Consider the following 57,671-nt stretch of genomic DNA (forward strand, 5'->3'; position numbering starts at 1 on the left):
GCCCTTTGCTTGACCGGATTGACATTCATGTTCATGTGCCACGGCTGGAATATAGTGAGATTGCGGCAACCGTACCGGCGGAGACTTCGGCTGCCATCCGGGCCCGAGTAGCAGCCGTGCGGAACCTGCAGCGGGAACGGCTGGGGCAATACGGTCTATTCTGTAACGCCCAGATGGGACACAAATATCTAAAGAAGTTCTGCCCCCTGACGAAGGAGGCACAGGAACTGCTGAAACAAGCCTTCACTAAAATGAACCTGAGCGGCCGGGGCTACGACAGGATTATCAAGGTCTCCCGCACAATCGCCGACCTGGCAGGAGAACAAATCATCACCGGACAGCATGTGGCCGAAGCTATACAATTTAGAAATAATGCGCAGAAGTTTGATTGATAAGCAAAAGGTATAGCAATTGGTATTAAAATGCCTTGCAGAATAAAGAAGTTGTTAAGGCTAAGAAATAAAAAAAAGCTCTCGCAAAAACGGGAGCTTTTTTATCATTTAATGAATATCACGCGGTGTAAATAGTAAAAAAAGTTGTCAAATAAGGAACGTCCCTTAGTGTCTCTAAAAAGATGGTAATTTTCACTATGGTTGGTATTATGCAGATAGGGTTTGGAGCATCAGTTATGGAAGCTTCTCCGTTACATGACTACTATCCACCGGTTCAGTCGTATGATGAACATAATAGGGACCATATGGAAAGAGAGCGCCATGAACGTATGGAACGGGAAAGACATGAACGTGAACGAGTTGAAAATGAACGTCATGAGCGTGAAATGAGGCGGCGGGATCATGAGAGCCGTAGGGAATGGCGTGAACGTCAGCGTATTGAGAATGAACGTCACGATGAAGCCATGAGAAGAATAGCCCATGATTTTGTAGATATTACTTTCGATAGATAGGATTGTGCAAGCCCATAGGCCAAGCTTGCTTTACGGAATAAATATTACATACATCTTCTGTTGACACCCTACTCGGTTTGAGTAGGGTATTTTTGTCTGGGTGTGTTAGCTATTTATTCTGGTTATCGCCAGAGTGGAGGGTTTTGTCTGGTGGTTTCGTTTGTCGGGCTTTTTTAGGCCTATATATAAGCATGGTTTTATGTACGGATAAAAAATTGAAGAGGTAATTTCAGTAGTTTAAAAATAACTAGCTACTGAATGTATACCAGTGAGAGCCGACGTACAGGAAACACACAGCGAAACATAAGAGTTCCTTGGCTATGGCGGTTTTTAAATTAATTATTTGGAGGAATGTGAAATGGCTACAGTAGGACAATCATTAACTGCACCGGAGAGTGGATGGCAAAGATTTGGATCTTCTGAGTCAAGGTTTATTTATAATGGAACATGGAGCACTGATGTCAATGTACTTTATTATAATGGTTCCCAGCAAGGAACAACTGAACTAAATGCAAGTATAGTTTTCAAATTTACTGGGACTAAGCTTCGCATTATTACAGATGCTTACCCAGATCATTCAACTGATGTTCAAATTGAAATGGATGGTGAGGCTAGCCATATTTCTTTAAATGCAGCGAAAAATTTTCAAAGGCTTTCTTTTGAAAAAGTCGGGTTATCTTTACAATCACATCGTGTCGTTATAACTAATTTAACCAATAAAGGACTTGGTTTTAGCGCTATCGATATTGATGATACTGGATATCTTGAAACAGTTATACAACCTACTATCCTAAAGGCTGATTCGGGTGATTCTCAAGTAACCCTTAACTGGGATGTCGTCACCGGTGCAAATGGCTATAATGTGAAGCGTTCCCTTACAGCCGGCGGCCCCTATGAGACGATTGCGACTAGCGTACCAGGTACCTCGTATGTAGATACTAACGTGGTAAATGGCACGACCTACTATTACGTGGTGACCGGTGTAAATGCAGACGGAGAAAGTGCTAACTCTAATGAGGCATCGGCTACTCCACAGGCATTAGGAAAGGTGCTTCTTCTGATTGAACTAACAGACGGCCTACAAAAGGAATATGAATTAACAAAGAGTGAATTGGATACTTTCGTTAATTGGTACAATAACCGATCTATCAGTGCAGGGCAGCCTTATTATATCTTTGATAAGAGCTTTAATCTAGGCCCCTTTGATAGCCGCGAAGATTACCTGGTATTTGATAAAATCCAAAACTTTGAAGTAATGACGTTCATAAAGCAATAAGATAATAGAAATTGGAGAGATGAACTATGGCGACAATTGGACAATCGTTAACTGCGCCTGAGGCAGGATGGAAAAGATTTGATGATAGTAATACAAATATCACCTACACATCAGGTTGGGGTAAATATTATTACTCTAGCGCATATCAAGGATCGGCAGCAAGGCTGGGAGCAACAGGATATAATGATATAAAATTTAACTTTACTGGAACAAAGCTTCGTATTATAGGCTGTACTAATAGTATGAGAACTTCTTCTATAAATGTATTAGTAGATGGTATCTTAGCTAAAAATTATAGTCAAATATCACCATTAGCAGTGAACCAGACACTTGATGTTGATATACAAAATTTAAGTAATACGGAACACTATGTTCAAATCATTCCCCAAAATACGACAACCACTACAGACTATTACTTTGATGCGGTTGATATTGATGAAAATGGTGAACTCCGGCCATATAACCCTAAAATTACCTCAGCTCCTACCAACCTAACCGCCACTCCTGGAGATGCCCAAGTAACTCTCAATTGGGATGTAGTCATCGACGCGATTGGCTATAATATTAAGCGTTCGACTACAGCAGAAGGACCCTACACGACAACGGTGGCAAGTAATGTATCTGGTACCTCATATGTAGATACCAATGTGGTGAATGGCACAATTTACTATTATGTGGTTACCGCTGTTAACACAGATGGTGAGAGCGCCAATTCTAATGAAGCATCTGCTACGCCACAATCGTTAGGAAAAGTGCTTCTTCTAATTGAACTAACAGACGGCCTACAAAAGGAATATGAATTAACAAAGAGTGAATTGGATACTTTCGTTAATTGGTACAATAACCGGTCTACCGGTGCAGGGCAGCCTTATTATATCTTTGATAAGAGCTTTAATCTAGGCCCCTTTGATAGCCTCGAAGATTACCTGGCATTTGATAAAATCCAAAACTTTGAAGTAATGAAATTTACAAAACAATAAAACAATCAATTTGGAGGGGTTAAAATGGCCTATGAATTAGATCAATATACGGTGTCTTTATTGCATTTTGAGGATGGGATTAAGGATGAGACAGGAAAGGTATGGACGGCGCAAAATGGTGCAACTATAAGCTCGGATAAATTAAAATTTGGGGGAGCTTCACTTTTGCTTAATGGAACTAATCAATATTTAACAGTTCCTAATAGTTCGGATTTTGATTTTGGTTCGGGGGACTTTACCATTGATTGGTGGGAGTATAGAACTGCAATTACTAACACTAACGAACCAGTGTTTGCTCGTAACTGTGATACGGCTTTTCAAGCATTTTTAGTCGGTGTTTGTTCTACTCTTGGGCCAACTATGATAAGTTGTCATTTATCAAGTAATAATTCTTCATGGGACATTGCAAGTGGAAAACTTATGGGGAAGGTTATTTTAAACCAATGGACACATTATGCTCTTTGTAGAAAGGCTTCTACATTCTATACTTTTCAAAACGGCATGCTGCAAGAAACATGGTCTTCATCGGCAAGTTTAGCTCCTAGCAGTGGGACACCGGGAATCGGAAAGTACCCATATATAGGCTATTTCCATGGATATATCGATGAATTCCGAGTGTCTAAAGGCATTGCCCGGTGGACAGCGGATTTCACACCTCCGGGAACTGCCGTCTTACCCAATGTGCCAACCAATCTAACCGCCACCCCTGGTGATAGCCAAGTAACTCTCAACTGGGAGGCCATCACCGGTGCAACCGGCTATAATTTAAAACGGTCTACAACAGCAGGTGGTCCATACGAGACAATCGCAACTAACGTAGCTGGCACTTCATGTGTAGATACTAATGTGGTAAATGGCACGACTTATTATTACGTGGTTACCGCTATAAATGCAGACGGAGAAAGTGCCAATTCGAATGAGGCTTTGGCTACTCCGCAGGCAGAAGAAAACCCTCCTTCTTCCGGTAAAGCCTTATTGCGTGTCACTATGATTGATTCCAGTGAGCGGGAGTATAGGCTGGATAGGACGGAAATTGATGGATTTGTTAATTGGTACATTCGTACTATTGGTACAGGTATTTCATGCTACTCAGTAAATGATATTGTTGATGGCAGCAAGGAATACTTAGCCTTTGAAAAGATCATTAGCTTTAAGGTAATTCCGCTGCCGGCAGAGTAAAGTTAATCCCTCCATTCTGGTTGATCGCCAGGATGGAGGGATTTTCGTTTATACATATAAAAAATTAGAGTTTCATATACGGATAAAGAATGAAAGGTAATTTAGTGGTTTAAAAATAGCGGACTACTGAATGTATACCAGTGAGAGCTGACATACAGGAAACACACAGTGAAACAGAAGCGTTCCTCGGCCATGTTGGCTTTTAAAATAATAAATTGGAGGAATGTGAAATGGCAACAGTAGGGCAGGCTTAACAGCACCAGAGGTTGGGTGGAAGAGGTATGACGATAGCGATTTGAACGTTTTATACTCAGATTCTCCTGGATGGGTAAAAGTAGGAAATCCAGCTAATTATGGCGGTGGCTGTCATCAAGCTATTGGATTGGGGACAGGCTCATATGCTCAGTTTAATTTTTTAGGTACAAAACTTCGCTTGATAAGTACAATACACACCTTATATTCAAAAGATACAACCATAACTATTGATGGAGAAACATATTCTTTTAATATTAATGGAAGTACTTTGAATCAGGCATTAGTATTCGAAATTATGGGATTATCCGAAAGGGAACATTCGGTTTTTATTAAACAAAATGCACCTGCTGTACAAACTGGTGTGGGATTAGTTATAGATGCTATTGATATCGATGAAACTGGCGAATTAAAACCATATAATCCTATTCTTATTTCAGCTCCTATCAATCTAACTGCAATCCACGGCGATTCCCAAGTAACTCTTAACTGGGATGCCGTCACCGATGCAACCGGCTACAATGTAAAACGCTCCTTTACAGCAGGCGGCCAATACGAAACAATTGCTAACGCATCAGGTACTTCGTATGTAGATACCAATGTGGTAAATGGCACGACCTATTATTACGTGGTTACCGCTGTTAATGCAGATGGTGAAAGTGCTAACTCGAATGAGGCTTCGGCTACTCCTCAGGCAGCATCGGTAGAAGAGGGGCAGGGGCTACTCAGGGTTACTATGATTGAACTCCATTGAGCGGGAATACAAGTTGTCTATGAGTGAGATCAATGCTTTTATCAGTTGGTTTGACCGTACTGTCGGAACAGGAACGACAGTGTATATGCTCGATAAACTTACGCCAAACAGTAAGGAGTACTTGGCGTTTGAGAAGATTATCAGTTTTGAAGTAACGACTTTAGATTAATAGATGGGAGAGATGAATTATGGCGACAGTAGGACAGCAGTTAACAGCACCGGAGACGGGGTGGAAAAGGTACGATGATACTGATTCGAATATTACATGCGAGGGTGGAAGTCAAGGTTCAAAAGGCGCATGTTATAATGGAACATTTCATGAAGGCCCGATGGTAGTACGTTTCTGTATTAAAGACACAACTCGCTTAAGGTACATTGGATGTATTGGGGTTAGCACCTTGTATACTACAAAAGGTATTGTAAAGATTGATGGTGTTCAAGTTGCTTCATTTATACAAATTGCTGGTGATAAAAACCAAGTTATTAATGCAGAAATAACTGGGATGACCCAAAGTATACACCATGTAGAAATAAGTTGTTCTGATGGCAAATGGATTCAAATTGATGCAATTGATATTGATGAGAATGGCGTACTATTGCCGTATGACACAATTTCAGTTCCTACGAACCTACTCGCAACCGCCGGTAATTCGCAAATGACTCTTTCATGGACTGCAGTGGCCAATGCTTCCGGCTATAATGTTAAGCGTTCGACTACGGCAGATGGTCCTTATACAACAATTGCCAGCAATGTAGCTACAAACAACTATACGGATACTACGGCAACCAATGGTACGACATACTATTATGTTGTAACGGCACTAGGAGGCACTAGTGAGAGCGTAAATTCCAATGAAGTCTCTGCTACTCCCGGAGCGCCTGAAAACGCTTTGCTTCGCGTTACTGTGATTGACTCAAGTGACCATGATTATCAGCTATCCTTGTCTGAAATCAACAGTTTTATTAACTGGTTTATGAACCATACAAACTCTGATACTGCTGGATATATGCTTAATAAAAAAGTTGGGACCCAGGTTAACAAAGAGTACCTGGCTTTTGATAAGATCATCAGCTTTGAAGTGATCCCACTGCCGGCAGGGTAAAGTTAATCCCTCCATTCTGGTTGTCACCAGGGTGGAGGGATTATTTTCAGTTGGCACAATAGATACTCGAATTATAATCTGAGTATCTAATACCTGATGCTTAATTAGTTAGTTGACTTTCAGCCGTGGACTAATGTGACTATCATATTAGCGATGTGACGATCCATGCCCGGTGACATTTGTTGAGATCTGGTGTTATAAATGAGCTTATTCGCATATATTTATCCACGTGGGGTGAACTCGATGAAGGTGTTTTGTATCGTAAAAGTTCATTTGATTTATTATATATTGCTAATATTATTGATGGTAAGTTCAACATATGCGTTTGAGGAGAAGAACGGAAATAAGTTGTCTAACAAGGTTATCGTTGTAGATGCTGGCCATGGGGGGATAGACTCAGGAGCTACCCGGCCGGGCGTAGATGAAAAAGATATCAATTTGGCAGTAGCCCTCCAGCTTAAAAATATACTCAATCAAAAAGGTGCTAAAGTTATAATGTCCCGCCAAACAGATATAGAACTTAGCAATGAGTGTGATAATGAAAAAGTTAGAGGGCGATATCATCGTGATTTAATGGCAAGAGTGGAAATGGTTGAAGAATCTGATGCAGATCTATTTGTTAGCCTTCACGCAAATGCTGTAAGAAACGATAAGAAGCGTGGTGCAGAAGTCTTTTATTATAATAAATCTGAAGCAGGGAAAACATTGGCAAATTTAATACAAACTGAATTGTGCAACGTAACGGGAATAAGTTGCTCTGTACAAAACGCGGACTATTTCGTGCTTCGGCGTAACAAAATTCCTGCTGTATTAATTGAATTAGGTTATATTACAAATACAGAAGAACGACAATTGCTATTAGCACCCGATTATCAACAAAAGTTAGCTAGAGCAATTGCTGAAGGAATTTGTAAGTTTTATTAGCCAGCTTTGAAACAAGTACAAAGTTTCTATGCCAAAAGACTAGAACTACTTATTATTTGTGAATTGATTGGTCGCTGAATAAGCCTTTGATATTATGGTAAAAAATCCCCTTTTGGGCTTAGAAGTAGTAGAGGAGTTTTTCAATTAGGATATAGTTTACAGATTTTTGAGAATACTAACAACAGGAGGTGAGGATAATGATTTGGCTTTTAGTTGTTGGTATAATATCTGGTTGGTTAGCTGGAAAAATTTCACGTGGTGGTGGATTTGGACTATGGGGTGATCTCGTAACAGGTATTATAGGCGCATATATAGGCGGATTTTTATTTCGCTTTATGGGATTTTACCCCAATAGTATAATCGGTGCAATTATAGCAAGTACTATAGGAGCTATTATATTTCTATGGATTATACGCCTATTTCATCCTTTGTCGCCTGCGGCTCAAAAGAAAAACGATTAATCCTACTCATTATTGCCCGGCAGCCTCGGCTGCCGGCTTTTATTTTTCCAAAACTTCCCGGTATACAAAACATATGTTCTGTCATATACTTAAACCAAACAAATGTTTGGTGGTGAAATGATGAATCTATGTGTTTCTGGTATCTCAAAGGATTCAGATTGTATCATTGTTACCCTATGTAGTCGCCAGTGCCCTGATTATGAACTGATTGATGCAGCCGCCATACTTCTTTTAGCTGTAGACACTGGGGTGAAAACCGTACGCTGTGTCGGTGATGCTATTATTCAGAGAAAGGCTATCGCCCAATTGGCGGCCGCCTTGAAGTCTCTGGGAATCGCAGTCGCTATTGATGAACTGCAACCCATGGGCAAGCGCGGTAAATATTTGAAAGCTCTGCTTACATATGCGAAGTGCGGCTGAGGAAGTGCACAAATTCTTCATGAGATGGCAGGTGAGATTATTGGCAAAAACATTTGTAACAGTCACCGCTGTACATAATCCGGATGGCTCCGCCAAGCCTTTGGCTATTCATTGGACAGATGGCCGTACATTTGAGATTGACCGTATTTTAGATGCAAGGCAAGCTGCATCATTGAAAGGCGGCGGTTGGGGTATGCGGTACACCTGTCGTATCGGAGGGAAGCAATTTTTCCTTTTTGATGAAGAAGGACGCTGGTTTGTAGAAAAGTGATGGGAGGATGTGACTTGGATAACAAAGAAATAGACTCGGCGGTAATGGAACTTTTCAGTAAACCGTTTATCAAGGGCTTTCGGACTGGCGCCATTGTAGAGAGAACCGGTCTGAATGAAATGGTAATAATGGAGCGACTGGATGAACTTGTTGACGAAGGGCGCTTGGTTCGTGAGTGGGAATTAATCTGCAATAACTGTAGTAATCTAATGGCTAAATATCCTGAAAAGCCAATACAGCTTGATACAGCGCGTTGCCAGCGGTGCCAAACGGAACCTTTTCTAAGTTCGGACGACTTACATAAATCTTACTTCCGGGCAAATAAATAAAATAATCCGCTTCGGCTTAGGTCGGTCGGGTTATTTTTATATCTGACATGATTAGACATAAAATCCACATGTGGCTTGTACAATCTTATATAAAACATGAACGGAGTGAGTCGCATGAAGCATGAGTTTAAAAGTGGTTGTCCTAATGGTATTATTCTTGTTAGTCTTACTTACGAGTGCTTGCTGGGCGGAGGAGAATCCTTTCGCGAATGTTGCCGAGCCTAAAGACGTTATAGACAAGGCTTTCGCTGGAAGAAAGCTAGATCCGCTAGAAGGTATGGGTTAAAGATCCAGGAAGGCTTATTACTATAGTAAAATTTTTTACTATATAATCTCATAGTCTAAAACAGTGACAATTTGCAGAAAACCCCTTAGAAGAAATAGCACCCCTGGTGAACCTGCTGTGAAAGAGAAGAGATATTGACAGGGGGTTTATAGATTTCTGTTGGCCTCTTAGTAGTAGCTGCAATATTTACTCTGCGCCTGCAATATTCTTCTTATAAAATATTTAGAAATTCTTTAACTAATTCAACTTATGCGACATAAGATGTAAAGGATAATGTTATTTGAGTAATCATAGGAGGTGCGCTATGCGTTTTTATGGCAACGGAGGTTGGGGCAGTGGAAGTTGGATCATTATCATTATTATCATTATTTTGCTTTTTTGGACTGTCGGTGATAACGGTATAAACTAGCAAATCATGAGCTTTCCAAAACCCTACAAAGCCATTCCCAGTTTCTTGCCCTGGACGTGGGTCTGGGGCTTTTTCTTTCATATCTTAAGCGAATAGATGTCCGCTTTCTTTTGGAATAGGCGGGAATTGCTAATTTTGATTTTTGCGAATCAGTTTATAATACTCTACCAATAGGGCATCAAGTTCCTGGCTTACTTTTATGACTTCTGAATCATTAAGCTGTTTACTGTTAGCTAGGTCATTTAGTTTCTTACGTAGTTCTTCAATCATTTCTTTAAGTTCATATAAGCTCAACATGCTTTTTTTAAAAGTATCGGAAGCCAAAGCGTTTTTGCTGTTATATTTCCATTCAAGATATTTCTTAAATAGAGTAAGCTCTTGAAGCGCTGGCGCAGGGAGAACGTTAGTTTCTCTAAAGAAGTCCTCCAGAGTAATTCCAAGACCTTCGCATATTTTTTCGATAGTATTAACCTGGGCTGTTGAACTATTTCCTGAAATAATGTTTTGAAGGGTAGACTGAGTTAGGCCGGAACGATCCGCAAGATTGTTCACGGTAATTCTGAAAGTGTTGCAAAAATATAGGATACGTTTTGATAGATTCATCTGTGGCCTCCCGATAATTGTCATATTTGCCACAAATTATACTTTTTGATTCTAAAATCTTCCAATGTCGTAAGGTTTATTTTTTACTCTTGTAAGGTTAATAGCCTAATCATACCTAAATTATAAATACCTACTTTCTTTGTCAGCGGAGGATTAATATTAATTCTGTAGAATTTTAAAAAGGAATTTAGTCTAGATATGATATCCTTACTGGACTGGGCGGATTCTGCTACGTTCTTGTTTGCGAATGGCTCTTATATTGAAGCCGCTTATTGTAGTGAATTCTTCAATGGTTTCCGAAGCCATATAATTTATAAATGACACACAGGTCGATGGATAAGCGAAAGGGATAGCAGTTGCTATCCCTTTCGCACTATATTAACGTTAAAGTCCATCAGCAAGCCCTATGGAACTATTTACTTTGGTTTTTTTACTGGCCCGGGTAACCGTAATGTCGCGGAACTGGACGAGGTTGCAGTTCCTGGCTAAAGCTGCTCGGCTAAAAGGCCAGGACAGTTAATTTAATTCACCTTTGAGGGAAAATAAAATTAAAATAATAAAAAGAGAGGTGGAAAGAAAATGATCCAAGGTGTTGATGTAAGCGTGCACAATGGAGCGGTAGATTGGCAAGCGGTGAAGGATGCTGGTATTCAGTTTACTATGATACGCAGCTCTTATGGTAAGAACTCGAAGGACAGTATGTTTGCACAGAATGTAGCAGGAGCGAAAGCAGTAGGTCTACAGGTTGGTGCCTATCATTATTCTTACGCGCTGAACAAAGATGATGCTATCCAGGAGGCGATTAACTGCCGGAGCGTGATCGACAGCACCGGCCAGCTACTGGAACTTCCCGTGTTTTTTGATATGGAGGATGCGGACGGCTATAAACAGCGAAATGGGTTTGCCTTTGATCCAACTGAGATTACAGCAATATGCAAAACGTTTTTGGACAATATCGGCCTGGATTGTGGTGTGTATGCATCTTGCTTCTGGTTTTGCAATTACATCGATTGGCGAAGCTTAGGCTGTGCCATATGGAATGCTCAGTGGGGAAGTGCGGATGATTTGCAAGGGTTCATGTGGCAATATACCGACAGTCTGGATATCAAAGGAAATTCGTTTGACGGCAACATTAAATATTAAAGGAATGTATTATTTATAGTAAATGACTGTTTGTCATTAGATAAAGGTTGTTAATATTTTATACATGGCGGTCATGTGGTTATAATTGTTTCTGAACATGCCCCCTTGTTTATCAGAAACTTAGTGAAAAAGAAGAAGCAATTAACCTCTAAAACAATATACTTTTTTTAAATTTCTTTTTAGGGATTAAAGAATATAAAAGATCTTCGAAATCTTTGTTGCTTTTCGAAGTGAACCAAATTTGGGGTAAAAGAAGCGCTTGTTTTCGGCTTAAGAAAATAGCAAAGCAATTTCTTGAAACAGTAACTTTATATACTTTATCCCAGGGAACCATACTGGAGCCGCTTTCAAAGCTAACCTGGACACCTGTTTTTAAAAACTCATAAGTAGCTTCTTGTTGCATTAATTGATTTGATAGATAATTTCTTTTAGCAATGTGCCTCATTCCCCAATAATAACCGCAGGCTAAGGCTATGACAAGGCTTGAAAATAGCCATATGCTTTCTTGCTTTAGCACAGATGAAACAATGATTAGCATGAGCAGGCTTACGAGTAAGTACATTCTTGCTGTTGTTTCATAAGTAAAATTAATTGCATCTTTTAAAGAAATTGATCCTTTTAAGTGAAATAATACTTCATTCACGGAATCACTCCCTATCGTCATCATTCAGTAGAGGTAAAACTTATTTAACTTATATTCCTGAATATATTTGGTGAGAAGAGGTTACGGCAATTTTTCGCTGAGCTTTAATTGGGTTCCATCAGCAAATTTAATAGATATTGGTTTGATTTCAATTGATAGCTGATCCGGCGGTGTATTAAACAAAGCAGCATCAGAACTGATAAAAGGATTGATTTTTTTACTCCAGGTTATAGTAGTTGTCTCACCTGGGTCGCTGGAAACAGCGGAGCTTGCAGGCATTTTTAAAACCAGTTTTCCTGCTTGGTTTTTTGCTAAGATTAAAACATTAAATTCGGTGATATTCTTTTGGCTTAAAAATGAAATTTCCGTGGGGAAGGTAACCGCTTTCGTGAAAGAATTTGCCTGAACTGGAACCATCCGTACGCTGTTAATCTTAAACGTATTATTCATTTCACTTATAATTGGCTGATTTATTTCAGCTAATTTTTTTTCTTCTAACTCAGCTAGCTTGCTTAAAAAAGCCGGTATATTGCTGATTTCTGCAATTTGCCAATAGCCATCTAGTTTACGCATTCTAACTTCGAGAACTACATTAGCATTTAGCTTGGGATAGAATAATTTTAAACCAACACTAGCTATTTTCCCGTCTTTGTTAACATAGTCAACGCCTTTAAAATCGGGAGTACCAACTTTGTTATTATAGATATCGTTAACTGAGAATTTTGGAGCATCAGGGGGTTCTGCCTGTCCTGGGGTAGAAGGCTGTAACGTAGAACCCTTTTCTACAAGAGAACGGATTTGATCTTTTGCCATCGCGGTTAACTGTGGTTTGATAAATTGGATAAACCCCTTGGCAAGATTACCGGCCTCATCTTGTACCTCGTTTTTAGCATTTATTTTTGAATCTATTAATTGATCAATCATTCTCGAGGTAACACTGTCAATATCGACATACTTCTCAAATGTCTGCAGATCGTGGTTTTTTACTGCTTCTTGAATTTGTTTCAATGAATATTGAGGGGTATGTATCCAATACCAATAACCCAAACCACTGGACAATAAAATAACTACAAGTGCAATTTCTAAAATGAGTATGATCTTTTGTTTAGGGGTGGGGTGAACTATTTGGTCGATTTGCGCCATAATTGCCTCCTAATTTCTTTTTTCAGTTAATTGCTGCTTAACTATTGGAAAATTCTTTGGTTATAAACTATTTTGTTCCTAAACAAGTAAACTCCTGCCAAATTAGGATGAAATTTAGCCAGGAGTTTTTTGTTTCATTATTATAGTCTCTATAGTAAGGTGGAATAGGTAGAAATTGCGACTGCTATACTTCAGGAGAATTAAAGTGGTCAAGTTTTTCGAAATAGTCGTAGATATACAAGAGTTTCCTTGTGAGTTTGTTCGTAATGCCCCATCCGATAATGAAAAAACTATGCAGGTAGTGCCTTTGATGTTGGCAGGGTTTTTATTTTATGCGCTTTGCGATAAGATAAGAGCTGATTATGCCGGTTACAAGCAAGTTAATTAAGGTTATTATGGTTGAGAGAATTTCATCACGCATCCAGGGTGCTATATTCGTTAATACTTGTATAATGCCTCTGGCAATGATAAAAAAACATGTTGCGACTCCGATGCCCTTAATCAAATAATAATCTTTGCCTGTTAGGCGTAAAGTAAATGCTGTTATGACTCCGAAAATTCCTCCCAGCATTAAATGGGTTACCATTGCAAGCGAGATTCCCCAAGGGGTGTGTAAAGCAGAGTCATTCAATATAAGTGCTCCTGCGAAAATCCAGAGGGAAGTAAAAGAAACTCCGGATTGTAACAGTAGCCAACTTAATAAGGTTGTGATGGCAGTTGCAATTATTCCACTAAAAGCACCACTTGCAAGAGTGTCTTGATATTTACGTACCCTACGCACATAAGTTCACCTCCATGCTTTAGCATTTCCTAAGATGGACAAATGTTATGCGGAGAAACGGTTAAGATACTAAGGCAGCAGAAGTCACAAGATGGTTGGGAGAGCATTTAGAACTTGAATTACCGCATTACGTTTAACTAGTTGTATCCTTGATGTTAGTCAGACGCTAGACTAAATCAATGCATGGCAGGGTAGCGGTATCCTTCTGGATTCGGGGGAGAGCAGGTATACTTCGGGCGGGAAAGATCGGCGGGTTTGCAGAAAAATGAAAAATGCCGCTTACTATGGGAAAGTCTGATTAAGATTTTTTAACTAAGGGAAAAGGAGATTGTGAGTTCCTCAAATAAAGGATAAAATTTCAATTTTGTAGAATCGCTAAAAAGAAGATATTCCAGTAGTCCGTCAACTTTGAAACATACAGTTTGAAAATAATAAACAAGGATTTATTGACTAAGGAGTGGTAACTATGGAGATAAATTTGACAGTTGGTATGCTTGGTGAAAAGAGCGAGCCGGTAACAAGCCATAACACGGCAATCCAATATGGCAGCGGCAGCGTAGCGGTCTATGCAACCCCAGCGATGGTCGGACTGATGGAAGGAGCCTGCGTTAATACCGTAGACGCACATTTGCCGGAAGGGATGAGCACGGTAGGGATTGACCTGAAAATAAAACATACGGCGGCGACGCCTGTGGGCATGACCGTCCGGGCCGAAGCAACGCTTACCGGGATTAACGGAAAACGCCTGACCTTCGCGATCAAGGCCTTTGATGATAAAGAGCAAATTGGCGAAGGAAGCCATGAACGGTATATTATTAATGTCGAGAAGTTTCTTCAAAAGGCCGGAGCAAAGAAAAATTAGTGGCCCATGTTTACCTTGAAAATGTAATTTCAAAGTTTATGGACCACTAGTGGCTACAGCAGGACGGCTAAGGTTTAACGACCACTTGCCGGTACTGATCTGAATTTGTATTTTCCAAGGTCAACCAGAGGGGCGGTAAACCGGGCAGCGTTTGGAATTGTGTTTCGTACTTTACGGGAATCCAATTTCCGTCCCGGTACTGAAAGGTGATGCGATAAGTATCGGGGGCGGTGTACTTGGGGAATTTGTTCGCCATTTCCGCTGCGTCGCGGCTTGTGTAGATCGCGCTTACCTGCATATACAGCCTGTAGGTTAACTGGGCTGTATATGGCCGATTGACAAGGCCAGTGGGCTGAATGTCATAAAAATATCTACCGGTTACGGCGCATTGGCTTTTTCGCCAGCCCGATTCACCAAAGCCAATACTGTAGACTGTCGCTCTTGGGTCCAGCTTATAGCTGTCCAGGTGCCTTTTTATGGCCACTCTGAAGGAACCGTCAACCGTTTGCTGTTGGTCAGCGGCGGCAGCCGGGTTAAACAAGTTGATAAGTAGCAAGATGGAGAATAAACAAAAAAAATTTTTCATGATATTGGACCCTTTCTCTATGGAATGCAAAAAGAGTAAACTTAAATTATGTTTCTCTAAAATATAAATTTTACCTTTATATAAGGAAACTCCTGCTACATGTTGTATTAATTTGGCAGGAGTTTTATGCTTAAAGTGGTATTTATGCTACAATATTATTTTCTATATCCATTAACTGTTGTTATGGTGCCGTCGATAGGTAAGAAACTGTCGGAGGAACGAAGGAGAACCATCCCCAATGACGAATTACCTTTTAGTACAATGCTTGTCTAGTCCTCCGCCAAATTTCGAAACTGCAAATTAAATTTGCGGGAATTTTTCGTGAGGCAAAGCGAAGGGAACGTACTTATCATAGATAAGCCGATGCCAACGAAGTTTTACAGAAAAAGACCCGTGAAGAAATTGTAGCTTCAGAGTTGGTGAAGCACTAACCATAGAAACAGCATATATCACTATATTTCTGGTAAAATATACTTATTAGGAGGATGGCATGAAGTTACAAAACCGCAACCGCCCTGACAGTGGCTGTGGGCGGAGTTTGCCTCTGCCCTGTCGTGAATATAGCTGGCCGGACGAGAAAGCGCTCTCCATCCGGCCAGGTAAGACCCTCGTTATGGGGATTTTAAACGTGACTCCCGATTCATTTTCTGATGGCGGTCGTTACCGGGAAATGGATGCGGCCTTGCGACACATGGAAACGCTCATTGCTGACGGAGCTGAAATTCTTGATATTGGTGCCGAGTCCACTCGGCCCTATGGCAACTCCCGGGAAGTATCGGCCATGGAGGAGATGGACAGGCTATTGCCGGTATTGGAAAAGGTACTGGCTGTTTCGCCCATTCCTGTATCTGTTGATACGTACAAGGCCTGTGTGGCCGACGAAGCGTTAAAGCTGGGAGCCCATATGATCAATGATGTCTGGGGATTGCAACGGGACCCGGCAATGGCTGCGGTGGTGGCTCGTCATGATGTTCCGGTGATTGTGATGCACAATCAGCAGGAAATCAGCTATGGCGAAGATTTGCTGCAGGATGTAGCCGGTTTTCTGGCCCGCAGTATAGAAATTGCCGTAGCGGCAGGGCTGGACCGGAGTAAGGTCATTATAGATCCGGGCATTGGTTTTGCCAAGACGACCACCCATAATTTGGAGATTATGTCCCGGCTGGAAGAACTGCAGGTTCTGAACTGTCCCATCTTGCTGGGAACTTCGCGCAAACGCTTCATAGGGGAAGTACTGGACCTGCCGGTGACCGACCGCGTGGAAGGAACAGGGGCGACAGTCGTGCTGGGTATAACCAAAGGGGTCCAGCTTGTCAGAGTCCACGATGTGAAGGAAATAGCCAGAATGGTGAAAATGACCGATGCTATGTTATGAAAATACAAATGGGGAGAGATGAATATGAATAAAATACTGCTGAAAAATATGATGTTTTACGGATTTCATGGTGTCCATGAATATGAGCGTGAAGTGGGGCAGCGTTTTTATATTGATCTGGAAATTACGGCGGATTTGTCAAAATCATCGGTTAGCGATGATATAAATGATACTGTGGATTATACCCAGCTTTACAGTTATTTGAAAGAAGTTATCGAAACACACCGGTATCAACTGCTGGAGGCTTTGGGCGCCCATATTGCCGATACCTTGTTGGAAAGATCGCTGATCAGTAGCGTAAGCGTAAAAATTCGCAAACCCTATGTCCCTATTGCCGGGCAAATTGATTATGTCCAGGTGGAAACCAAAAGGACGAAGGCATGATTTTACTTGGTTTGGGCTCCAATCTTGGTGACCGCGAGCAGTATATCGCCGCTGCGGTCCGGCTATTGGCTGCCTGTCCGTCGCTTACCGTGTGTCAGACATCTGCTTTGTATGAAACTGAGCCGGTGGGGGTAAAAGAGCAGCCGGCTTTTCTTAATGCGGTTATTTCGATAAAGACAACGCTTGAACCGGAGGCTTTGCTGGAACAGTGCCTGGCTCTGGAGTCACGGCTGGGACGGGTTCGCAAGGAGCGCTGGGGGCCGCGCACTATTGATATTGACTTGTTGATATATGAAAATCGGATATGCAATTCACCACGGCTGAGACTGCCCCATCCGCGATTGGCGGAGCGGAAGTTCGTATTGATTCCGTTGGCGGAAGTGGCCGGTGATATCCCGGTTTTTGAGGGAAAAACAGCGAAAGAGTTGCTGACAGGGCAGAGTGATGATAATAAAGTCACTTATTATAAGCAGCTTGCTTGGAAACAGGAGGGCTAGTGTTGCCGAAGAAACGAAAAATTTTATTCTTTAGCGCTCCCATTGGAGCAGGACATACCCGGGCGGCACAAGCCGTCCGTACTGCCATGCTTCGGCAGGACCCTGATGCCGAAGTGAAGATCACAAATATTTTTGACTTTTTCAGCCCCATGGTGGGACAATTGATCTTAAAAATCTATCTTACTATTTTATCGCTGTTTCCGCCGGCATATGGTCTTATGTACCGCTGGGGCAACAAGGATGTGTCGGCTTCGCTGATCAGCCAGATTATTAATTGGTTTTTAGCCTCCCGCATGCACCGGCTGATTCTGGATTACCGGCCGGATGCTATTGTCTGTACTCATGCGACGCCTGCCGGGTTAGCAGCTTATCTGGCCAAATACCATGGCATGAAAGTTCCGATTACAGCGGTCATTACTGATTATGCTGTCCACCGGCTTTGGGTGTACCCGGAGATGGAACGCTATTTTGTCGCCAACAGCAGTCTCTGTACGGTGCTGGAAGGTTTTGGTATCGAGCGATCGCGGGTTGACAGTGTTGGTATTCCGGTGGAGCAGGCTTTTGGTGCCACCTACAGCCGTGAACTGGTCTGCCGGCAACTGGGGCTGGCGGCAGATAAGAAAACACTGCTGGTTATGGGAGGCGGCGCCGGTGTGCTTCCCATGGATGAGATTATTTTACTTTGCGATGAGCTGGAAGAGCCTTTGCAGATCATGGTTGTTACCGGCAACAACCGGGTTATGTACAATAAGATCGAGACCTTAATGCCCTCGTTAAAATGTACGCTGCGATTATTTGGTTATGTCAATAATATTCACGAGTTGATGGGAGCCGCCGATTTGTTGATTTCCAAGCCGGGAGGACTGACCGCTTCGGAAGCCCTGTGCGCCGGCTTGCCTATCCTTGTATATAAGCCGATACCGGGTCAGGAGGAAGCCAACACAGCTTATTTGATCAAGCATGGGGTTGCTGTACGTGCCGACTCGCTGGACGAAATACGGACTCATCTGTTGAACCTGCTGAGCGATACCGACACGCTGGACTACATGGGCCGCCAGGCGATGGCATTGGGCAGGCCCCAGGCGGCGGACACTATTGCCGCTACTATTTTTTCCCAAGTTTGCTCTTGACGGTATCAGATGTGGCAGATATAATAATTGCAAATTAATTCATGGATTTTAGCCTGATGTGGCGGAGGTAGCATGAATAAATTATACATGGCGGGATTGCAAATGACTCCGGGGATCGGTACGGCCAGACTGCATCAATTGCTGCGCTTTTTTGGCAGTGCCGAGCAGGTTTGGCAAGCTGATTTAAAGGATTTATGTTTATCCCGGTGTTTGGATGAGCAAACTTGTCATATTTTTCTGGAACACAGGGAAAAGCTAGATATAGAGCAATTGGCTGAAGCGTGGGAGCGGGCTTCTATTAAGCTGTGTTCGCTGGAGGAGCCGGAATACCCCGCTTTGCTCGCCTGTTCATTCAGGCCGCCGCAGGTGCTGTTCTACCGCGGAACGCTGCCGGAGCATGACAAGCTTATCGGTATTGTGGGAGCCCGTCGTGCTTCGGTCTACGGTAAGAATGCGGCGGAAATACTGGCCCGTGATGTGGCTGCTGCCGGTTTCTGGGTGATAAGCGGCGCGGCGCGCGGCATTGATTCGGCCGCTCACCGGGGTGCTTTAACGGCGGGAAAAACGGTAGCCGTGCTGGGTTGTGGCGTCGATGTCGTATATCCGCCGGAAAACGCCGCCTTGTTGGACGAGATTGCCGGAGCCGGCTGTGTTATTTCTGAATATGCGCCGGGGACTCAGCCCCATGCGGCTTTTTTCCCGGCTCGCAACCGGATTATCAGTGGTATGTCGCGCGGTGTGGTGGTTGTGGAGGCGGCGGAAAAAAGCGGCGCCCTGATTACGGCCGACTTTGCCCTGGAAGAAGGGCGCGATGTGTTTGCCGTACCGGGCAGCATTTTTTCGGCCGCTTCGCAGGGAGCACACCGTCTGATTAAACAGGGAGCCAAGCTTGTGGAACGGGCTGCGGATGTTTTGGAAGAGTATGGAGAAACAGCGGAGCGGCAAAAGCCGGACATGCCGGATTTGACGGCGGCGGAACAAGCGGTATATGATAGTCTTACGTATGATACCTTGCTGACTGTTGAGGAAATTGTGATAAAAACAGGGATGTTGCCGTCAACAGCGGCGTATATAGTATTGCAGTTAGAGTTACGTGGTTTGGTGGCCGAGCACGCAGGTCAGCGGTATGCTCGTGCTGCTAAGGAGGGAATTAGGTGACAAAGGCGCTGGTTGTAGTAGAATCACCTGCCAAGGCAAAGACAATTGAAAAGTTCTTAGGAAAAAATTACACGGTGCGGGCCTCCATGGGGCATTTGCGCGATTTGCCGAAGAGTCAGTTCGGCATAGATATTGAACAGCAGTTTACGCCTAAATACATCAACATTCGGGGCAAGGGCGATCTGATCAAGAGCCTGAAAGAGGCCGCTAAAAACGCCGACAAGGTATATCTGGCATCTGACCCTGACCGGGAAGGGGAAGCCATTGCCTGGCATTTGGCGCACCTTTTACATATCCCGGCAGATGAAAGCTGCCGTATTGAATTTAATGAAATTACCAAATCGGCTATTCAGAACGCCGTTAAGCATCCCCGGCCGATTAATCTGGCCAGGGTTGACGCTCAACAGGCCAGGCGGCATTTAGACCGGATTGTCGGCTATAAGCTGAGTCCGCTGCTTTGGCGCAAGGTAAGGAAGGGTTTAAGCGCCGGACGGGTGCAATCGGTGGCCGTCCGGATGATTTGTGACAGGGAAAAGGAAATTCAGGCCTTCCAGCCAGAAGAATATTGGTCGATTACGGCTAAACTGAGAAAATCCGCTAGGGCAGCCTTGTTTGAGGCGCAACTGGTGGCGATTGAAGGAAAGAAAGCCGAAGTTAACAATGAGGAACAGGCAACGGCGATCACCAAAGATCTGGAGACGGCAGAATATACCGTCAGCGCTGTAAAGCGGCGGGAACGCCGGCGCAATCCGGCGCCGCCCTTTACCACCAGCAGCTTGCAGCAGGATGCCTCCCGAAAGCTGGGCTTCACTTCCCGGAAAACCATGATGGTGGCTCAGCAGCTATATGAAGGTCTGGATGTAGGCAGCCGGGGGCCGGTCGGTCTGATTTCTTACATGCGTACCGACTCCACCCGGATCGCCGAATCGGCGCAACAGGAGGCCCGCAGCTATATTATTGAGAAGTTCGGCAACGGCTATGTACCGGAGAAAAGTCCGGTCTACAGCAGCAAAAAAAGCGCACAGGATGCCCACGAAGCTGTGCGTCCTACCGATGTGCTCATGACGCCCGACACGATCGGCAAGTACCTGACCAAAGACCAGTTGAAGCTGTATACGCTGATCTGGGAGCGGTTTGTGGCCAGCCAGATGGCGGCTGCCGTCTATGACACGTTGACAGTAGACATCGGTGCCGGCCGCTACGAACTCCGGGCAACCGGTTCACAGATAAAATTTGCCGGCTTTATGGCTGTTTATACCGAGGGAAAAGAAAAGGGCGAGGAAGAAAAGGACAAGGAAGTGACACTGCCGGAACTCGAGCCCGGTCAGTCGCTCAAATTGACGAAAGTTTTGCCGAAACAGCATTTTACCGAACCGCCGCCCCGTTATACTGAGGCTTCGCTGGTGAAAATACTGGAAGAAAAGGGAATTGGGCGACCCAGTACCTATGCGCCCATTATCGAAACCATTCTGGGGCGCGGTTACGTGGTGCGGGTGGATAAAAAATTTGAACCTACCGAGCTGGGCTTTGTGGTAGTGGATTTATTAAAACAGTATTTTACCGATATTGTTGACGTGGCCTTTACCGCCCAAATGGAGGACAGCCTGGACGAAATTGCCGAAGGACACGGGTCCCGCGTTGCCTTGCTGGAACAATTCTACCAGCCTTTTGCCCAGACGCTGGCTCATGCCGAAGAAGAAATCGGTCATGTGGAACTGCCGGTAGAGGTGTCCGATATCCCTTGCGAGAACTGTGGCAAGCTGATGGTAGTCAAACAGGGACGGTATGGTAATTTTCTGGCTTGTCCAGGTTTTCCCGAGTGCCGGAACACCAAGCCGATCATTAAAGAGACAGGAGCAGCCTGCCCGAAATGCGGCGGCGCCGTTATTGAACGCCGGACCAAGCGTGGCAGAGTGTTCTATGGCTGTAAAAATTATCCGCAATGTGACTTTGTTACCTGGGATATGCCGTTAAAAGAGAATTGCGTCGTATGCGGCAGCTTTATGACCAAGCATAAATATAAAAACGGACGGGTTATAACCCAATGCGGCAATGAAAGCTGTACTACCCGTGAAAAGGTCCGGGAAAAAACGGACGACAAGGCTAAGCCGGTCCGGGACAGTAAAAAAACGCCGGCGGGCAAGGCAAAAACGGAGACAGCGGCCGGCAAGGCGAAGCAGCCGGTCAAACGGAGGAAAACAAGTGGCTAAAGTAACGGTTATTGGCGCCGGACTGGCGGGCAGTGAGGCTGCCTGGCAGGTGGCGCAAAGAGGAATACAGGTTGATTTATATGAGATGCGTCCCAAAGTGATGACGCCGGCCCATCACACGGAAAATTTCGCGGAATTGGTATGCAGCAACTCGCTGCGGGCAGCGGCGGTTGAAAATGCCGTAGGACTGTTAAAGGAAGAAATGCGTCAGTTAGATTCGCTGGTAATGCAAGCCGCTGACGCCACCCGGGTGCCGGCCGGCGGCGCGCTGGCCGTTGACCGGGATGCTTTCAGCCGTCAAATCACCGCTGCGGTGAAAAACCATCCGAATATAACGGTTTTTAATGAAGAGGTGACGGAGCTGGTTCAGCATCAGACTGATGTTCTGGTAGTCGCCAGTGGGCCATTGACTTCGCCGCGGTTGTCGGATTCGGTTAAAAAGCTGACCGGTACCGATTATTTGTATTTTTATGATGCGGCAGCGCCGATTGTTACCCTGGAATCGCTCGATATGGAGAAGATTTACCGCGCTTCCCGTTACGGCAAGGGGGATGAAGATTATCTCAACTGCCCGATGAACCGGGAGGAATATGAAGTCTTCTGGCAGGAGCTAACCCAGGCTGAAACAGCGGCCATCAAGGAGTTTGAGAAAGCCATTTTCTTTGAAGGCTGCATGCCGGTGGAGGAGATGGCCAGAAGAGGGATTGACACTCTGCGGTATGGTCCATTAAAGCCGGTAGGACTTGAGAATCCCGCCGGCGGCGAACGCCCCTATGCAGTGGTTCAGTTGCGGCAGGATAATTTTGCCGCAACCTTGTTTAATATTGTCGGTTTCCAGACTCATCTCAAGTGGCCTGAACAGCAACGGGTGTTCCGGTTGATACCGGGGCTGGAACAGGCTGAATTTGTCCGTTTTGGCGTTATGCACCGCAATACCTTCATTAACTCGCCCAATGTACTACAGCCGACTTTGCAAATGAAAGAGCATCCCGCTATCCTGTTTGCCGGCCAGATTACCGGCGTCGAAGGCTACATCGAATCAGCCTCGTCCGGATTGGTGGCCGGACTAAATGCCGCACGTCTGGCTGTGGGCGCCGAGCCGCTGGTACTGCCGGCTCAGACGGCACATGGAGCGCTTTGCCGCTATATTACACAAGCGGCAGCCAAGAATTTTCAGCCTATGAATGTTAATTTTGGTCTATTACCGCCTCTGGAGCGTAAAATTAGAGATAAGAAAATGAAAAACGGTATGATTGCGGATAGAGCTTTGGAAAGTTTACGGGAATTTAAAGAAAACTTTGAAAATTAATTCTTGCATAACGTGGGGCAGTATGCTAGTATAAATCCATAAAAAGGTATTTTGGAGAAATGTGACAAAAAGTGTGATTCTATGGATATGATAACAGAGCAACTTCAATACTTTATTCGTTATTTACAGATAGAGAAAAATGCCTCACAGCACACTGTAATCAGTTATCGTGCAGACCTTGAGCTGTTCATTGATTTTGCGCGGTCACAGGGTGTTGTTGAGGCTTTTTTTGAGAATATTACTTCCTCCCTAATCAGGTCTTATCTGGCCGCTATGAAAAAGCATGGCTATGCAAGAACGACGATTGCCCGGCGGATTGCCGTACTGCGTTCTTTCTTTCGCTTTTTATGCCGGGAGGAGATCATTGAGGGCAACCCATTTTCAGCTATTCACACGCCTAAACTGGAAAAAAGGCTGCCGTCTTTTCTGGATACTCTGGAGATTACGGAGTTGCTGCAACTGCCCGCTAAAGACCGCACCGGCTACCGGGATGCCGCCATTTTGGAAGTGTTGTACGCTTCGGGGCTGCGGGTCGGTGAATTAGTCGGTTTATCGCTTAAGGACATTGATGCGGTGTCCGGTTATATCCTGGTCTACGGCAAAGGCGCCAAGGAAAGGATTGTGCCTGTGGGTAAAACGGCGCTGGCCGCGCTTAAAACCTACCTGGAACACTCCCGTCCTTTTTTCTATGCCAAATGCCGGACCGGGGCCCATCAGGCACTGTTTGTCAATAGTAAGGGAGGCCCGTTGACTGATCGCAGCGTACGGCGGATTGTCGCTAACTATGTAGAACAACTGGCCCTTAAAAAGAAGGTAAGCCCTCATACACTGCGCCACACCTTTGCAACACACCTGCTGAATAATGGAGCCGATTTGCGTTCGGTGCAGGAAATGCTGGGCCATGTAAATCTTTCGACTACGCAGCTCTATACGCATGTGACCAAAGAAAGGCTTAAGTCGGTATACCGGAACGCACATCCCCGGGCTTAATGTATAGGAGGAATAGGTATGTTTCATGCTACAACTATCATTGCCGTGCGACAGCACGGAAAAATCGCCATCGCCGGTGATGGGCAGGTTACCTTTGGCGGCAATACGGTCATGAAACATAACGCCAAAAAGGTAAGACGCCTGTATCATGGCAAAGTACTGGCCGGCTTTGCCGGATCGGTAGCCGATGCATTTACCTTGTTTGCCAAATTTGAAGCAAAACTGGAAGAGTTCAACGGTAACTTAATGCGGGCCGCCGTAGAGCTGGCGAAGGAATGGCGTATGGACCGGGTGCTGAGGCGCCTGGAGGCGCTGCTCATCGTTGCCGACGCGGAACGGATGCTCATCATATCCGGCAACGGAGAGGTTATTGAGCCCGATGACGGGGTAACGGCTATTGGCTCCGGCGGTTCATACGCTTTGGCGGCGGCGCGGGCCATGGTCAAATTCTCCGAACTTTCGGCGGCTGATATTGTTCGGGAAGCGTTACTGATTGCCGCTGATATTTGTGTGTTTACCAACAACCATATTACGGTTGAAGAACTCTAAGAAGGAGGGATCCTTTTGAGCGAATTGACCCCCAGACAAATTGTCAATGAACTGGATAAATATATTATTGGGCAGCGGCAGGCCAAAAAGTCGGTAGCCATTGCCCTGCGAAACCGCTGGCGGAGCAAACAACTGTCAGACGAACTCCGGGAGGAAGTCATTCCCAAGAATATTCTAATGATCGGGCCCACAGGCGTAGGAAAAACGGAAATTGCTCGCCGGTTGGCCAAATTGGTCAATGCTCCGTTCATTAAGGTGGAGGCGACTAAGTTTACCGAGGTCGGCTATGTGGGGCGGGACGTAGAGTCCATGATTCGTGATCTGGTTGAAACGGCCATCCGCATGGTTAAACAGGTGAAGATGCTGGCGGTAAACGATCAAGCCCGTACGTTAGCTGATGAGCGTATTTTAGAATGCTTTAGACCTTCAGCTAAAAAGGATAGTATCCGAAATCCCTTTGAAATGCTATTTTCCGGTACTTCGCTGGGCCATGCCGGCAATGATGACAAGGCAGAGGAAACGGTGCAGACAGGGGAGACGAACGACCGGGAATATTGGCGCCGGCGTCTGGAAGATGGTGAACTGGAAGAGGAATTGATCGAGGTGCTGGTCGAGGATAACTCCAATCCTATGCTGGGGATGTTCGCCGGCTCCGGTGTGGAAGAAATGGGAATGGGAATTCAGGATATGCTGGGCAGCTTTTTGCCGAAAAAGCAAAAAAAGCGCAAAGTTACCGTGGAGAGTGCCCGGAAGATCTTTACACAGGAAGAAGCACAAAAGCTGATTGATATGGATGAAGTTACAACTAATGCTATTAGTTTGGCAGAAAACTATGGTATAATATTTCTTGACGAAATTGATAAGATTGCCGGACGGGGACCTTCTTCCGGACCGGACGTATCACGGGAGGGCGTTCAACGGGACATTCTGCCGATCGTGGAAGGATCGACCGTAGTAACCAAGCATGGTCCGGTCAAGACGGATCATATTCTGTTTATTGCGGCAGGCGCTTTTCACACGTCAAAACCTTCCGATCTGATTCCGGAACTGCAGGGACGTTTCCCTATCCGGGTGGAGCTGAATAATTTAGTTAAAGAAGATTTTCGTCAAATTCTGACGGAACCGGAAAACGCGCTAATCAAGCAGTATACTTCCCTGCTGCAGACGGAAGGCATAGAAATTACCTTCAGCGATGACGCTATTGACGAGTTGGCCGAAATTGCCTGTCAGGTAAATGACCAAACGGAGAATATCGGCGCCAGGAGACTGCATACTATCTTGGAAAAGCTGCTGGAGGATTTGGCTTTTGATGCTCCCGACATACCGGAAAAAACCATTGCAATCAACCGGGAATATGTGAATGACAAGCTTAAGCATATTGTGGTAAATCAAGACTTAAGTCATTTCATCTTATAAAATATAACAGTTTTAGAAAGGCAGGAGAATTGTATTATGTCTTCATTGTTGGAACGAACCCGAAAGATTAACCGGCTTTTACAAAAGTCAGAAAACGTTCAGTATAATGAAATATCGCGTGTGCTTAGCAGTGTCATGAGTGCCAATGTTTATATTGTGGCGAGAGATGGCGCCATCTTAGGATTTGCTTTGCTGGACAATTTTGAATGTGATGTAATGCGGGACCGCGTACTGTCCAAGGAGCAGTTTCCCGAACGGTATGTTGACTGGCTGCTCAGAATCAACGAAACCTCGCCCAACCTGAGTCTGGATGCCGGTACCTGCACTTTTAACGGGGACATTGGCTGTTTGTTCCGTGACAAATATACGACTATCGTACCTATCCATGGAGTGGGTGAACGGATCGGTACGCTGATTGTGGCGAAATTCCAGGCTGAGTTCACCGATGATGATCTGGTCTTGGCCGAATATGGCGCCACTGTGGTCGGTATGGAAATTCTGCGTGACCGCAGTGAAAAGATTGAAGAAGAGGCTCGTAAAAAAGCCACTGTGCAAGTGGCGTTGGGAACGCTGTCTTATTCCGAGCTGGAAGCGGTTATGCATATCTTAAGCGAACTGGAAGGGGATGAAGGCTTGCTGGTCGCCAGCAAGATCGCCGACCGGGTGGGCATCACCCGATCCGTTATCGTCAATGCGCTGCGCAAGTTTGAAAGCGCCGGTGTAATTGAGTCCAAGTCGCTGGGAATGAAAGGCACCTATATTAAAGTGCTGAATGAACGATTGCTGGATGAACTCAAGAAGCTTAAGAAATAAGGTTTTAAAAAACTGCTTTACTTAGGTAAGGTAGTTTTTTTTATTTCCACGGAGCTGGGAGAAATTTTTTGCCGTCAGTCTGAGACACGAGCGATCAACTATAGTTTCTATATTGGTATTTTTTTCAACTTGCTGCCGACAAAAAACGATAAAATAAGAAGCATTGTTATTTTTTTTGTTAAGATATGGTTAAACCTTGTAAAATAGTATCTATAAAAGGAGATTATTAAACGAAGTATCTAGAGGATTTTTATGGATTATGTAGAATTATGCAAAAGATATTTTTAAATACATAAACTGAAAGTCGAGGAGATTTCTGGTGCTGGAGTCAATTGTATCTGCGCCTTACGCTGCGATTCTGGAAAAGGCTCTGGGGGCTGCTTCACTTCGTAATAAGGTGATAAGCAATAATATTGCCAATGTGAACACCCCGGGATTTAAAAAAAGCGAGGTCGCTTTTGAAAGCTTGCTGCAACAGGCACTGGGAGATAACGGAAGCAGCCTGCCGCTGCTTAAAACTAATGAGAAACATTTACCACAGACCGTTTCCCGGCAGGATGTGGAGCCTGTAGTCAAGCTGATTGGCAATACTTCTATGCGGACGGATGGAAACAATGTGGATGTGGATATGGAAATGGCTGAATTAGCCAAAAATACACTGTATTACAACGCCGTTGCCCAGCAAATCGGCAAGTACTATTCCGGTATCAAATCCGTTATTAATGGAGGGAAATAGTCATGGGAATGTTTGGGGCCATTGATTCGGCAGCATCGGGCTTAACCGCCGAACGTCTTAGGATGGACGTTATTTCCAACAATATTGCCAATGCCAACACAACCCGTACGGCCAAGGGTGGTCCATACCGCCGGCAACTGGTAGTGTTTGAGCCTCGTTCGGAGCAAGCTTCATTCAGTCAGATTTTGTCCAAAGAGATGGGAGCTGGTGGTGATGGGGTAAAAGTGGTAGGCATCACTGAAGACGATTCTCCCACTCGCATGGTATATGATCCGCATCATCCGGATGCCAATCAGGCGGGCTATGTGGAAATGCCGAATGTAAATATTGTTACAGAAATGGTGGACATGATTACGGCGACAAGAGCCTATGAGGCGAATGTAACGGCCGTCAATTCGGCAAAAAGCATGGCGTTGAAGGCGTTAGAAATTGGAAAATAGGGAGGAACATTCATGCGGATAGAACCAATAAAATTGATGCCTGTAGGGTCGCGGCTGACCTCTGATGCCGTTTTGCCGACCAGTGGGGATAAAAGTTTTGGCCAATTGTTATCCGACGCACTGAATAATGTGAATGAACTTCAGAAAAGTGCTAACCAGGCTTCCGTTGATTTGGCAGCAGGTAAACTGCAGGATGTATCGCAGGTTGTGATTGCGACGGAAAAAGCCAGTGTAGCTTTGCAATTGACGATGCAGGTGCGCAACAAGATTGTGGACGCCTATCAGGAAGTTATGAGAATGCAGGTATAAGGAAGTTCAGGGTAATATATCATCAATACTGCCGGTTGTCCGGCAAGTTGTAGGAAATATTAAATATGTAACGTTCAGTGTCGCTTGAAAGGGTGGAGACCATGGCCGACTGGAAAGAACAGTCTCTGCGCTTATGGCAAAATATCGGCAAAAAACAAAGGTATGCAATTATTGGTTCAGCAGTGCTGTTCTTTATATTGATTTTGTCCTGGAGTTATTGGTGGGGCTCCAAACCGGACATGGTACCTTTATTTACCAATATGGAAGCCAAAGATGCAGGTGAAGTTGCTGCTAAATTAAAGGAAATGAAAGTTTCTTTTGAACCACAGGAAAATGCTAACGGTACGGCTATTTTAGTTTCTGCTAAAGATGTGCATCGTGTTCGCTTAGAGTTAGCCAGTCTGGGTTTACCGCGCGGCAATAAGGGATTTGAAATATTCGATCAGAATAAGTTCGGTGTAACGGAATTTCAGAACAAAGTGTATCTGTTACAGGCTTTGCAAGGAGAATTAACACGCACGATAGAACAGATGGACGAGGTGGAAAAGGCCCGAGTCCATATTGTTTTGCCGGAGGACAGTTTATATAAAAAGAACGAAAAACCGGCGACCGCTTCGATTATGGTTAAACTGCGTCCGTCAGCGCAATTGACCAAGGAACAGGTAAAAGGCATTGTCAATCTGGCGGCCCATAGTATCCAGGGTTTGAAGCCGGAAAATATTACCGTGGTAGATAATTACGCACACGTGCTCAATGATCAGCAGGACGAATCGAATATACTCGGTTCCGGCTCGATGACCCAGCTTGAAATGACGCGGAAGATGCAGGATGACCTGCAAAAGAACCTGGATTCGCTGCTTGATCAGGTGCTTGGACCGGGAAAAGCTGCTGCCAGAGTTAATGTGGAGCTGACCTTTGACCAGCATACGGTGGACAAGCAAGTCTATGAACCGGTTGTGGATGATAAAGGCATTATCCGCAGCTCCCAGGATACTAATGAACGCTATCAGGGCACGGCTTCGACACCAGGCGGTGTTCCGGGTACTACGACCAATATTCCCGGTTACGTGACCGGCAATAACACTCAATCAAATTACGAAAAGAAAGATTCTATAAAGAACTATGAAATTAATGAAACCAAGGAAAAGGTGGTTGCGGCGCCGGGGGCCATCAAACGACTGACAGTTGCCGTACTGGTTGATGCCAGTCTGAACAAGGCGCAGCAGGACAGCATTGCCAAGACTGTTTCCTCGGCCGTCGGCATCAATCCGGCCCGGGGTGATGTGGTGTCGGTAGAAAGCATTGCCTTCAACACCGACATGGCTGACCGTGAACGTCTGGCTGAAGAGGCTGCTCAGCGGCAAAACCTGTGGATAAAGATCGGCCTGGCAGTAATCGCCTTGGTTATCGTATTGCTTGGCGTACGGGCTTATTTTGCCCGCAAGAAACAGCAGCGTCAGGAAGCGGAAATGCTGGAGGCATTCCGGGAGTCTCAGCTTGCCACGCTGGAACAGGCTGAAATGGCAGAGCCTGAATTGACACCGCAGGAAAAAGAAAAACTGGAACGGCAGGAACTGATTGCTAAAATGGCTAAGACCAACCCTGACGATGTGGCGCAGTTGATTAAGGCTTGGCTGAGTGAAGAATAGCGGGACAGGAGGGTGAGACCAATGTACCAATCAAATGAATTGACAAATAAACAAAAGGCAGCCGTCTTGTTGATCACACTCGGTCCTGATTTATCCGCACAGGTTTTTAAACATTTGCGGGAAGACGAAATTGAAAAACTGACCTTGGAGATTGCCAGCCAGCGAAAAATAACGCCGGAACAGAAGGAAGCCGTGTTGGCGGAGTTTCATCAATTGGCTCTTGCCAAGGAGTACCTGTCCTCCGGTGGTCTTGATTATGCCCGCGAAGTGTTGGAAAAGGCTCTAGGGGCTGAAAAAGCGGTATCAATTATTAACCGTCTGACCTCCAGTTTGCAGATTAGGCCCTTTGACTTTGCCAGAAAGACCGATCCGGCACAATTGTTGAACTTTATCCAGAACGAACATCCCCAAACGATTGCTTTGATTATGGCTTATTTGCTGCCCGATCAGTCGGCTGCTATCATCTCGGCTTTACCGCCGGAACGCCAGGTAGATGTGGCCAAGCGAATTGCCACCATGGACCGGACCACGCCGGATATTTTAAAAGACGTGGAACGGATACTGGAACGGAAGCTCTCCTCGCTGGTAACCCAGGATTTCACGGCGGCCGGCGGCGTGGATTCCATTGTAGAGGTCTTGAACCGCGTCGACCGTACTACCGAACGGACGATTATCGAGAACCTGGAAGTCCAAAATCCGGAACTGGCCGAAGAAATCAAAAGGCGGATGTTCGTATTCGAAGATATTGTTCTTTTGGACGACCGTTCACTGCAGTTGGTGCTGCGTGAAATTGATTCCAAGGATTTGGCGATGGCCCTTAAAGCTTCGTCAAGTGAAGTGTCCGGTAAAGTATATAAAAACATGTCGAAAAGAGCGTCCGAAATGCTGCGGGAAGAAATCGAGTATATGGGTCCCGTCCGTATTCGTGACGTCGAAGAGGCACAGCAAAAGGTTGTTAATGTAATCCGCCGTCTCGAAGAGTCTGGTGAAATTATTGTTTCACGCGGCAAAGGGGACGAGATTATTGCCTAAAATTATTAAATGCGTAGCGCTGCATGATTTGCCGGTTATCATCGGCAAGCTTCCGCCGGGGGAAAAAGAAAATAAGTCACTGGCGGAACCGGTGGTGCCGGAAGACTGGCGTCAATGGGAGCAGGAAGCGAAAGCGGCAAAAGAGCAAGCAGAGGAAACGCTTGCCCAGGCACGGCGGCAGGCTGATGCACTGTTGGAGAAAGCCAGGGTTGAATCTGAGCAGCTCCGCCAAGCGGCCCAGGAGGAAGGAATGCAGAACGGTTATCAACAGGGCTATCAGCAAGGTCTGGAGGAAGGAAAAGCCGCAGCGGCACAACTGATGCAAGAACAGGTTCAGACGGCTGCTGCCAAGGCTGAGCATATGGTACAACTGGCAGAGCAGGAACGACTAAATGCTGTTTTGGCGGCGGAACGTCAGATAGTGGAAGTTACGGTAACGGTCTTGCGCAAGGTGCTTGCCCGGGAAATTGAGGAAAACCCCATGGTAGTTCTCCCTATCGTCAAAGCGGCGTTGGAAAAAGTTCGTGACCAGGAACAGGTAACCGTCCGTATTCATCCGGAGGATTACGATTTGGTGCTGCAGGCCCGCCGGGATTTGCAGGCGATGCTCGGCCGGGAACAGGCGCTCACTGTTTTGGCTGATCATACCGTAGCAGTGGGAGGCTGTGTTGTTGACACGCCCTGTGGTACCGTCGACGCCAGAATTGATGCGCAATTGGAAGCCTTGATAAAAGTATTACAGGATGTATGTCCATGATGATATTTAATTCTGATAAGTATTTAAGGGCGCTTGACGGCGTTGATCCAATAAAAATGAATGGCCGGATCATCCAAATTATCGGTTTGGTGATTGAGGCGCAAGGGCCTGCTGCCAGTTTGGGGGATTTATGCTATGTGTATCCCCGTTCCGGCGGACAGCCAGTCCCGGCGGAGGTTGTCGGTTTTCGCCAAAACCGGGTGCTGCTTATGCCGATTGGCGAAATGCAGGGGTTGGGGCCGGGCTGTGAGGTTGTATCGGCCGGCCGGTCGCTCAGCGTTCCGGTGGGACGGAAACTGCTGGGGCGGGTTTTGGACGGTGTTGGCAATCCGATGGATGGCAAGGGACCTATCGAGGGTGATTTGGAATACCCGCTTCATGCCAGTCCGCCACCGCCCCTTTCACGTTGCCGGATTCACGCCAACCTTTCGGTCGGCGTCCGTGCTATTGACGGTTTGCTGACTCTTGGCTGTGGTCAGCGGGTTGGCATAATGGCCGGCAGCGGCGTAGGAAAAAGTACGCTGCTGGGCATGGTTGCCAGAAATACCGAAGCTGATATCAGTGTGATTGCGCTGGTCGGCGAGCGGGGCCGGGAAGTCCGGGAATTTATTGAACGTGATCTGGGCGAGGAAGGCTTAAAGCGCTCGGTTGTGGTGGTAGCCACCTCTGATCAACCCGCTTTAGTCAGAATAAAAGGTGCTATGACGGCTACGGCCATTGCGGAATATTTTCGTGACCAGGGAGCCAATGTGATGCTGATGATGGATTCGGTTACCCGGTTTGCTATGGCGCAGCGCGAAGTGGGGCTGACTATTGGCGAACCACCGGCAACCAGAGGTTATACACCCTCGGTGTTTGCGACATTGCCTAAATTGCTGGAGCGGTCCGGTCCGGGCGAGAAGGGCTCAATCACCGGCATTTATACTGTGCTGGTAGACGGTGACGATATGAATGAACCGATCGCCGATGCGGTACGCAGTATCTTGGACGGACATATCGTGCTTTCCCGCAGTATTGCGGCACAGAATCATTATCCGGCGATTGACGTACTGCATAGCGTAAGCCGGGTCATGATGGAAATTGCAAGCAGCGAACATTATGCTGCGGCACAGAGGGTCAGGTCCATCCTGGCTACATACCGCGAAGCGGAGGATTTAATCAACATCGGTGCTTATGCCCATGGCAGCAATGCCAATATTGATAAAGCCGTGCAAATGATTGGCGGTATTAATGAATTTCTAAGGCAAAGTGTTTATGAGCAGACCACACTGACGGAAGCGGTGGAGCGGTTGCGGCAACTGGCGGGATAAGCCTGTTGCTGTCCAGGCTTCAAGCCGGTAGCGACTGGGAGTGACAGTAATGAAACGATTTCAGTTCCGTTTAGAGGCATTGCTCAATTTCCGGAAAATGAAGCAGGAAGAAGCGCAGCTGCGGTTTATGGAAGCTTGCAGCGAACTGCAGCGGGAACAGGAACTGCTAAGCGGCCTGGAACAGGAAGAGCAAGCACAGCTTTTAGAGTTTCAAAGTTTTCAGCGCCGCAAGGGCTTGACGGTGGATTCGCTGTTACTTTTCAGCAACTATTTCGATAGGCTAAAGGAACAAATTACGGAAGCCGCTAACCGCGTAGCCTCTGCGGAAGCTAAACGTCAGGCTGCGATGAAACAACTGGAGGAAGCGGTAAAGAGCCACAAAGTGGTGGAGAACCTGCGAAAAAAGAGACTGGCCGAATACCGGCTGGAGTTATTACGGGAAGAACAAAAAGAATTGGATGAAATGGGCACACAAATTTTCTTACGGGGGAGCTAAGGATAAGGATGGATGGGATCAGCAGCGTTTTACAGCGGATTGCCGCAATTGAAAAACGATTTGCACCAAATTCGGCAGGGGAAAGCAACTTCGACGATTATCTAAGAACGGCGAACAATCAACTGTCTTCCGGCGGAAAGGCTACTGCCGTCCAATCTGCGTCTTCGGCCAGCGCTTGGAAAAACGTACCGGCTGCTTCTTTGGAAGGTATGATTTATGCCGCGGCGACTAAGTACGGTGTGGACCCTAAATTAGCCACCGCTGTGGCTACAGTCGAATCGGGCCTGACCGCTGATGCCGTTTCACCGGCCGGGGCTGTCGGTGTCATGCAGTTGATGCCAGATACTGCTAAGGCACTGGGCGTACGGAATCTTTCCGATCCCCGGGAGAATATCGACGGTGGAGTGCATTATTTAAAGGACCTGCTAAGCATGTTTCAGGGAGATGCCAGAAAAGCTTTGGCTGCCTATAATGCAGGACCGCAGGCTGTGAAAAACTATGGTGGCATACCGCCGTACCGTGAAACGCAAGATTACGTATCCAAGGTATTATCGCTTTATAATCAATAATAGCTGTTAAGGATATTTTCCAATTGGAAAGCTGGTGATGAGCATGGCCGATAAGATCAAACCAAAAATAAAACAAGAGACAAAGCAAGAGGTGGCACAACCGGTACAAAAGAAGAAAAGATTTGTCGGTGTATTTAAGCTAATTGCCATGTTTTTAGTCTTACTTATGCTGGCAAGCGCAGCTTTTGCGGCCGGGGTGTATTTTAAAATCTTTGATTTGCAGCACATTGCAAGCCAGTGGGGACTTGATAAATATCCGTTGATCGGTCATTATTTCGAACAGCCCAAAACAAACTTTGAGACAGTGGATGAAGAACAGGCAAGCTCCGAACAGCCCCCGGTGACACCGCAGGAACCGGTCAAGGAACCGCAGCCGGACAGTCAGAATACCCAGTCGGCAGCTACAGTTGATCCGGCGAAGACTTTACTGGATAAGGAGAAGCTGGAGAAGGCCCGACAACAGGAAGAAGCTAAACGGGCAGGTAAGCTGGCCCGGTTTTATGGCAATATGAAACCCGATGAGGCGGCTGCCATTATGAAACAATTAGACGATTCCACCATTATTGCCATATTGAATAAAATGGAGGAAGATCAGGCAGCACAGGTATTGGCCAAGTTTGATGCTCAGCGGGCGGCCAATCTGACCGATCAGATGTTTAAAGGCCGGAAAGACACCGTCCTTTGATCATATAAATAAAAGCTGCGAAAGGAGGTGAACAAATTATGGAAGCGACTATAAACGTACTGCCAGGAGCCGCCGCTACGCCGCAACAGGCCCTGCCGGCGGGAAGTCAAGCAAGTGCCGGAACCGGTGCAAAACAGGGAAATGCCTTTGCCGGTATGCTGCAAAATGCGACGGTGAAGGATGCCGATACCGGTCAGAAAATAGCGGTGCCCTCAGGGTTAACCCAACTGGCTTTTTTAGCTCAGTTAGCTGTGACGACAGCGAACGCAGCGTCCGGTGAGGGAGCTACCGGTAAAGCCGGATCTGCTGCGCAGGAAGAAAATGAGACAGCAGCGTCAACGGATAGCTCGACTGCTGGCAAAGAGCAGGCAACTGTTGCTTTGATGGGATTGGTATTGCCGATGCTGCCGGTTCAACCGACTGCAACCACGCCTGAAGCTGATGCCGGTGGAGCAGCGACTACGGGAGAGAATAAAGCGGCCGCTGTTGTTGCGAAACAGGAACCGGTCATTACCGTTGAACCGTTAGTGGCACCAACGACAGAGAAAACTCAAACCGTAGCTGCAACAGACAAGGATAAGCCGGCAGTTGCTGTGACTGCAACTCAACCTCAGTCTTTTGCCGAGGCCATTCAACAAAATCTGACGAATCCGACGAAACCGGAGAAAACCGATGCTGGCACGCAAGCTGTTGTATTGCCTGCTGGTGATGAAAAAGCAGCAACCGTTGCAGTCGATGCGGCAAAAGCCCAAACAGCGTCGGCTAGTATGGATTTTCCGGTGCAAACCGTTCATGTCATGAGTACGATTGACAACAAATCTTTCGTCAAAGGGACAGAACAACCGCAGCCGGTGCCGCATGCTCAAGCCCAGGAACCTGTAGTGCAGCCTGTGGCCAATTTGGTGCAAGGCGAGGCACAGCAGGGGATGAACCAGGGACAGCCGGAGGAACAAACGGCATTTTCGGATGGAACTAAGCATCAGGCAGAAGATGTAGCCGATTTGAACGCCAAGAATAATACTGTATCAGCCGTGTTTACCCAATTAGCCGATTCACAGACGGTTAAAACCGCTACAACAACTCAGACTGCCGCTCATGCGCAGCAGCCGGCTGCCGATCCGTATAATCTTAGCGGACAGATTGTGGAACAGGCCAAGCTGATCAAAACTCCGTACAACGATGCCTCAGAAATGGTCATCAAACTGAAGCCGGAACATCTGGGCGAATTGACCTTGCGTGTCGCCGTAGAGCATGGCGAGGTAACGGCTTCGTTTCACACCAACAATCCGGAAGTCCGGGGAATCATTGAAAACTCGCTGCCGCAATTAAAGCAGGATATGGCCAGCCAGGGAATTAAAGTGGACAATGTGGGTGTATATGCCGGCTTAAGTCAGTTTGATTCGCGCGGGCAGCAGGCCAATCAGCAGCAGCCGGTGATTAAACTGAAAAACCGGAAAACCGATGATGACTTCATCGCAACCGTGGAAAGTCTGCAGGCCGAGCAGACAGGAAGTGATACGGGAGTTGACTACCGTGTCTAACATAATGTGATAGGGGAGGTTACAATATGACGGTTTCTGGTGTTACAGGAACTACTTCCAATACCGCAATAACCAGTGGGACAAATAATATATTGGGAAAGGATGATTTTTTAAAACTTCTGATTACCCAGTTGCAAAATCAGGATCCTTTGAATCCAACCAGTGACCAGGATTTTATCGCGCAAATGGCGCAATTTTCTAGTCTGGAACAAATGCAGAATATGAATACTTCACTGATGACTTCGCAGGCCAGCACCCTGATCGGAAAAACCGTTTCCTGGACAGGCAGCGACTCACAGGTCCACGGCGGTACAGTACAAGGCGTGTCAATGGTAAACGGGCAGCCAAAACTGATCGTAGATGAACCATTCCTGGCTGTCTCCAGTGATGGGAAGACAGTACAACTGCTTTCCGATCCTACCGGCCAGACTATTCAGTGGAAGGACAGTGCCGGCACAATGTACAGCGGCTATGTGGCCAAAGTTGAGATTGTTAATGGTGTGCCACAAATTACGGTGGATACGACAGCTATGGATTCAAATGGAAATACCAAGACAGTAGAAGGAATTCTGGATTTAAGTAAAGTGAAAAATCTGGTTGTAAAAACACAAGTGGATATGTCAAAAGTCAGCACCATTGAATAAAGCAATCTGAAATACGGGAGGTGAGCTGATATGACTGACAATCGTATCTACTATCCTCAGCAGCCTGTCCTACCGGTTTCTTATTCCGCGCAAGAAACAAAGACGGCGGGAAAAAGCGCAAATAACTCGGATTTTGATCAGATTTTGACGCAAAAACTGAACGGCGTGAAGTTTTCCCAGCATGCGCTGCAGCGACTGCAAAGCCGGAATATTGAGTTAAAACCAGAAGAACTGGACAAGCTGGACACGGCTGTCAATAAGGCGGCCAGCAAGGGGGCAAAAGAGTCGCTGGTATTAATGAATAATCTGGCCCTGGTCGTCAGCGTGACGAACAAAACAGTGATCACAGCGATGGATGGAGCCAGCATGAAGGATAATGTCTTTACGAATATTGACAGTGCGGTAATAGTATAGGCCGGACCTCTTAGGAAGCCTTAAGGTTGCCGAATGACAGAAGCAACCGCTCTTACCTGAAAGATGAAAAAATTGGGGGTTATGCATTATGATGCGTTCACTTTTCTCCGGGGTGGCTGGTTTAAAAAACCACCAAACGCGGATGGATGTAATCGGCAATAACATTGCCAACGTAAATACCATAGGTTATAAAGCCTCACGGGTAACTTTTGAAGATATGCTGAGCCAGACGCTGCAGGGAGCTGCCAGCGCCGGCAATGGCCAAGGCGGGACTAATCCAATGCAGGTCGGCTTGGGGTCTGGGGTGGCCAGTATTGACACCATCTTTACCGATGGCAGTACTCAGTCTACCGGTAAGCAGACCGATATGGCTATTTCAGGAAATGGATTTTTTATTCTTCAGGCCGGTTCCAACGAAGTGTACACCCGGGCCGGGGATTTTGATTTCGATGAAGTCGGTAATTTGGTTGTTCCCGGTTCCGGTTACCGGGTTATGGGTTGGAACGTTGATTCTTCAGGAGCCATTAATACTGGCGGCAGCCTATCGCCTATCGTAATTTCTCCGACGAAAGTTATGCCGCCGAAAGCTACCACCAGCATCGATTATAGCGGCAATCTGACGGGCTCGACTACGGCTGGTGTGGGCACCACGGCGCAAACTTCAATTGACACATATGATTCACTGGGGGAAAAACATAAGGTTACTCAAAATTACCTAAAAACCGGTGATAATACCTGGCTGTTTAACACCAGTACAGCGAATGGAAATATTACGGCCGGTAAGTATGGGATTATAACGTTTAAAGCGGATGGAACGGTGGATTCGATTAAGGATATAACATTCCCCACTGGAACACAGACTACAGCGCTTTCTTTCTCTTCTATGCAGCTTAATAATACAGCAAGTTCTTTGAATACAATTACTTTTAATGCTGTGGATTCCTCTGGAGTTTCGCAGGCTTATACGATGGAAATTTCCAATAACACACCGTATGTTGCTGGGGCTACCGATGGTCAGTGGAGTTATACCATCAAAGATAGTTCAGGCGCCTCTGTTGGTACGGGAACAATAACCTGCGACCAAACTAGTGGTAACTATACCATTGCTCAGGGAACTCCTTTTGCTATAAGTGGCAATAATGTTGCTTTGTCGGTAGGGACTTCTGTAGCCCCGGCGGCTAGTACTATTGTATCCTATTCACAAAATGGCGTAGCTAAAAGTATCCCGACTAGTGCAGTAGATTTTTCCGCGGTGAAACTTAACAATACCTCGGAGTCAACAGGTACAACCTATTTTACGGCAGTAGATTCGGATGGTGCTTTACATTCCTATAAGATGACTTTAAAGAATACTACGCCGTATGATAGTGCAGGCCCTACCAACGGTGTTTGGAGCTATACGATTAGTGATGCATCGGATACTACGAATGCTTCGCTGGGGGCAGGTACGATTACTTATAATGGAACCAACTATGCCTTCTCACCCGCCAGTGTAACGTTAAATGGCAATAATGTTGCCCTGTCGGTAAGTAGCTTTACTGCGCCTGCGGCAGGTACTACCTCGCTAACTGCTTCCTTGCCTTATACGGTAGGCACAAGCTTGTCCGATTTAGCTATCACGCCGACAAACAGTTCCGCAGCTATGACGATTAGCCGGTCTTCAATGAACAATATTACCCAGTATGGTGGGTCCGATTCCTCTACGGTGACGGCTATTGATCAGAACGGTTATACCGCCGGTACGCTGCAGAAGAAAACAGTTGACAGCTCAGGCACAATCACCGGGACCTTTAGCAATGGGGAAACGATGAAGCTGGCGCAGGTTGCTTTGGCTACTTTTAGTAATCCTGGTGGTTTGACCAAGGTGGGCGACAGTCTGTATGAGAGATCGAACAACTCAGGAGAGCCGCAGCGCGGCGTTGCCGGTGACGGTGGTCGGGGCAAAATTGCTGCCAGTTCGCTGGAAATGTCTAATGTGGATTTGTCGCAGGAATTTAGTGATATGATCGTCACCCAGAGAGGATTCCAGGCAAATTCCAAGATTATTACTACTTCTGATGAGATGCTGGAAATACTGGCTAACCTCAAACGGTAATAGGAAATAGGGGGGATATATCCCCCCTCTATTTTAAATTGATTAGAGGAGAGATACCATGATAAGAGTGACAAGACTGAAATCGCAGGACCGGGATTTCATTTTGAATGCCGAATTAATTGAAACCATTGAGGCAACTCCTGATACGGTGATTACCCTTACCAACGGTAAAAAGCTGATCGTAGAAGAGACACCGCAGGAAATTGTGCGCAATGTGATGGAGTACAGAAGGGCGATTTTCCGTAATTTGCGTTAAACCTTAGCAAATAGCTGAAGACTGGCTTGCGCAGAAGCTGGTAAAACATTGGCAATAAAAATTTGATGAAAGTGAACTTAGTGGAAGGTAATTATCATGATCCTGTAGAATTTTGTAAGATCATGGTTCATAGGTATGAAAACAAGGTAGGGATAGTGTGCATGACGTTATTCCCTAGTCGATATAGTGCTTGCAGGTATTTTACATGGGGGTGTAGTCGTTGGCTGAAGAGAAAAAAAAGACTCCTGTCATGCTAATTGTTGGTATCTTGGTGTTTGGTCTGTTGTTGGCGGGAGGTATTTCCTATTTTATTGCTACAAAGATCGTTATGAGCAACAGCGCAAAAGAGGCTGAAGGAAAAAGCGCCCATCATGAGCCGGGTGTCTTTATGAAGCTAGGTGATGCCAAGGAAGGGCTGATCTTAAACATTGGGGGCGTAAACAGCGGCCGTTTTCTGAAAATTGGTCTGATTCTTGAAGTCAAACCGGAAAAGAATGAAGCGACGGAAGGAAAAATGCCTTCGCCCAGTGAAGTGAAAATTCTGGATGCGGTGGTGCGTACGTTACGATCGCAGAAAATCGAAGATTTTGAACCGCAAAAACAGGAGCAGCTAAAAGAACTTATCAAAAATGAGGTCAATAAATCCCTGGGGGAAGATCGTGTATATGAAGTTTATATAACGAATTTCGTTCTTCAATAAGCAGCATTGGCAGCCAGGCATGTAATCAGGGAAAGAAGGAGGAGGAACGTTGGCAGGAGATGTATTAAGCCAGTCTGAGATTGACGATCTGTTGTCGGCTTTGTCGACAGGCGTGGTTTCAGCAGAGGATATTCAAACAGAGCAGAAGCAGAAAAAAATAAAAGTATATGATTTTAAGCGGCCGGATAAGTTTTCGAAAGACCAAATCCGCACGTTATATATGCTGCATGAAAATTTTGCCCGTCTGCTAAATACCTATCTTTCCACCCATTTGAGAACGCTGGTGCATATTGATGTTGCGTCGGTAGACCAATTGACCTATGAGGAGTTCATTCGTTCTCTGCCAAACCCCAGTGTTATTAGTGTATTTCAAATGCGTCCTTTAAAGGGCAATGTAATTTTAGATATAAACCCGAATATTGTGTTTTCTATTATTGAACGGCTGTTTGGCGGCAGCGGGCAGGCTCCAGGGAAGCCGCGGGCGCTTACCGATATTGAGGAAGCGATTACCAAGCGGGTGATTAGTAAGGCACTGGAAAGTTTTCAGGAAGCCTGGAAACAGGTGGTGACCATCGAGCCGCGTTTGGAAGTAATTGAGACCAATCCGCAGTTTACCCAAATTGTTCCGCCTAATGATATGGTTGTTATTGTCACTTTGCAGACCAAAATCGGCCAGACAGAAGGACTTATCAATATCTGTATTCCCTATCTGGTTTTAGAACCGATCATGTCCAAGCTGACCACTACTTTCTGGGTGTCGTCGGCATCTACCAGGCAATCGCTGCCGGAGCATATCAATGCACTGCAGCGCAAGCTGGAACGGACCTTCATCCCGATGATTGTAGAACTTGGCGGCAGTATTATTACGGTTCAGGAACTGTTAGGCCTAACTGTCGGTGACGTACTGCAGTTGGATACCAAGTTTGAAGAGGATTTGCTGCTTCGTATCGGACAGCGGGAAAAGTTCAAGTGCAAGCCCGGTCTTTCCGGCAGTAAGGTTGCTATACAAATTACTGAAAAAATAGTAGAAGGAGATGATACCGATGAATGATGGCTTTCTGTCTCAGGAAGAAATTGACGCTTTGCTGAAAGGCGGCGATACGCCTTCATCTCCTCCGGCAACGCAAGCGGCACAGGCGGAGCTAACGGATATCGAAAAAGATGCGCTTGGTGAAATCGGCAACATATCCATGGGCAGTGCGGCAACTTCCTTGTCTATTTTATTGGGGCGGCGCGTATCCATCACTACGCCGAAGGTATCCATTTCTTCGCTGGAAGAAATACAAAGTCAATATCCTTTGCCGTATTTGGTGATTGAAGTCGGTTATACGCATGGGATTAACGGTACAAATTTGCTGGCGGTGCGGGAAAATGACTCGCTGATTATTGCTGATTTGATGATGGGCAATGACGGCACCAATCCTCCCGGTGAATTAAGTGAGCTCTACATGAGCGCGGTAGGCGAAGCCATGAACCAAATGATGGGATCTGTGGCCACTTCGATGTCGACTATCTTTAAAAAGAAAATTGATATATCGCCGCCGGTAGTCAACCTGGTTGATTTTGCTACCAGCAAGGATATCAGCACGATGGCGGCAAAGGCAGAAAGTGTGGTTAGGGTTGCCTTTCGGATGGAAGTGGAGAATCTGATTGACAGTGAAATTATGCAGATTTTGCCGGTAGATGTAGCAAAAGAAATGGTGGACAGTCTGATGAATGTGGTGCAAGCCGAGTCGGCTGCACCTCCGGCACCGGCTAAACCGGCACCTCAGGCAGCGCCGGCCATGGCTGCAACGGCACCGCAGAACCAGCCGGCAGCGGCTTATGCCCAACAGGCGGCGGCAGCAGTTGCTATGGCACCCAAGCCGGCGGTTGCTTCCAATGTTACCGTGCAGCCGGTACAGTTTGCTCCGTTGGTACAGCCTTCGCTGACAGTGGGAGAGACCAATATCGGTCTGCTGCTGGATGTTCCGCTGCAGGTTACGGTAGAACTAGGCCGTACCCGTAAACTGATCCGGGAAATTCTGGAACTAACACCCGGCGCGGTGATCGAATTGGATAAATTGGCCGGAGAGCCGGTGGATATACTGGCCAACGGTAAGCTGATTGCCAAGGGAGAAGTGGTTGTCATTGATGAGAATTTCGGGGTCCGGATTACAGACATTATCAGTCCGCTGGAACGGGCGGCCAATTTGCAGTAGCTGATGGACAATGCGTGTCCGGTCTACAAGAATCAAGATTAAGATAGGAGAGATTTATATATGGCAACAAAGATATTAGTGGTAGATGACGCAGCATTTATGAGAATGATGATTAAAGATATTTTATCGAAAAATGGTTATGAAGTTGTGGGGGAAGCAGAAAACGGCCTGAAAGCTGTGGAAAAGTGGCAGGAACTGCATCCCGATCTAACGACAATGGATATTACCATGCCTGAAATGGATGGGATCAGCGCGGTGAAGGAAATTAAAAAAATAGACCCCGGTGCCAAAATTATTATGTGCAGTGCCATGGGGCAGCAGGCCATGGTTATTGAAGCCATTCAATCAGGCGCCCGGGACTTTATTGTAAAACCCTTCCAGCCAGACAGGGTATTAGAGGCAGTCAGAAAAGCAGTCGGCTAAACATGATAAGGAAAGTAATTGCTTGTTTGCTGCTGCTTAGTACAGTTTTTTTGCCCTTACAGATTCTGGCTCAGGAGACGACAGGTACTTATTTGCAGTACCAGGAGCCTAAAGCTCCGGAAATCTCCTGGCTGTCTTCTATCGCTTATATCTTTTCCTTATTGGTTACTTTTGGGGTTATTTTGTTTTTAGCGTATCTTGCATCACGCTTCCTGGGGAAAAAAATGGGAAGCTTGTCGGCAGTCAATGGCGGGCGGATACTAAGCTCCATTTCTTTGGGCACCAACCGCGCCGTACAGGTGGTTGAAATTGCCGGGAAAGTGCTTGTATTGGGTGTAACTGACCACACGATTGTGTTATTGCAGGAAATTACGGATGAAACGGAAATTGCCAGGCTTAAAGACAGACCGGCGGTCGCGGTCCAGCCCCAATTCGGCACTTTATTTGAAAGACACCTTACTTCCCTACAGAATATAGCACAAAAATTTCCCGGAGTACTTGATTCGCGGCAGGAAAATGATCGTAGGAAGAGGTAACGTGTTGTGTTTAAAAAGTATACAATTGTTCTAGTTGCACTCCTGCTTATAACCGGAGGGTGTTTGCAAACCGCGGAAGCGGCGCCGTTAGTGCCGTTTCCCAGTGTTAATATTGGTGTGAATTCGGCGGCAAATCCGCAGGATACGGCGTTGAGCCTGCAGCTCCTGTTCATGCTGACGGTATTGTCGATTGCACCGTCCATTCTGATTATGATGACGTCTTTTACCCGGATTATTGTGGTGTTGTCCTTTTTGAGAAGTGCCCTGGCAACTCAGCAGATGCCTCCTAATCAGATACTTGTTGGACTGGCCTTATTTCTGACCTTTTACACTATGTCGCCTTATGTGGATCAAATGAATAAAAATGCTTTGCAGCCCTATCTGGCGGGAAGCATTACGCAGGAAGCCGCCATGACCGAGGCGATGAAGCCGATGCGCGAATTTATGTTTAAACAAACACGAGAAAATGATTTGGCGCTTTTTGTCAATCTGGCGGAAAGTGAACGGCCTAATTCGCCGGAGGATGTGCCGACGATGACTCTGATTCCGGCTTTTATCATCAGTGAACTTAAAACAGCCTTTCAAATCGGCTTTTTACTGTATATCCCTTTTATTGTCATTGACATGGTGGTGGCAAGTACTTTGATGGCCATGGGGATGATGATGGTGCCGCCGGCGATGATTTCTCTCCCGTTTAAGATCTTATTGTTCGTATTGGTTGACGGGTGGCATTTGATTATTCATTCACTCATTACCAGCTTTAGATAGGAGGGCGGACAAATGTCGAGCGATTTAACAATACAGATAGGCCGGGATGCGCTTTACATGGTGATGCTAATTTCCGCGCCGATGCTGGGCTTGGGCCTTTTGGTGGGGGTTATGGTCAGTATCTTTCAGGCGACCACGCAGATTCAGGAGCAGACACTGGCGTTTATTCCAAAAATTATTGCCGTATTTATCGCGATTTTGGTTTTTGGCCCCTGGATGCTTAGTTTGCTGGTAGATTATACAAGGGAAATTTTTCTCAGCATGCCGACCATGATACATTGATGGCGGCAAATTAACCGATAATTGGCGCAGTATTATTTTGAGGTGGTAAGGCAGTTGGATATATTCTCAATGATGGAAAATCAGGTCGGGGTATTTTTGCTGATCTTTACCCGGATGAGCGGAATTTGTGTGGCGGCCCCTATCTTTGGCAGCCGGAATCTTCCAGCTTATGCGAAGGCCGGTTTGTCTCTGGCGTTGACCTATGTTATTTTTCCGCTGGTCTTTCAGGCTGACATGTATATCCCGTCGCAACTACCGCCTTATGTATTTCTTGTTTTTAAAGAATTTATAGTTGGTTTGTTGATTGGCTTTGTCTGCTCCATGGTGTTTCACGCCGTGCAGATGACAGGCAATCTGCTGGACATGCAGATTGGATTTGGTATTGTAAATACAATTGATCCCATGTCAGGACAACAAATTCCCCTCGTTGGGAATTTTAAATATATTTTAGCGCTGCTTACATTTTTGTCCGTGAACGGGCATCATGTGTTGTTATCGGCTCTTTTTTCCAGCTTCCGTATGGTTCCGCTAACCCAGGTACAGCTACAGCCGCAGTTAGCCGGAATCTTTATTGATTTGGTCAGCAGTATGTTTATCCTGGCCTTTAAAATCAGTTTGCCCGTTCTAGTTGCCATAATTTTGACCGATGTGGCGCTGGGGATTCTGGCGCGAACAATGCCGCAGATGAATATTTTTGTCGTCGGTATACCGGGTAAGATTATTATCGGCATTTTTTCCTTATCGTTAGCCTTGCCTTTTTATATTCTTTTTTTGGAAGTGGCATTTAATGGAATGTACAGCGACATGTATCACCTGCTATCCAAGCTTAAATGACGGACAGTCGAATTATAAGCTGAGACAGCTTAATCTTCAACTTTTCAATGAAGAGAAGACCGAAGATCCGACCGCCAAAAGGCAGCAGGAATCGCGGGAAAAGGGGCAAGTTGCCAAGAGTATGGAAGTTAATTCCGTCTTTGTGGTGATGGCCGCCTTCCTGGCTCTTAAGGGGTTTGGCTCTTATATGTACAGCGAACTGACTCATTTTATGGTGTTGCTTTTTTCCTATGGAAATGCTGATTTTACGATAAACAGTATTCATCATTTATTTATCGAAGCCAGTATTGTTTTTATTAAGGTCTGTTTCCCCATTATGTTTGTTGTGCTGATTACGGCATTAGCTGTGAATTTTCTCCAGGTCGGGTTTCTCTTTTCGCTGGAGCCGCTGATCCCTTCTTTCGAAAAATTGAGCTTTAACCCGGCAAAGGCTCTGCAAAAGATGTTTTCCAAACGTTCTCTGGCTGAATTGGTAAAGTCATGCATCAAAATTGCCATTGTCGGCTATTTTATTTATCGTTTTGCCGTCAAAGAGACCATGCAGGTACCTAAACTGGCCAGTGTTGATTTATTTGATTCCCTGCAATTTATTGCTTCCCTGGTACTGAATTTAGTTTATCAAATTTCTGCTGTTATGATTATTCTGGCGGCTTTGGACTACTTCTATCAAGGCTGGGAGCATAAGAACAGTCTAAAAATGACCAAGCAGGAAGTTAAGGAAGAATTCAAACAGGTGGAAGGAAATCCGGCGATCAAAAGTAAAATCAGAGAGCGACAGCGGGCCATGGCTATGCGCCGGATGATGCAGGAGGTGCCAAAGGCTGATGTAGTGGTTACCAACCCGACCCATTTCGCGGTTGCCCTGAAATATGATAAATCAATGCCTGCTCCTACGGTGGTGGCCAAAGGGCAGGATTTAATTGCCCAGCGGATTAAGGAAATCGCTCAGGAGCACCGCGTGGTAATTGTTGAGAACAAACCGCTGGCGCGGACCCTGTTCGCCAGTGCTGAAATCGGGCAGATCATTCCCCAGGACCTGTATCAGGCTGTTGCCGAAGTGCTGGCCTATGTATTCCGCCTGAAAAAACGTCTTTCTTAGATTTGTAATCTACTTTGTGACCAAGCCGCAGAAGGAGTGATGAACTTTGGTTGCACAAACATCTCCGTTTGCCAAAATATTAAAATATAGCGATATCCTTGTAGCTGTGGCATTAATCACAATTGTTATTATGATGATTATTCCGCTGCCGACCCTGATTTTGGACTTATTATTATCTTTGAATATTACCTTGGGTCTGGTGATTGTCATGGTGGCGGTGTATACGGTCAATCCTCTGGAATTTTCTGTATTTCCTTCTTTGCTGTTAATTACCACCCTGTTCCGGTTGGCCTTGAACGTGTCTTCCACGAGATTGATTCTGCTTGACGGTTATGCCGGTGATGTGATTTTGGCGTTCGGTAACTTTGTTGTCGGCGGTAATGCCGTTATCGGGTTTATTATTTTCGTAGTGCTCATCATCATTCAGTTTATTGTTATTACCCGCGGCGCGGAGCGGGTTGCCGAAGTTGCTGCCCGGTTTACGCTGGATGCCATGCCCGGTAAACAGATGAGTATTGACGCCGATTTGAACGCGGGCTTGATCAGTGATGCCGATGCCAGACAGCGCCGTAAGAACATTCAGCAAGAAGCCGATTTTTACGGCGCCATGGATGGGGCCAGTAAATTTGTTAAAGGCGACGCTATTGCTGCTATCATTATTATTATTATCAATATTGTCGGCGGTTTTGTCATAGGCATGTGGCAGAGAAATATGGAAATCCTCCAGGCGTTACAAAGCTATACGCTGCTGACTGTGGGGGAAGGCCTGGTCAACCAGATACCGGCCCTCTTAATATCGACGGCTACCGGTATTGTCGTGACGCGGGCTGCTTCCGAGTCGAACCTGGGACATGATCTTGCCAGCCAGATTTTTGCCAATTCACGCGTGTTCTTTATTGTCTCCGGCGTATTGTTACTGCTGGGCTTTGTACCGGGCTTGCCGGGAATACCGTTTTTGTCGCTTGGTATTATTCTATTCTTTATCGGTTATACACTGCATAAAAACGTTAGATCGGTTGCGCAGCAAGAAATTGATAATCAGGAAGAAAAAGAAAAAGAAGAGGTCCGCAAACCGGAAAATATTGTTTCGCTCCTGCAGGTTGATCCAATGGAGCTGGAGATTGGCTATAGCTTAATTCCCATGGTAGATGTAGGGCAGGGCGGTGATTTGTTGGACCGGGTTGTCATGATCCGGCGCCAGTGCGCTCTGGAAATGGGATTGGTAGTTCCTACCATCCGTATTCGCGATAATATCCAACTCAAGCCCAATGTGTATGTAATTAAGCTGAAAGGTATTGAAATTGCTAAAGGCGAGCTTTTGTTAGATCATTATATGGCGATGAATCCTGGAACCGTTTTTGAGGAAATGACCGGCATTGAGACTGTGGAACCTGCTTTTGGCCTGCCGGCGCTTTGGATTCAAGAAGCCAACCGGGAACAGGCGGAATTGGCCGGTTATACCGTGGTCGATCCGGTTTCCGTTTTGGCCACCCATTTAACTGAAGTGATTAAAACCTTTGCGGCGGAAATATTAGGTCGTCAGGAGACACAGACGCTGCTTGACGGGGTGAAACAGCATAACGCCGCATTGGTCGATGAGCTTACACCGAACTTACTGTCAGTCGGCGATATACAAAAAGTTCTGGCCAATCTGTTGCGGGAACGGATTTCCATCCGGGATATGGTAACTATCTTGTCTACCTTGTGCGATTACGCAACCTTAAGCAAGGATACCGAATTGTTATCGGAATATGTGCGCCATGCACTGGCCCGGCAAATTTCCCGGCAATATGCTCCCAATGACACACTGGCCTGTTTGACGATTGATCCCCAGTTGGAAAATAAAATTTCGTCTTCCGTACAGCGTACCGAGCGTGGCTCTTTTGTGGCGCTGGATCCTAATACCATGCAAGTGTTGATTAGAAATTTGAATACTGAACTGCAGAAATTAACGAATATGGGCTATCAGCCGCTTATTTTGGCTAGCCCGGCAGTCAGATTGTATTTCCGCAAATTGACGGAGCGGGTTGCGCCGACACTGACAGTACTTTCTTATGCGGAATTAGAACCTAAAGTGGAAGTTCAGGCGTTAGGGATGGTGAAAGTATAATTGAAAGTGAAAATTTTTACTGCTGCCACCATGCAGGAAGGTATGGCACAAATAAAAAGTGAATTGGGCCGTGACGCCGTCATTCTTCACACCCGCCGCTTGAAAAAGGGTGGTGTGCTGGGCTTTTTCGGCAAGGAAGTGATTGAAATTACCGCCGGGGTGGAAGCAACGCCACAAGTAGCGACACAGGCAACGGTTCCGGTGCCGGAAGTCAAAATGCCTCCGGCCAGACCTGTCCTCATTGACGGTGATTCTAAAATGACGGCGGTACAATTGGAGCTCGGTACGATGCGTAAGCTCTTGGAACAGGTTTTGCATAAGATTCCGCTTCAGGAAGAGAAAAAATCGCCCGTTTTTGCCATGCTGGAGCAAAACGACATTGATGAACAGATTGCAGCCGAACTAGTCAGGGAAGCTGCCAAGACGAAATTCCCGGCGGGTATACATTTTACAGAGGATCAGGCTGTCCTGGAAGTTCTGCGTACTTATCTGCAACGGAGCGAAGGTATTACCGTTCTGCCGAATGCAACAAAGACGGTGGCTTTTATCGGGCCGACCGGTGTGGGAAAGACAACCACCATCGCCAAACTGGCCGCTAATTTTGCCATTAAGGAAGGGTTTAAGGTAGCTCTGATTACAGCCGATACTTACCGGATTTCAGCGGTTGAACAATTAAAGACCTACGCCGATATTATCGGCGTTCCCATTGAGATTGTCTATACGCCCGACGAACTGAAGCTGGCTATTCAGCGGCATCAGGACAAGCAGTTGATTCTTATTGATACAGCGGGGCGCAGCCCCAAAAACCACTACCAGTTGGGTGAACTGCAGGCTTTGCTGGAGATTAATCCTTATATCGAGGTGCATCTGGTATTAAGTATGACTACGAAATACAAAGAAGCGCTGGATATTGTTCATAGTTTTTCCGGCTGTTCGCCTCAGAAATTCTTATTTACCAAACTTGATGAGGCCAGTAACATTGGAACCATGCTCAATTTGTTATATCAGTTTCCGGTCACCCTTTCCTATGTGGCTACCGGCCAAAATGTTCCCGATGATATTGAACTGGCCGATCCCGGTAAGTTAATGAATTTAATACTGAAGGAGTAAGCTATGCGGGATCAAGCAGAAAAATTAAGAAAGATTGTTCAGCAATCCCGTTTTGCCAATCACGCGCCCTTACCGGCCAGGGACCGGGCCAAGACCCGTGTCATAGCTGTAACAAGCGGTAAAGGCGGTGTGGGGAAAACGAATTTTACCGTAAACCTATCCTTGGCATTAGCCGGACTGGGCCAGAAGGTTGTCTTACTGGACGCCGACCTGGGGATGGCTAATGTTGATGTGGTGCTGGGTTGTCCGGCCACTTATAATTTGCTGAACCTGGTAGAAGACCGTATTCACATTGAAGATGTCACGGTAAATGGACCGCGGGGCATACGCTTCCTTTCCGGCGGGTCGGGAGTATATGAGCTGGCTAACATGAATTCCGTTCAAATACACCATATCCTCAGTCAACTTAGTGTCCTGGAAGACTGGGCAGACATTATTTTAGTTGACACAGGCGCAGGTATCGGCCGTAATGTGCTTGACTTTGTCATTGCAGCCGATGAAGTGATTATTATTACGACGCCTGAACCGACGGCGATGACCGATGCTTATGCGATGATGAAAGTGTACGCCGGTCAGAAAGGGACTTCGCCGCTGAGGCTGGTGGTGAACAGGGTATTGGATTCCCAGGAGGGAAGGGATGTGGCGGAGCGGCTAAATACCGTGGCCACCCGCTTTTTAGGACTGCAGCTTCATAGTCTGGGGATGGTTTATGAAGATACCAATATGCGCCAGGCGGTAAAATTCCAGACTCCGATGCTACTTGCCTACCCGGATAGCGTAGCTTCACAATGTATTGAGAGCATTGCGCGAAAATTGCTGTATACCGGCAGCTCCAGTGTGTTGACGGGAATCAGAGGCTTTTTTAATCGAATATTTGACATTATTTGATAAATTTTAGTAATTTTTTACGGCAAGGAGGAATCCTTATTTTAGAAGAAGAAGTATTTAAGATAAATCAACGCCTGACTTTGATTTTACCGGAGAAGGTTAGTGTAGCCGAATGTTACAGCCGCATAGAGGATATGACTCCTGAGGCCATGACGATCGCCATGCCGATGAGCAAAGGTTATCCTATCATTATTCCCAACGGAAGTACCGTCTGGGGCAGAGTGGTGGAAAACGGCCAGGTGTATCAATTTCAAAGCACCGTTACAGGCAAGAGGATATCACCGCTGCCTGTTTGGATCTTAACCTTGCCTACTAATATTACTAAAGTACAGCAGCGTTCCTTTGTCCGGTTGGATATTATCTTACCTGTTAAGATTCAAATGATGTCTGAACAACAGGGTGAGGATGCGCCCTTATATGATCTGCTGACTAAGAATATCAGTGGCGGCGGTGTTTGCCTGATCAGTCAGGATAAACTTAAGCTTGGCACCAAACTAAATGTGCAGCTCCAACTGCCTGAGCAGGAAGTCTGGACAATTGCCAGTGAAGTGGTTAGATTGGATATGCCCCAGAATGATCGGCAATTATATTGGATCGGTATTAGATTTCTGGATATTGCAGAACCCATAAGAAACAGGTTGATTCGCTTTATTTTCAGAAAACAATTGGAACAGCGGCAGAAAGAAGTGTAGTTTTAACGGGATGGGGTGGATTTGGGCATGATTAAAGTATTAATTGTTGAGGACTCTGCGTTTATGCGAAAGTTGCTATCCGACGTATTTTCCGCTGAGTCGGACTTTATAGTAGATACGGCACGCAATGGCAAAGATGCTCTTGATAAAATAAAAAGATTTAAACCCGATTTGATCACTATGGATGTGGAAATGCCGGTTATGGACGGCCTGACAGCCTTAGAAATCATTATGAGGGAAAACCCCACACCGGTAGTTATGGTTAGCAGTCTGACAAGAGACGGCGCCGAAGCCACCATGAAAGCTCTGGACTTGGGAGCGGTTGATTTTGTGGCTAAAACCGCCGGCCCCATATCCAGTGTGGCGGGCATCGGTACTGAAATTATAAATAAATGCCGGGCGGCAGCTCAGGTAAATGTACAGACTTTACGTAGAAAGCCTTTCAGTGCTGTACCGTTGCCGGCAAAGCCGGTGATTTCTTCCGCTCCTTTACCTGTTAAAACATCGGAATATCCGGCTGTTTCCGAGGAGCGTATTGTGGCCATCGGTACTTCGACCGGCGGGCCGCGGGCCTTGCAAGAAATTATTACAAAGCTTCCCGGCAATCTGCCTTGCGGTGTGGTTGTTGTCCAGCATATGCCTCCCGGCTTTACCAAATCGCTGTCGGAACGGTTGAACTCGTTATCTTCGGTAACTGTAAAAGAGGCGGAGCATAATGATGTCATCAGACCGGGATTAGTGCTTATTGCTCCCGGTGATTATCATATGACGGTGGAGGCAGAAGGCGGCAGGAAGGTAGTTAAACTTGCTCAGAATCCGCCAATCGGCGGTCACCGTCCGGCTGTCGATCCGATGCTGGAATCGGTAGCCAAGATATACGGGGCCAAAGCGGTCGGTGTCATCCTAACCGGAATGGGCCATGACGGGGCCAAAGGGATGCAAACTATTAGGCAGCAAAAGGGGTATACGATAGCTGAAGATCAGTCAACTTCTGTAGTATTTGGAATGCCCAAGGCAGCCATAGAATTGGGGGTTATTGATAAAGTTCTGCCACTTCCGGCCATTGCGTCGGAAATTATTAGATCTCTCGCTAAATAATGCTACTACAACTTCAACGGAGGTGTAAATGATGGATCTCAGTCAATATATGGGAATGTTTTTGGAAGAATCGCGTGAACATCTGCAAACCCTGAACCGCTGCCTGCTGGATCTGGAGAATGATCCGAGTGACTTGTCAGTGCTGGATGAAATTTTTCGAAGTGCCCATACCATTAAAGGTATGTCCGCTACCATGGGATTCACAACGGTTGCTGAACTTACTCATGAAATGGAAAATGTACTGGATTTATTGCGGAAGGGTCAATTAAAAGCCGATCACTCAATTATTGATACGGTTTTTAAATGTGTTGATACGCTGGAGCAACTGGTGGAAAGCATTGCGAGCGGGGATGAGAATGGATTGGATATCAAGCCGCTGATTGCTAAGCTTAAAGCGATTGCCAGCGGAGAAAGCACGGCGGAAGCTGTGCACTCGGTTGAGCCGGCCGCCGGCAATAATGTGGTGCTTGATGAAACGGAACTGGAAGTGGCTAAAAAGGCCAAGGCCAAGGGGTTGCAGACGGTCGGTGTTGATATTTCACTGCGTGAGGGTTGCCTGCTAAAATCAGCCAGAGCGTACATGGCCATGAGTGCTTTGGAAGAGCTGGGCGATGTCATTAAAAGTACGCCTCCGGTAGAAGATCTGGAAAAAGAAAATTTTGGCCTTAGTTTTCAGGTAATCCTGGTGACTGATGCCGAAGCTGACAAAATTCAGCAGATGGTGCTTGGTATCTCGGAAATTGAAACGGTGGAAGTAAGGGCCTGTGATTTGACGGATACGCAGCCGGAACCTGAAGCGCAAGTAGCCGCCCCTGCCGTAGAAGCCGCACAACCCAACCCCACAGTCAAAGCGACGGTGGAGGAAAAGAAAGAAAAAGCGGTTGCGGCACCGGCGCCCCATGCCGACAAAAAACTAAAGGGTGGCCAATCGGTCCGGGTGGATATCGACAAGTTGGATAACCTGCTTAATCTGGTAGGAGAATTGGTTATCAATAAGACCCGTTTGGAACAGATCGGGCTGACCCATCGTCTAACCGACTTAGTGGAAACAATCGAGCAAATGGACCGGGTGACTACCGATTTGCAGGCTGTGGTCATGAAAGTGCGAATGGTACCTGTCGGTCAGGTCTTTAACCGTTTTCCGCGAATGGTTCGCGACCTCTCCCGTGATCTGAACAAGGAAGTTAATTTAATTATTCAAGGGGAAGAGACCGAACTGGACCGTACGGTTATTGATGAAATCGGCGACCCGTTGGTCCATTTACTGCGTAACGCGATTGACCATGGGATTGAGCAGCCCGAAGCCCGTCAGGCAAAAGGCAAAGACCCTATTGGTGAAATTCGTCTGATTGCCCGTCATGAGGGAAACAATGTCATCATTATGGTTGAGGATGACGGTAACGGCATTAATCCGGACGCACTCAAGCAGAAGGTAGTGTCTAAAGGGCTCTTGAGCCAGGCGGAAGTTGACAAAATGGATAATAACGAAGCCGTACGACTAGTCTTTTTACCCGGATTTTCCACTGCTGAAGTGGTTACCGATGTATCCGGCCGGGGTGTTGGCATGGATGCGGTAAAGAATAAAATCGAGTCGTTAGGCGGCATGGTTGATGTAGAAACCAAAGTAAACGAAGGCAGCCGGTTTAAAATCCGTTTGCCGCTGACGCTGGCGATTATTCAGGCGCTGCTGGTGAAAGTAAGCGAAGAAATTTATGCAATTCCTCTGGGCTCGATCGACAGTACGATCAATATCACACCCAGTGACATTAAAACCATCCAAAACAAGGAAGTCATATTACTGCGGGGGCAGATTATTCCAATCGTCCGCTTAAATGACAGACTGAATATACCTGCATCGGCCGGTGAGGAACCGGAAGAGCTGTTTGTGGTTATCGTACATATGGGGGATCAGCGTGCCGGTATTATTGTGGACAATTTAATCGGTCAGCAGGAGATTGTTATCAAATCGCTAGGTAAGTTACTGGCCGGCATCAAAATCATTGCCGGAGCCACGATTTTGGGTAATGGCCAGGTTGCCCTTATCCTTGACGTCGGTTCGTTGATGCAATAGTAAAGAAAGGAGGCGGCAGATATGACAACAGAAATAATGACTGCTGATGCGGCAACTTATTCGAGCAACGAAGTTCAGTTGGTTGCTTTTAAGCTGGGGCGGGAAGAGTATGGCATTGACATTTTGCAGGTACAGGAAATAAAACGGATGACCGATATCACCAGAGTTCCCCATACCCCGGAGTATATTAAAGGTGTCATTAATTTGCGTGGCAGTGTTCTTCCCGTCATTGATTTAAAGACCAGGCTTGACTTGCTGGAACAGGATTATACCGATGATACCCGGATCATCATTGTTAAGGTGGATGAAATTGCCGTGGGCATGATTGTGGATGCCGTTTCGGAAGTCATGGCAATTGATCATGAGCAGATCGAGGTTTCTCAGGAAGCGGTCGGCGGGGTTTCGACCAACTATATCAGCGGCGTAGGCAAGCTGGAAAACCGCTTGATGATTTTACTGAATCTGGAAGCTATTATTGGTATCAATCAAGATATGTAATGGAGTCTCTTCAGCGGCTCTAGTTATTTAAGTGGGGTGGCAGTATTGTCCGAGGATATTTTGAAGTTGTCAGCCATGCAGCTTGACGCGCTGCGGGAGGTTGGCAATGTAGGCGCAGGAAATTCCGCGACGGCGCTATCGCAGATTATAAATCGGAAGATTGACATGACGGTCCCTCAGGTTGCTATCATGCCACTGGGGGATGTGCCGGATGTGGTTGGCGGACCGGACGCCATGGTAGCTGGTGTATATTTACGGGTCTTTGGTCCGGCGCCGAGCAGCATTTTATTCCTGTTGCCCAGAGAAAGCGCTTTTTATCTGGTGGATATGCTCATGGGGCGTGAGAGTGGCTATACCAAGTCATTAAGTACGATGGATGAGTCGGCGCTCATGGAAATTGGCAATATTTTGGCAGGTGCCTATTTGAATTCCCTATCGCATTTTACCAAATTGACCTTACTCCCTTCCATCCCCGCTCTGGCTATGGATATGGCCGGCGCTATATTAAGTGTCATTTTAATTCAGTTGGGACAGATGGGGGATCATGCGTTAGTCATTGAAACGGAATTTACGACAGAGACGGAAGGCGTTAAAGGGCACTTCTTCCTTATTCCTGATCCTGGATCGCTAGATACCATTATGGCAGCAATAGGGGTGAAGGGATAATGTCAGAGTTAATTAAAGTTGGCATGGCTGACTATAAGACCGGCAAGAATCCCAGCAGCTTGATTAGCTATGGTCTTGGTTCTTGCGTCGGGATTGCCATGTATGATGCTGTCAGCAAAATTGGCGGGTTAGCCCATATTATGCTGCCGGATAGCACGCAAGCCCGTTCCGCTGAGAATCCGGCAAAGTTTGCCGATACGGCGCTGCCGCTTATGCTGGACGAAATGTTACGGATGGGGGCAAGCAAATCTCGGATTACCGCAAAGATTGCCGGCGGAGCGCAAATGTTTACCTTTGCCAATGCGACCGACATTATGCGGGTAGGTGAAAGAAATTCGGAAGCCGTTAAAAATATTTTGAAAAAGATCGATGTTCGTATGATTGCCGAGGACACTGGCGGCAACTATGGACGTACGGTAGAATTGAAACTGGAATCCGGTATCTACCGGATTAAGACGATTGATAAGGGTGAAAAGGAATTGTAGTCAAGGGGGGATGAAGGTGTTCAAGCTAAAGTTTGCGGCTTGCTTGGCACTCCTTGTAGGGACCCTAACTGTTGTCATTGGTTTTGTGCATGATGCCAGACCGTTAACCTTATTATACCGTACTGCTATATCACTGGTTATATTTGGTATAGCCGGCTATGTAATTGGCAGTATGGGAGAAAAGTTTCTGTCCCGTTTGGCGGTCACGCCCTCTGATTCCGGCATTCACGATGCTGATATGTCCGGTGAGCCTCATACGGATCAGGAAGAGACCTCGTCATCCGCCCCATTTACTCCGTTTACTCCTGACAACTTGGCCCGGATTATAAAAAAGCAGATAGAATGAAGTAGTTGGGGGTTGTAGCTCGTTATGAGAGAAAAAAGCCAAAGCGGTGATTTGGAAATCAATACATGGTGGCTGGAATACCAAAAAAACAGGCAGCCCGATATACGCGAAAAAATTATCGAAACCTATTTACCGCTGGTTAAAGTGGTTGGCGGACGGATGGCCATATCCCTGCCTTCTCATGTGGACAGGGATGATTTGATTAGTAACGGTTTTTTTGGTCTCCTTGATGCGATTGAACGGTTTGATCTGGCCAGAGGCATCAAATTTGAAACCTATGCGGTAACCCGGATACGGGGGGCCATATTGGATGCCATCCGGGCGCAGGACTGGGTACCTGCTACGGTAAGGCAGAAGGCACGGCACTATGAACAAACGGTAGCCAAATTGGAGGCCAGCCTGGGACGGTCGGCTTCCGACACGGAAGTGGCCGAGGCACTGGGTGTGAAAATCGAAGATATGCACACACTGCTAAGCCAACTCAATGCCACAACAGTGATTCCGCTGGAGGAATTCGCCAAGGCCGAGACTATGCCGGCCCAATTGTTAAATCCTACTCAGCATATTGAAGCGGAAGAAGTGAAGGAAACCTTAGCCAAGAGTATTGACAAACTACCGGAAAAGGAAAAATTGGTAGTTAGCCTTTATTATTATGAAGAATTAACTCTTAAGGAAATTAGTCACATTATGAATTTAACTGAGGCCCGAATTTCTCAGCTTCATACAAAAGCGATTTTTCGTTTGCGGGGTGCACTTTCCCGCCTGAAGGCCTCTTTGCTGTGAGACATGAA

The 57,671-nt window shown here is 46.2% G+C and carries 66 protein-coding genes (1 of these 66 running past the window's edge); 61 read left to right on the top strand and 5 right to left on the bottom strand.

The features are described 5' to 3' along the window. From F3H20_RS03855 to F3H20_RS03910, 12 genes are all read left to right on the top strand, one after another. Positions 1–392: the 3' end of a YifB family Mg chelatase-like AAA ATPase gene (locus tag F3H20_RS03855; RefSeq protein WP_149733644.1), read on the top strand. 1,129 nt of this gene lie to the left of the window's left edge; 392 of the gene's 1,521 nt are visible here — the last part of the coding sequence; the start codon falls outside the window, past its left edge; the stop codon is at positions 390–392. 182 nt (positions 393–574) lie between these two features. Beyond that, the gene (locus F3H20_RS03860; protein ID WP_149733645.1) at positions 575–904 is read left to right on the top strand and encodes a hypothetical protein; all 330 of its coding nucleotides are present in this window, start codon (positions 575–577) and stop codon (positions 902–904) included. A 358-nt stretch (positions 905–1,262) separates the two neighbouring features. Continuing rightward, complete coding sequence (locus F3H20_RS03865) at positions 1,263–2,180, top strand: fibronectin type III domain-containing protein (RefSeq protein ID WP_149733646.1); 918 nt, start codon at positions 1,263–1,265, stop codon at positions 2,178–2,180. Between the two features lie 26 nt (positions 2,181–2,206). Next, the gene (locus tag F3H20_RS03870; protein ID WP_149733647.1) at positions 2,207–3,160 is read left to right on the top strand and encodes a fibronectin type III domain-containing protein; all 954 of its coding nucleotides are present in this window, start codon (positions 2,207–2,209) and stop codon (positions 3,158–3,160) included. A 24-nt stretch (positions 3,161–3,184) separates the two neighbouring features. Next, positions 3,185–4,339, top strand: a complete 1,155-nt coding sequence (locus tag F3H20_RS03875; protein WP_149733648.1) for a LamG-like jellyroll fold domain-containing protein — start codon at positions 3,185–3,187, stop codon at positions 4,337–4,339. A 295-nt stretch (positions 4,340–4,634) separates the two neighbouring features. After that, positions 4,635–5,345, top strand: a complete 711-nt coding sequence (locus F3H20_RS03880; protein WP_149733649.1) for a fibronectin type III domain-containing protein — start codon at positions 4,635–4,637, stop codon at positions 5,343–5,345. 188 nt (positions 5,346–5,533) lie between these two features. Further along, a complete protein-coding gene (locus F3H20_RS03885) occupies positions 5,534–6,448 on the top strand; it encodes a hypothetical protein (protein ID WP_149733650.1) in 915 nt (304 codons plus the stop codon). Positions 6,449–6,691: 243 nt separating this feature from the next. After that, on the top strand, positions 6,692–7,372 hold the full coding sequence (locus tag F3H20_RS03890; RefSeq protein WP_149733651.1) for an N-acetylmuramoyl-L-alanine amidase family protein: 681 nt from the start codon (positions 6,692–6,694) through the stop codon (positions 7,370–7,372). 197 nt (positions 7,373–7,569) lie between these two features. After that, positions 7,570–7,833, top strand: a complete 264-nt coding sequence (locus F3H20_RS03895) for a GlsB/YeaQ/YmgE family stress response membrane protein (protein ID WP_149733652.1) — start codon at positions 7,570–7,572, stop codon at positions 7,831–7,833. Between the two features lie 117 nt (positions 7,834–7,950). Further along, positions 7,951–8,253: a hypothetical protein gene (locus tag F3H20_RS03900; protein WP_149733653.1), complete on the top strand. Its 303-nt coding sequence runs from the start codon at positions 7,951–7,953 to the stop codon at positions 8,251–8,253. A gap of 31 nt (positions 8,254–8,284) precedes the next feature. Further along, positions 8,285–8,524 carry a hypothetical protein gene (locus F3H20_RS03905; protein WP_394349557.1) on the top strand — a complete coding sequence of 80 codons (240 nt, stop codon included), beginning with the start codon at positions 8,285–8,287 and terminating at the stop codon, positions 8,522–8,524. A 14-nt stretch (positions 8,525–8,538) separates the two neighbouring features. Further along, entirely contained in the window at positions 8,539–8,853 is a 315-nt protein-coding gene (locus F3H20_RS03910; protein WP_149733655.1) for a hypothetical protein, read from the top strand. Between the two features lie 824 nt (positions 8,854–9,677). Here the strand turns inward: F3H20_RS03910 and F3H20_RS20090 are convergent. Continuing rightward, positions 9,678–10,151: an XRE family transcriptional regulator gene (locus tag F3H20_RS20090; protein ID WP_223191595.1), complete on the bottom strand. Its 474-nt coding sequence runs from the start codon at positions 10,149–10,151 to the stop codon at positions 9,678–9,680. A 579-nt stretch (positions 10,152–10,730) separates the two neighbouring features. Between F3H20_RS20090 and F3H20_RS03925 the strand changes: the two genes are divergently transcribed. Continuing rightward, complete coding sequence (locus tag F3H20_RS03925; RefSeq protein WP_223191596.1) at positions 10,731–11,294, top strand: GH25 family lysozyme; 564 nt, start codon at positions 10,731–10,733, stop codon at positions 11,292–11,294. Positions 11,295–11,442: 148 nt separating this feature from the next. Here the strand turns inward: F3H20_RS03925 and F3H20_RS03930 are convergent, their stop codons facing one another. The 3 genes from F3H20_RS03930 to F3H20_RS03940 all read right to left on the bottom strand — a co-directional run bounded on the left by F3H20_RS03930 (position 11,443) and on the right by F3H20_RS03940 (position 13,861). Beyond that, positions 11,443–11,937, bottom strand: a complete 495-nt coding sequence (locus F3H20_RS03930; RefSeq protein ID WP_188128187.1) for a YcxB family protein — start codon at positions 11,935–11,937, stop codon at positions 11,443–11,445. An 81-nt stretch (positions 11,938–12,018) separates the two neighbouring features. Beyond that, entirely contained in the window at positions 12,019–13,080 is a 1,062-nt protein-coding gene (locus F3H20_RS03935) for a DUF2939 domain-containing protein (protein WP_149733657.1), read from the bottom strand. A 325-nt stretch (positions 13,081–13,405) separates the two neighbouring features. Beyond that, positions 13,406–13,861: a hypothetical protein gene (locus F3H20_RS03940; RefSeq protein WP_149733658.1), complete on the bottom strand. Its 456-nt coding sequence runs from the start codon at positions 13,859–13,861 to the stop codon at positions 13,406–13,408. A gap of 466 nt (positions 13,862–14,327) precedes the next feature. Here F3H20_RS03940 and F3H20_RS03945 point away from each other — a divergent pair, with 466 nt between their 5' ends. Further along, a complete protein-coding gene (locus F3H20_RS03945) occupies positions 14,328–14,723 on the top strand; it encodes a thioesterase family protein (RefSeq protein WP_188128188.1) in 396 nt (131 codons plus the stop codon). 67 nt (positions 14,724–14,790) lie between these two features. Here the strand turns inward: F3H20_RS03945 and F3H20_RS03950 are convergent, their stop codons facing one another. After that, positions 14,791–15,309, bottom strand: coding sequence for a hypothetical protein (locus tag F3H20_RS03950; protein WP_149733659.1), 519 nt, complete (start codon positions 15,307–15,309; stop codon positions 14,791–14,793). Between the two features lie 126 nt (positions 15,310–15,435). Here F3H20_RS03950 and F3H20_RS19815 point away from each other — a divergent pair, with 126 nt between their 5' ends. The 47 genes from F3H20_RS19815 (at position 15,436) to F3H20_RS04180 (ending at position 57,663) form a co-directional block, all read left to right on the top strand. After that, entirely contained in the window at positions 15,436–15,582 is a 147-nt protein-coding gene (locus F3H20_RS19815) for a hypothetical protein (protein ID WP_188128189.1), read from the top strand. 217 nt (positions 15,583–15,799) lie between these two features. Next, positions 15,800–16,684, top strand: coding sequence for a dihydropteroate synthase (gene folP, locus F3H20_RS03955; protein ID WP_149733660.1), 885 nt, complete (start codon positions 15,800–15,802; stop codon positions 16,682–16,684). A 24-nt stretch (positions 16,685–16,708) separates the two neighbouring features. Beyond that, a complete protein-coding gene (gene folB / locus F3H20_RS03960) occupies positions 16,709–17,068 on the top strand; it encodes a dihydroneopterin aldolase (RefSeq protein ID WP_316842359.1) in 360 nt (119 codons plus the stop codon). Further along, complete coding sequence (gene folK / locus F3H20_RS03965) at positions 17,065–17,565, top strand: 2-amino-4-hydroxy-6-hydroxymethyldihydropteridine diphosphokinase (protein ID WP_149733662.1); 501 nt, start codon at positions 17,065–17,067, stop codon at positions 17,563–17,565. The genes folB and folK overlap by 4 nt, the downstream gene beginning before the upstream one ends. A gap of 2 nt (positions 17,566–17,567) precedes the next feature. Beyond that, complete coding sequence (locus F3H20_RS03970; protein ID WP_149733663.1) at positions 17,568–18,695, top strand: MGDG synthase family glycosyltransferase; 1,128 nt, start codon at positions 17,568–17,570, stop codon at positions 18,693–18,695. Positions 18,696–18,767: 72 nt separating this feature from the next. After that, complete coding sequence (dprA, locus tag F3H20_RS03975; RefSeq protein WP_149733664.1) at positions 18,768–19,853, top strand: DNA-processing protein DprA; 1,086 nt, start codon at positions 18,768–18,770, stop codon at positions 19,851–19,853. Then, complete coding sequence (gene topA / locus F3H20_RS03980; RefSeq protein ID WP_149733665.1) at positions 19,850–22,063, top strand: type I DNA topoisomerase; 2,214 nt, start codon at positions 19,850–19,852, stop codon at positions 22,061–22,063. Before dprA ends, topA begins: the two co-directional genes overlap by 4 nt. Then, on the top strand, positions 22,056–23,372 hold the full coding sequence (trmFO, locus tag F3H20_RS03985; RefSeq protein WP_149733666.1) for a methylenetetrahydrofolate--tRNA-(uracil(54)-C(5))-methyltransferase (FADH(2)-oxidizing) TrmFO: 1,317 nt from the start codon (positions 22,056–22,058) through the stop codon (positions 23,370–23,372). Before topA ends, trmFO begins: the two co-directional genes overlap by 8 nt. An 81-nt stretch (positions 23,373–23,453) precedes the next feature. Further along, complete coding sequence (gene xerC, locus F3H20_RS03990) at positions 23,454–24,362, top strand: tyrosine recombinase XerC (RefSeq protein ID WP_149733667.1); 909 nt, start codon at positions 23,454–23,456, stop codon at positions 24,360–24,362. An 18-nt stretch (positions 24,363–24,380) separates the two neighbouring features. Further along, positions 24,381–24,911, top strand: a complete 531-nt coding sequence (gene hslV, locus F3H20_RS03995; protein WP_149733668.1) for an ATP-dependent protease subunit HslV — start codon at positions 24,381–24,383, stop codon at positions 24,909–24,911. Positions 24,912–24,926: 15 nt separating this feature from the next. Next, positions 24,927–26,327 carry an ATP-dependent protease ATPase subunit HslU gene (gene hslU / locus F3H20_RS04000; protein WP_149733669.1) on the top strand — a complete coding sequence of 467 codons (1,401 nt, stop codon included), beginning with the start codon at positions 24,927–24,929 and terminating at the stop codon, positions 26,325–26,327. A 36-nt stretch (positions 26,328–26,363) separates the two neighbouring features. Further along, on the top strand, positions 26,364–27,140 hold the full coding sequence (gene codY / locus F3H20_RS04005) for a GTP-sensing pleiotropic transcriptional regulator CodY (RefSeq protein WP_091744961.1): 777 nt from the start codon (positions 26,364–26,366) through the stop codon (positions 27,138–27,140). A gap of 319 nt (positions 27,141–27,459) precedes the next feature. After that, the gene (gene flgB, locus F3H20_RS04010; RefSeq protein ID WP_149733670.1) at positions 27,460–27,876 is read left to right on the top strand and encodes a flagellar basal body rod protein FlgB; all 417 of its coding nucleotides are present in this window, start codon (positions 27,460–27,462) and stop codon (positions 27,874–27,876) included. Positions 27,877–27,878: 2 nt separating this feature from the next. Further along, entirely contained in the window at positions 27,879–28,316 is a 438-nt protein-coding gene (gene flgC / locus F3H20_RS04015) for a flagellar basal body rod protein FlgC (protein WP_149733671.1), read from the top strand. Between the two features lie 12 nt (positions 28,317–28,328). Next, a complete protein-coding gene (fliE, locus tag F3H20_RS04020; RefSeq protein WP_149733672.1) occupies positions 28,329–28,625 on the top strand; it encodes a flagellar hook-basal body complex protein FliE in 297 nt (98 codons plus the stop codon). A gap of 101 nt (positions 28,626–28,726) precedes the next feature. Continuing rightward, positions 28,727–30,274, top strand: coding sequence for a flagellar basal-body MS-ring/collar protein FliF (gene fliF, locus F3H20_RS04025; RefSeq protein WP_149733673.1), 1,548 nt, complete (start codon positions 28,727–28,729; stop codon positions 30,272–30,274). A gap of 21 nt (positions 30,275–30,295) precedes the next feature. Then, entirely contained in the window at positions 30,296–31,306 is a 1,011-nt protein-coding gene (gene fliG, locus F3H20_RS04030; protein ID WP_091744952.1) for a flagellar motor switch protein FliG, read from the top strand. Next, the gene (locus tag F3H20_RS04035; protein ID WP_149733674.1) at positions 31,299–32,063 is read left to right on the top strand and encodes a FliH/SctL family protein; all 765 of its coding nucleotides are present in this window, start codon (positions 31,299–31,301) and stop codon (positions 32,061–32,063) included. Before fliG ends, F3H20_RS04035 begins: the two co-directional genes overlap by 8 nt. Continuing rightward, positions 32,060–33,373 (top strand): flagellar protein export ATPase FliI, encoded by a 1,314-nt coding sequence (gene fliI, locus F3H20_RS04040; protein ID WP_149733675.1) that lies wholly within the window; start codon positions 32,060–32,062, stop codon positions 33,371–33,373. The genes F3H20_RS04035 and fliI overlap by 4 nt, the downstream gene beginning before the upstream one ends. Positions 33,374–33,422: 49 nt before the next feature. Further along, the gene (gene fliJ / locus F3H20_RS04045) at positions 33,423–33,869 is read left to right on the top strand and encodes a flagellar export protein FliJ (protein WP_149733676.1); all 447 of its coding nucleotides are present in this window, start codon (positions 33,423–33,425) and stop codon (positions 33,867–33,869) included. An 8-nt stretch (positions 33,870–33,877) separates the two neighbouring features. Continuing rightward, positions 33,878–34,438, top strand: coding sequence for a lytic transglycosylase domain-containing protein (locus F3H20_RS04050; protein ID WP_149733677.1), 561 nt, complete (start codon positions 33,878–33,880; stop codon positions 34,436–34,438). Positions 34,439–34,481: 43 nt separating this feature from the next. Then, complete coding sequence (locus F3H20_RS04055) at positions 34,482–35,123, top strand: MotE family protein (RefSeq protein WP_188128191.1); 642 nt, start codon at positions 34,482–34,484, stop codon at positions 35,121–35,123. 38 nt (positions 35,124–35,161) lie between these two features. Further along, on the top strand, positions 35,162–36,664 hold the full coding sequence (locus F3H20_RS04060) for a flagellar hook-length control protein FliK (protein ID WP_149733679.1): 1,503 nt from the start codon (positions 35,162–35,164) through the stop codon (positions 36,662–36,664). Between the two features lie 26 nt (positions 36,665–36,690). After that, positions 36,691–37,308 carry a flagellar hook capping FlgD N-terminal domain-containing protein gene (locus F3H20_RS20095; protein ID WP_223191597.1) on the top strand — a complete coding sequence of 206 codons (618 nt, stop codon included), beginning with the start codon at positions 36,691–36,693 and terminating at the stop codon, positions 37,306–37,308. A gap of 30 nt (positions 37,309–37,338) precedes the next feature. After that, positions 37,339–37,722, top strand: a complete 384-nt coding sequence (locus F3H20_RS04070; protein WP_149733680.1) for a TIGR02530 family flagellar biosynthesis protein — start codon at positions 37,339–37,341, stop codon at positions 37,720–37,722. Positions 37,723–37,810: 88 nt separating this feature from the next. After that, positions 37,811–39,817: a flagellar hook-basal body complex protein gene (locus tag F3H20_RS04075; RefSeq protein ID WP_149733681.1), complete on the top strand. Its 2,007-nt coding sequence runs from the start codon at positions 37,811–37,813 to the stop codon at positions 39,815–39,817. Between the two features lie 58 nt (positions 39,818–39,875). Further along, positions 39,876–40,073, top strand: a complete 198-nt coding sequence (locus F3H20_RS04080; RefSeq protein WP_091744932.1) for a flagellar FlbD family protein — start codon at positions 39,876–39,878, stop codon at positions 40,071–40,073. Between the two features lie 220 nt (positions 40,074–40,293). Next, positions 40,294–40,773 (top strand): flagellar basal body-associated FliL family protein, encoded by a 480-nt coding sequence (locus F3H20_RS04085; protein ID WP_149733682.1) that lies wholly within the window; start codon positions 40,294–40,296, stop codon positions 40,771–40,773. Positions 40,774–40,822: 49 nt separating this feature from the next. Then, complete coding sequence (gene fliM, locus F3H20_RS04090) at positions 40,823–41,824, top strand: flagellar motor switch protein FliM (protein ID WP_149733683.1); 1,002 nt, start codon at positions 40,823–40,825, stop codon at positions 41,822–41,824. Beyond that, positions 41,817–42,974, top strand: a complete 1,158-nt coding sequence (gene fliY / locus F3H20_RS04095; RefSeq protein WP_149733684.1) for a flagellar motor switch phosphatase FliY — start codon at positions 41,817–41,819, stop codon at positions 42,972–42,974. Before fliM ends, fliY begins: the two co-directional genes overlap by 8 nt. 60 nt (positions 42,975–43,034) lie before the next feature. Continuing rightward, entirely contained in the window at positions 43,035–43,397 is a 363-nt protein-coding gene (locus F3H20_RS04100; RefSeq protein WP_091744924.1) for a response regulator, read from the top strand. Between the two features lie 2 nt (positions 43,398–43,399). Continuing rightward, positions 43,400–43,933 (top strand): FliO/MopB family protein, encoded by a 534-nt coding sequence (locus tag F3H20_RS04105; protein WP_149733685.1) that lies wholly within the window; start codon positions 43,400–43,402, stop codon positions 43,931–43,933. A 24-nt stretch (positions 43,934–43,957) separates the two neighbouring features. Beyond that, a complete protein-coding gene (gene fliP, locus F3H20_RS04110) occupies positions 43,958–44,701 on the top strand; it encodes a flagellar type III secretion system pore protein FliP (protein ID WP_223191609.1) in 744 nt (247 codons plus the stop codon). A 12-nt stretch (positions 44,702–44,713) separates the two neighbouring features. Next, complete coding sequence (fliQ, locus tag F3H20_RS04115) at positions 44,714–44,983, top strand: flagellar biosynthesis protein FliQ (RefSeq protein WP_091744917.1); 270 nt, start codon at positions 44,714–44,716, stop codon at positions 44,981–44,983. A gap of 54 nt (positions 44,984–45,037) precedes the next feature. Further along, the gene (fliR, locus tag F3H20_RS04120) at positions 45,038–45,817 is read left to right on the top strand and encodes a flagellar biosynthetic protein FliR (protein WP_149733687.1); all 780 of its coding nucleotides are present in this window, start codon (positions 45,038–45,040) and stop codon (positions 45,815–45,817) included. Further along, the gene (gene flhB / locus F3H20_RS04125; protein ID WP_149733688.1) at positions 45,771–46,916 is read left to right on the top strand and encodes a flagellar biosynthesis protein FlhB; all 1,146 of its coding nucleotides are present in this window, start codon (positions 45,771–45,773) and stop codon (positions 46,914–46,916) included. The genes fliR and flhB overlap by 47 nt, the downstream gene beginning before the upstream one ends. A 46-nt stretch (positions 46,917–46,962) precedes the next feature. Beyond that, positions 46,963–49,026, top strand: coding sequence for a flagellar biosynthesis protein FlhA (gene flhA / locus F3H20_RS04130; RefSeq protein ID WP_149733689.1), 2,064 nt, complete (start codon positions 46,963–46,965; stop codon positions 49,024–49,026). A 6-nt stretch (positions 49,027–49,032) separates the two neighbouring features. Next, on the top strand, positions 49,033–50,136 hold the full coding sequence (gene flhF, locus F3H20_RS04135; RefSeq protein ID WP_223191610.1) for a flagellar biosynthesis protein FlhF: 1,104 nt from the start codon (positions 49,033–49,035) through the stop codon (positions 50,134–50,136). Positions 50,137–50,139: 3 nt separating this feature from the next. After that, entirely contained in the window at positions 50,140–51,024 is an 885-nt protein-coding gene (locus F3H20_RS04140; protein WP_149733691.1) for a MinD/ParA family protein, read from the top strand. Then, positions 51,021–51,716 carry a flagellar brake protein gene (locus tag F3H20_RS04145; protein WP_149733692.1) on the top strand — a complete coding sequence of 232 codons (696 nt, stop codon included), beginning with the start codon at positions 51,021–51,023 and terminating at the stop codon, positions 51,714–51,716. Before F3H20_RS04140 ends, F3H20_RS04145 begins: the two co-directional genes overlap by 4 nt. 27 nt (positions 51,717–51,743) lie before the next feature. Further along, positions 51,744–52,814, top strand: coding sequence for a protein-glutamate methylesterase/protein-glutamine glutaminase (locus F3H20_RS04150; protein ID WP_149733693.1), 1,071 nt, complete (start codon positions 51,744–51,746; stop codon positions 52,812–52,814). Positions 52,815–52,845: 31 nt separating this feature from the next. Beyond that, a complete protein-coding gene (locus F3H20_RS04155; protein WP_188128195.1) occupies positions 52,846–54,885 on the top strand; it encodes a chemotaxis protein CheA in 2,040 nt (679 codons plus the stop codon). Positions 54,886–54,906: 21 nt separating this feature from the next. Continuing rightward, positions 54,907–55,383: a chemotaxis protein CheW gene (locus tag F3H20_RS04160; RefSeq protein ID WP_223191598.1), complete on the top strand. Its 477-nt coding sequence runs from the start codon at positions 54,907–54,909 to the stop codon at positions 55,381–55,383. 45 nt (positions 55,384–55,428) lie between these two features. Further along, the gene (locus F3H20_RS04165; RefSeq protein WP_091744900.1) at positions 55,429–56,049 is read left to right on the top strand and encodes a chemotaxis protein CheC; all 621 of its coding nucleotides are present in this window, start codon (positions 55,429–55,431) and stop codon (positions 56,047–56,049) included. Next, positions 56,049–56,534, top strand: a complete 486-nt coding sequence (locus F3H20_RS04170) for a chemotaxis protein CheD (protein WP_149733695.1) — start codon at positions 56,049–56,051, stop codon at positions 56,532–56,534. Before F3H20_RS04165 ends, F3H20_RS04170 begins: the two co-directional genes overlap by 1 nt. A gap of 16 nt (positions 56,535–56,550) precedes the next feature. Next, positions 56,551–56,880 (top strand): hypothetical protein, encoded by a 330-nt coding sequence (locus tag F3H20_RS04175; RefSeq protein WP_149733696.1) that lies wholly within the window; start codon positions 56,551–56,553, stop codon positions 56,878–56,880. Positions 56,881–56,904: 24 nt separating this feature from the next. After that, entirely contained in the window at positions 56,905–57,663 is a 759-nt protein-coding gene (locus F3H20_RS04180) for a FliA/WhiG family RNA polymerase sigma factor (protein ID WP_149733697.1), read from the top strand. The last annotated feature ends 8 nt before the right edge of the window (positions 57,664–57,671 follow it).

Origin of the sequence: Propionispora hippei DSM 15287 (assembly GCF_900141835.1) — a bacterium.
GTDB classification, from domain to species: domain Bacteria; phylum Bacillota; class Negativicutes; order Propionisporales; family Propionisporaceae; genus Propionispora; species Propionispora hippei.

Excerpts from the sequence above, each read along its gene's own strand:
- F3H20_RS03870 (WP_149733647.1), top strand. The coding sequence starts at position 2,207 with ATGGCGACAATTGGACAATCGTTAACTGCGCCTGAGGCAGGATGGAAA.
- F3H20_RS03900 (WP_149733653.1), top strand. The coding sequence starts at position 7,951 with ATGATGAATCTATGTGTTTCTGGTATCTCAAAGGATTCAGATTGTATC.
- F3H20_RS03950 (WP_149733659.1), bottom strand. The coding sequence starts at position 15,309 with ATGAAAAATTTTTTTTGTTTATTCTCCATCTTGCTACTTATCAACTTG.
- F3H20_RS03865 (WP_149733646.1), top strand. The coding sequence starts at position 1,263 with ATGGCTACAGTAGGACAATCATTAACTGCACCGGAGAGTGGATGGCAA.
- fliI (WP_149733675.1), top strand. The coding sequence starts at position 32,060 with ATGATGATATTTAATTCTGATAAGTATTTAAGGGCGCTTGACGGCGTT.
- flhB (WP_149733688.1), top strand. The coding sequence starts at position 45,771 with ATGGAATGTACAGCGACATGTATCACCTGCTATCCAAGCTTAAATGAC.
- F3H20_RS04150 (WP_149733693.1), top strand. The coding sequence starts at position 51,744 with ATGATTAAAGTATTAATTGTTGAGGACTCTGCGTTTATGCGAAAGTTG.
- folK (WP_149733662.1), top strand. The coding sequence starts at position 17,065 with ATGATTTTACTTGGTTTGGGCTCCAATCTTGGTGACCGCGAGCAGTAT.
- fliF (WP_149733673.1), top strand. The coding sequence starts at position 28,727 with ATGGCCGACTGGAAAGAACAGTCTCTGCGCTTATGGCAAAATATCGGC.
- fliG (WP_091744952.1), top strand. The coding sequence starts at position 30,296 with ATGTACCAATCAAATGAATTGACAAATAAACAAAAGGCAGCCGTCTTG.
- F3H20_RS04100 (WP_091744924.1), top strand. The coding sequence starts at position 43,035 with ATGGCAACAAAGATATTAGTGGTAGATGACGCAGCATTTATGAGAATG.
- fliQ (WP_091744917.1), top strand. The coding sequence starts at position 44,714 with ATGTCGAGCGATTTAACAATACAGATAGGCCGGGATGCGCTTTACATG.
- F3H20_RS04170 (WP_149733695.1), top strand. The coding sequence starts at position 56,049 with ATGTCAGAGTTAATTAAAGTTGGCATGGCTGACTATAAGACCGGCAAG.
- F3H20_RS03925 (WP_223191596.1), top strand. The coding sequence starts at position 10,731 with ATGATCCAAGGTGTTGATGTAAGCGTGCACAATGGAGCGGTAGATTGG.
- F3H20_RS04075 (WP_149733681.1), top strand. The coding sequence starts at position 37,811 with ATGATGCGTTCACTTTTCTCCGGGGTGGCTGGTTTAAAAAACCACCAA.
- folB (WP_316842359.1), top strand. The coding sequence starts at position 16,709 with ATGAATAAAATACTGCTGAAAAATATGATGTTTTACGGATTTCATGGT.
- xerC (WP_149733667.1), top strand. The coding sequence starts at position 23,454 with ATGGATATGATAACAGAGCAACTTCAATACTTTATTCGTTATTTACAG.
- F3H20_RS04180 (WP_149733697.1), top strand. The coding sequence starts at position 56,905 with ATGAGAGAAAAAAGCCAAAGCGGTGATTTGGAAATCAATACATGGTGG.
- F3H20_RS04060 (WP_149733679.1), top strand. The coding sequence starts at position 35,162 with ATGGAAGCGACTATAAACGTACTGCCAGGAGCCGCCGCTACGCCGCAA.
- F3H20_RS04070 (WP_149733680.1), top strand. The coding sequence starts at position 37,339 with ATGACTGACAATCGTATCTACTATCCTCAGCAGCCTGTCCTACCGGTT.
- F3H20_RS03860 (WP_149733645.1), top strand. The coding sequence starts at position 575 with ATGGTAATTTTCACTATGGTTGGTATTATGCAGATAGGGTTTGGAGCA.
- F3H20_RS19815 (WP_188128189.1), top strand. The coding sequence starts at position 15,436 with ATGCTTAAAGTGGTATTTATGCTACAATATTATTTTCTATATCCATTA.
- F3H20_RS20095 (WP_223191597.1), top strand. The coding sequence starts at position 36,691 with ATGACGGTTTCTGGTGTTACAGGAACTACTTCCAATACCGCAATAACC.
- hslV (WP_149733668.1), top strand. The coding sequence starts at position 24,381 with ATGTTTCATGCTACAACTATCATTGCCGTGCGACAGCACGGAAAAATC.
- F3H20_RS04050 (WP_149733677.1), top strand. The coding sequence starts at position 33,878 with ATGGATGGGATCAGCAGCGTTTTACAGCGGATTGCCGCAATTGAAAAA.
- flgC (WP_149733671.1), top strand. The coding sequence starts at position 27,879 with ATGGGAATGTTTGGGGCCATTGATTCGGCAGCATCGGGCTTAACCGCC.
- dprA (WP_149733664.1), top strand. The coding sequence starts at position 18,768 with ATGAATAAATTATACATGGCGGGATTGCAAATGACTCCGGGGATCGGT.
- F3H20_RS04105 (WP_149733685.1), top strand. The coding sequence starts at position 43,400 with ATGATAAGGAAAGTAATTGCTTGTTTGCTGCTGCTTAGTACAGTTTTT.
- F3H20_RS20090 (WP_223191595.1), bottom strand. The coding sequence starts at position 10,151 with ATGAATCTATCAAAACGTATCCTATATTTTTGCAACACTTTCAGAATT.
- F3H20_RS04080 (WP_091744932.1), top strand. The coding sequence starts at position 39,876 with ATGATAAGAGTGACAAGACTGAAATCGCAGGACCGGGATTTCATTTTG.
- F3H20_RS04140 (WP_149733691.1), top strand. The coding sequence starts at position 50,140 with ATGCGGGATCAAGCAGAAAAATTAAGAAAGATTGTTCAGCAATCCCGT.
- F3H20_RS03895 (WP_149733652.1), top strand. The coding sequence starts at position 7,570 with ATGATTTGGCTTTTAGTTGTTGGTATAATATCTGGTTGGTTAGCTGGA.
- F3H20_RS03935 (WP_149733657.1), bottom strand. The coding sequence starts at position 13,080 with ATGGCGCAAATCGACCAAATAGTTCACCCCACCCCTAAACAAAAGATC.
- F3H20_RS04055 (WP_188128191.1), top strand. The coding sequence starts at position 34,482 with ATGGCCGATAAGATCAAACCAAAAATAAAACAAGAGACAAAGCAAGAG.
- codY (WP_091744961.1), top strand. The coding sequence starts at position 26,364 with ATGTCTTCATTGTTGGAACGAACCCGAAAGATTAACCGGCTTTTACAA.
- folP (WP_149733660.1), top strand. The coding sequence starts at position 15,800 with ATGAAGTTACAAAACCGCAACCGCCCTGACAGTGGCTGTGGGCGGAGT.
- F3H20_RS03885 (WP_149733650.1), top strand. The coding sequence starts at position 5,534 with ATGGCGACAGTAGGACAGCAGTTAACAGCACCGGAGACGGGGTGGAAA.
- F3H20_RS03875 (WP_149733648.1), top strand. The coding sequence starts at position 3,185 with ATGGCCTATGAATTAGATCAATATACGGTGTCTTTATTGCATTTTGAG.
- F3H20_RS04160 (WP_223191598.1), top strand. The coding sequence starts at position 54,907 with ATGACAACAGAAATAATGACTGCTGATGCGGCAACTTATTCGAGCAAC.
- fliY (WP_149733684.1), top strand. The coding sequence starts at position 41,817 with ATGAATGATGGCTTTCTGTCTCAGGAAGAAATTGACGCTTTGCTGAAA.
- fliE (WP_149733672.1), top strand. The coding sequence starts at position 28,329 with ATGCGGATAGAACCAATAAAATTGATGCCTGTAGGGTCGCGGCTGACC.
- F3H20_RS04155 (WP_188128195.1), top strand. The coding sequence starts at position 52,846 with ATGGATCTCAGTCAATATATGGGAATGTTTTTGGAAGAATCGCGTGAA.
- fliJ (WP_149733676.1), top strand. The coding sequence starts at position 33,423 with ATGAAACGATTTCAGTTCCGTTTAGAGGCATTGCTCAATTTCCGGAAA.
- F3H20_RS03945 (WP_188128188.1), top strand. The coding sequence starts at position 14,328 with ATGGAGATAAATTTGACAGTTGGTATGCTTGGTGAAAAGAGCGAGCCG.
- F3H20_RS03890 (WP_149733651.1), top strand. The coding sequence starts at position 6,692 with ATGAAGGTGTTTTGTATCGTAAAAGTTCATTTGATTTATTATATATTG.